51 protein-coding genes (1 of these 51 cut by a window edge) are annotated in these 57,671 nt (G+C 31.4%); 31 read left to right on the forward strand and 20 right to left on the reverse strand.

The window, feature by feature from the left end; all coding sequences use genetic code 11:
• The 13 genes from MW871_RS02775 to MW871_RS02835 form a co-directional block, all read left to right on the forward strand.
• Nucleotides 1-645, forward strand: partial view of a hypothetical protein gene (locus MW871_RS02775; protein WP_248427478.1) — the 3' portion only. 543 nt of this gene lie to the left of the window's left edge; the window shows 645 of its 1,188 coding nt (coding positions 544-1,188); the start codon falls outside the window, past its left edge; its stop codon occupies nt 643-645.
• Nucleotides 646-1,112: 467 nt separating this feature from the next.
• A complete protein-coding gene (locus MW871_RS02780) occupies nt 1,113-1,730 on the forward strand; it encodes a GNAT family N-acetyltransferase (RefSeq protein ID WP_210646343.1) in 618 nt (205 codons plus the stop codon).
• Nucleotides 1,731-1,839: 109 nt separating this feature from the next.
• Nucleotides 1,840-3,033, forward strand: coding sequence for an argininosuccinate synthase (locus MW871_RS02785; RefSeq protein WP_248427479.1), 1,194 nt, complete (start codon nt 1,840-1,842; stop codon nt 3,031-3,033).
• A 31-nt stretch (nt 3,034-3,064) separates the two neighbouring features.
• Complete coding sequence (locus MW871_RS02790) at nt 3,065-3,469, forward strand: hypothetical protein (protein WP_248427480.1); 405 nt, start codon at nt 3,065-3,067, stop codon at nt 3,467-3,469.
• A 42-nt stretch (nt 3,470-3,511) separates the two neighbouring features.
• A complete protein-coding gene (argC, locus tag MW871_RS02795) occupies nt 3,512-4,489 on the forward strand; it encodes an N-acetyl-gamma-glutamyl-phosphate reductase (protein ID WP_248427481.1) in 978 nt (325 codons plus the stop codon).
• Between the two features lie 145 nt (nt 4,490-4,634).
• Entirely contained in the window at nt 4,635-5,771 is a 1,137-nt protein-coding gene (locus MW871_RS02800) for an aspartate aminotransferase family protein (RefSeq protein ID WP_248427482.1), read from the forward strand.
• Between the two features lie 182 nt (nt 5,772-5,953).
• Nucleotides 5,954-6,934: an N-acetylornithine carbamoyltransferase gene (locus tag MW871_RS02805; protein WP_248427483.1), complete on the forward strand. Its 981-nt coding sequence runs from the start codon at nt 5,954-5,956 to the stop codon at nt 6,932-6,934.
• A gap of 11 nt (nt 6,935-6,945) precedes the next feature.
• Nucleotides 6,946-7,791 (forward strand): acetylglutamate kinase, encoded by an 846-nt coding sequence (gene argB, locus MW871_RS02810; protein ID WP_248427484.1) that lies wholly within the window; start codon nt 6,946-6,948, stop codon nt 7,789-7,791.
• Nucleotides 7,792-7,843: 52 nt separating this feature from the next.
• Complete coding sequence (locus MW871_RS02815; protein ID WP_248427485.1) at nt 7,844-8,914, forward strand: M20 family metallo-hydrolase; 1,071 nt, start codon at nt 7,844-7,846, stop codon at nt 8,912-8,914.
• A 209-nt stretch (nt 8,915-9,123) separates the two neighbouring features.
• On the forward strand, nt 9,124-10,404 hold the full coding sequence (argH, locus tag MW871_RS02820) for an argininosuccinate lyase (protein WP_248427486.1): 1,281 nt from the start codon (nt 9,124-9,126) through the stop codon (nt 10,402-10,404).
• A gap of 106 nt (nt 10,405-10,510) precedes the next feature.
• Entirely contained in the window at nt 10,511-11,083 is a 573-nt protein-coding gene (locus tag MW871_RS02825) for a hypothetical protein (RefSeq protein WP_188050482.1), read from the forward strand.
• Between the two features lie 193 nt (nt 11,084-11,276).
• The gene (locus MW871_RS02830; RefSeq protein WP_188050481.1) at nt 11,277-12,272 is read left to right on the forward strand and encodes a DUF2157 domain-containing protein; all 996 of its coding nucleotides are present in this window, start codon (nt 11,277-11,279) and stop codon (nt 12,270-12,272) included.
• Nucleotides 12,259-13,443: a hypothetical protein gene (locus MW871_RS02835; protein WP_188050480.1), complete on the forward strand. Its 1,185-nt coding sequence runs from the start codon at nt 12,259-12,261 to the stop codon at nt 13,441-13,443. Before MW871_RS02830 ends, MW871_RS02835 begins: the two co-directional genes overlap by 14 nt.
• Nucleotides 13,444-13,517: 74 nt before the next feature.
• On the opposite strand, the gene ytxJ is transcribed toward MW871_RS02835, so the two are convergent.
• Nucleotides 13,518-13,907 carry a bacillithiol system redox-active protein YtxJ gene (ytxJ, locus tag MW871_RS02840; protein ID WP_248427487.1) on the reverse strand — a complete coding sequence of 130 codons (390 nt, stop codon included), beginning with the start codon at nt 13,905-13,907 and terminating at the stop codon, nt 13,518-13,520.
• 145 nt (nt 13,908-14,052) lie between these two features.
• On the opposite strand from ytxJ, the gene clpB reads away from it, so the two are divergent.
• On the forward strand, nt 14,053-16,656 hold the full coding sequence (gene clpB / locus MW871_RS02845; RefSeq protein ID WP_248427488.1) for an ATP-dependent chaperone ClpB: 2,604 nt from the start codon (nt 14,053-14,055) through the stop codon (nt 16,654-16,656).
• A 151-nt stretch (nt 16,657-16,807) separates the two neighbouring features.
• Here the strand turns inward: clpB and MW871_RS02850 are convergent, their stop codons facing one another.
• The 4 genes from MW871_RS02850 to MW871_RS02865 all read right to left on the reverse strand — a co-directional run bounded on the left by MW871_RS02850 (nt 16,808) and on the right by MW871_RS02865 (nt 23,955).
• A complete protein-coding gene (locus MW871_RS02850; protein ID WP_188050477.1) occupies nt 16,808-17,089 on the reverse strand; it encodes a hypothetical protein in 282 nt (93 codons plus the stop codon).
• 231 nt (nt 17,090-17,320) lie between these two features.
• The gene (locus tag MW871_RS02855; protein WP_248427489.1) at nt 17,321-18,322 is read right to left on the reverse strand and encodes a PorP/SprF family type IX secretion system membrane protein; all 1,002 of its coding nucleotides are present in this window, start codon (nt 18,320-18,322) and stop codon (nt 17,321-17,323) included.
• A 17-nt stretch (nt 18,323-18,339) separates the two neighbouring features.
• The gene (locus MW871_RS02860; protein WP_248427490.1) at nt 18,340-22,725 is read right to left on the reverse strand and encodes a PKD domain-containing protein; all 4,386 of its coding nucleotides are present in this window, start codon (nt 22,723-22,725) and stop codon (nt 18,340-18,342) included.
• A gap of 399 nt (nt 22,726-23,124) precedes the next feature.
• Nucleotides 23,125-23,955: a M57 family metalloprotease gene (locus MW871_RS02865; RefSeq protein WP_248427491.1), complete on the reverse strand. Its 831-nt coding sequence runs from the start codon at nt 23,953-23,955 to the stop codon at nt 23,125-23,127.
• A gap of 606 nt (nt 23,956-24,561) precedes the next feature.
• Here MW871_RS02865 and MW871_RS02870 point away from each other — a divergent pair.
• The 3 genes from MW871_RS02870 (at nt 24,562) to MW871_RS02880 (ending at nt 29,718) form a co-directional block, all read left to right on the forward strand.
• Complete coding sequence (locus tag MW871_RS02870) at nt 24,562-27,273, forward strand: S8 family serine peptidase (RefSeq protein ID WP_248427492.1); 2,712 nt, start codon at nt 24,562-24,564, stop codon at nt 27,271-27,273.
• A gap of 514 nt (nt 27,274-27,787) precedes the next feature.
• A complete protein-coding gene (locus MW871_RS02875) occupies nt 27,788-28,675 on the forward strand; it encodes a carbon-nitrogen hydrolase (RefSeq protein ID WP_188050474.1) in 888 nt (295 codons plus the stop codon).
• A 2-nt stretch (nt 28,676-28,677) separates the two neighbouring features.
• Nucleotides 28,678-29,718: an agmatine deiminase family protein gene (locus MW871_RS02880; RefSeq protein ID WP_248427493.1), complete on the forward strand. Its 1,041-nt coding sequence runs from the start codon at nt 28,678-28,680 to the stop codon at nt 29,716-29,718.
• Between the two features lie 81 nt (nt 29,719-29,799).
• Here MW871_RS02880 and MW871_RS02885 read toward each other — a convergent pair whose 3' ends face one another.
• Nucleotides 29,800-32,064: a M1 family metallopeptidase gene (locus tag MW871_RS02885; RefSeq protein WP_248427494.1), complete on the reverse strand. Its 2,265-nt coding sequence runs from the start codon at nt 32,062-32,064 to the stop codon at nt 29,800-29,802.
• A 181-nt stretch (nt 32,065-32,245) separates the two neighbouring features.
• On the opposite strand from MW871_RS02885, the gene MW871_RS02890 reads away from it, so the two are divergent.
• The 3 genes from MW871_RS02890 to MW871_RS02900 all read left to right on the forward strand — a co-directional run bounded on the left by MW871_RS02890 (nt 32,246) and on the right by MW871_RS02900 (nt 34,318).
• Nucleotides 32,246-33,097 carry an aldose 1-epimerase family protein gene (locus MW871_RS02890; RefSeq protein ID WP_248427495.1) on the forward strand — a complete coding sequence of 284 codons (852 nt, stop codon included), beginning with the start codon at nt 32,246-32,248 and terminating at the stop codon, nt 33,095-33,097.
• Nucleotides 33,098-33,108: 11 nt separating this feature from the next.
• Nucleotides 33,109-33,657, forward strand: coding sequence for a GNAT family N-acetyltransferase (locus MW871_RS02895; protein WP_188050470.1), 549 nt, complete (start codon nt 33,109-33,111; stop codon nt 33,655-33,657).
• Between the two features lie 109 nt (nt 33,658-33,766).
• On the forward strand, nt 33,767-34,318 hold the full coding sequence (locus MW871_RS02900) for a DUF3575 domain-containing protein (protein ID WP_248427496.1): 552 nt from the start codon (nt 33,767-33,769) through the stop codon (nt 34,316-34,318).
• Here the strand turns inward: MW871_RS02900 and MW871_RS02905 are convergent.
• Nucleotides 34,315-34,542 carry a VF530 family protein gene (locus MW871_RS02905; protein ID WP_248427497.1) on the reverse strand — a complete coding sequence of 76 codons (228 nt, stop codon included), beginning with the start codon at nt 34,540-34,542 and terminating at the stop codon, nt 34,315-34,317. The genes MW871_RS02900 and MW871_RS02905 overlap by 4 nt on opposite strands.
• A gap of 48 nt (nt 34,543-34,590) precedes the next feature.
• Here MW871_RS02905 and MW871_RS02910 point away from each other — a divergent pair, with 48 nt between their 5' ends.
• From MW871_RS02910 to MW871_RS02920, 3 genes are all read left to right on the forward strand, one after another.
• On the forward strand, nt 34,591-35,076 hold the full coding sequence (locus MW871_RS02910; protein WP_248427498.1) for a histidine phosphatase family protein: 486 nt from the start codon (nt 34,591-34,593) through the stop codon (nt 35,074-35,076).
• Nucleotides 35,077-35,149: 73 nt separating this feature from the next.
• Entirely contained in the window at nt 35,150-35,602 is a 453-nt protein-coding gene (gene smpB / locus MW871_RS02915) for an SsrA-binding protein SmpB (RefSeq protein ID WP_210646322.1), read from the forward strand.
• Between the two features lie 84 nt (nt 35,603-35,686).
• The gene (locus MW871_RS02920) at nt 35,687-36,736 is read left to right on the forward strand and encodes a Fic family protein (protein WP_248427499.1); all 1,050 of its coding nucleotides are present in this window, start codon (nt 35,687-35,689) and stop codon (nt 36,734-36,736) included.
• A gap of 42 nt (nt 36,737-36,778) precedes the next feature.
• On the opposite strand, the gene MW871_RS02925 is transcribed toward MW871_RS02920, so the two are convergent.
• Complete coding sequence (locus MW871_RS02925; RefSeq protein ID WP_188050464.1) at nt 36,779-37,420, reverse strand: protein-L-isoaspartate(D-aspartate) O-methyltransferase; 642 nt, start codon at nt 37,418-37,420, stop codon at nt 36,779-36,781.
• A gap of 154 nt (nt 37,421-37,574) precedes the next feature.
• On the opposite strand from MW871_RS02925, the gene MW871_RS02930 reads away from it, so the two are divergent.
• The 8 genes from MW871_RS02930 to MW871_RS02965 all read left to right on the forward strand — a co-directional run bounded on the left by MW871_RS02930 (nt 37,575) and on the right by MW871_RS02965 (nt 45,644).
• On the forward strand, nt 37,575-38,540 hold the full coding sequence (locus MW871_RS02930; protein ID WP_188050463.1) for a Gfo/Idh/MocA family protein: 966 nt from the start codon (nt 37,575-37,577) through the stop codon (nt 38,538-38,540).
• A gap of 44 nt (nt 38,541-38,584) precedes the next feature.
• On the forward strand, nt 38,585-39,472 hold the full coding sequence (locus MW871_RS02935; RefSeq protein ID WP_248427500.1) for a 3-hydroxyacyl-CoA dehydrogenase family protein: 888 nt from the start codon (nt 38,585-38,587) through the stop codon (nt 39,470-39,472).
• A 79-nt stretch (nt 39,473-39,551) separates the two neighbouring features.
• Nucleotides 39,552-40,772 (forward strand): DUF1015 domain-containing protein, encoded by a 1,221-nt coding sequence (locus tag MW871_RS02940; RefSeq protein WP_248427501.1) that lies wholly within the window; start codon nt 39,552-39,554, stop codon nt 40,770-40,772.
• A gap of 34 nt (nt 40,773-40,806) precedes the next feature.
• The gene (locus tag MW871_RS02945; RefSeq protein WP_248427502.1) at nt 40,807-41,469 is read left to right on the forward strand and encodes a YggS family pyridoxal phosphate-dependent enzyme; all 663 of its coding nucleotides are present in this window, start codon (nt 40,807-40,809) and stop codon (nt 41,467-41,469) included.
• 107 nt (nt 41,470-41,576) lie between these two features.
• Entirely contained in the window at nt 41,577-42,938 is a 1,362-nt protein-coding gene (locus tag MW871_RS02950; protein WP_248427503.1) for an exonuclease domain-containing protein, read from the forward strand.
• 25 nt (nt 42,939-42,963) lie between these two features.
• A complete protein-coding gene (locus MW871_RS02955; RefSeq protein ID WP_188050458.1) occupies nt 42,964-43,794 on the forward strand; it encodes an ion transporter in 831 nt (276 codons plus the stop codon).
• A gap of 158 nt (nt 43,795-43,952) precedes the next feature.
• On the forward strand, nt 43,953-44,873 hold the full coding sequence (miaA, locus tag MW871_RS02960; RefSeq protein ID WP_248427504.1) for a tRNA (adenosine(37)-N6)-dimethylallyltransferase MiaA: 921 nt from the start codon (nt 43,953-43,955) through the stop codon (nt 44,871-44,873).
• A gap of 30 nt (nt 44,874-44,903) precedes the next feature.
• Nucleotides 44,904-45,644 carry an acyl-[acyl-carrier-protein] thioesterase gene (locus tag MW871_RS02965; protein ID WP_248427505.1) on the forward strand — a complete coding sequence of 247 codons (741 nt, stop codon included), beginning with the start codon at nt 44,904-44,906 and terminating at the stop codon, nt 45,642-45,644.
• 57 nt (nt 45,645-45,701) lie between these two features.
• Here MW871_RS02965 and MW871_RS02970 read toward each other — a convergent pair whose 3' ends face one another.
• The 12 genes from MW871_RS02970 to MW871_RS03025 form a co-directional block, all read right to left on the reverse strand.
• Entirely contained in the window at nt 45,702-46,418 is a 717-nt protein-coding gene (locus MW871_RS02970; RefSeq protein WP_188050455.1) for a response regulator transcription factor, read from the reverse strand.
• Between the two features lie 3 nt (nt 46,419-46,421).
• Complete coding sequence (locus MW871_RS02975) at nt 46,422-48,005, reverse strand: sensor histidine kinase (protein ID WP_188050454.1); 1,584 nt, start codon at nt 48,003-48,005, stop codon at nt 46,422-46,424.
• A 59-nt stretch (nt 48,006-48,064) separates the two neighbouring features.
• Nucleotides 48,065-48,661 (reverse strand): dephospho-CoA kinase, encoded by a 597-nt coding sequence (coaE, locus tag MW871_RS02980; RefSeq protein ID WP_248427506.1) that lies wholly within the window; start codon nt 48,659-48,661, stop codon nt 48,065-48,067.
• Between the two features lie 2 nt (nt 48,662-48,663).
• Nucleotides 48,664-49,665, reverse strand: a complete 1,002-nt coding sequence (locus tag MW871_RS02985; protein ID WP_248427507.1) for a glycosyltransferase family 2 protein — start codon at nt 49,663-49,665, stop codon at nt 48,664-48,666.
• A 152-nt stretch (nt 49,666-49,817) separates the two neighbouring features.
• The gene (gene fabV / locus MW871_RS02990; RefSeq protein WP_248427508.1) at nt 49,818-51,008 is read right to left on the reverse strand and encodes an enoyl-ACP reductase FabV; all 1,191 of its coding nucleotides are present in this window, start codon (nt 51,006-51,008) and stop codon (nt 49,818-49,820) included.
• Between the two features lie 89 nt (nt 51,009-51,097).
• Nucleotides 51,098-52,750 (reverse strand): DNA repair protein RecN, encoded by a 1,653-nt coding sequence (gene recN / locus MW871_RS02995; protein WP_248427509.1) that lies wholly within the window; start codon nt 52,748-52,750, stop codon nt 51,098-51,100.
• Nucleotides 52,751-52,807: 57 nt separating this feature from the next.
• Entirely contained in the window at nt 52,808-53,692 is an 885-nt protein-coding gene (gene porD, locus MW871_RS03000) for a type IX secretion system protein PorD (protein WP_248427510.1), read from the reverse strand.
• A gap of 51 nt (nt 53,693-53,743) precedes the next feature.
• Nucleotides 53,744-54,967, reverse strand: a complete 1,224-nt coding sequence (gene coaBC, locus MW871_RS03005; RefSeq protein WP_248427511.1) for a bifunctional phosphopantothenoylcysteine decarboxylase/phosphopantothenate--cysteine ligase CoaBC — start codon at nt 54,965-54,967, stop codon at nt 53,744-53,746.
• A 7-nt stretch (nt 54,968-54,974) separates the two neighbouring features.
• Nucleotides 54,975-55,292 (reverse strand): DNA-directed RNA polymerase subunit omega, encoded by a 318-nt coding sequence (locus MW871_RS03010; protein ID WP_073017603.1) that lies wholly within the window; start codon nt 55,290-55,292, stop codon nt 54,975-54,977.
• 8 nt (nt 55,293-55,300) lie between these two features.
• Nucleotides 55,301-56,095: an outer membrane protein assembly factor BamD gene (locus MW871_RS03015; protein ID WP_188050447.1), complete on the reverse strand. Its 795-nt coding sequence runs from the start codon at nt 56,093-56,095 to the stop codon at nt 55,301-55,303.
• 134 nt (nt 56,096-56,229) lie between these two features.
• Complete coding sequence (gene dapA, locus MW871_RS03020; protein ID WP_188050446.1) at nt 56,230-57,111, reverse strand: 4-hydroxy-tetrahydrodipicolinate synthase; 882 nt, start codon at nt 57,109-57,111, stop codon at nt 56,230-56,232.
• A 7-nt stretch (nt 57,112-57,118) separates the two neighbouring features.
• Nucleotides 57,119-57,637: a DUF6913 domain-containing protein gene (locus tag MW871_RS03025; RefSeq protein WP_427854620.1), complete on the reverse strand. Its 519-nt coding sequence runs from the start codon at nt 57,635-57,637 to the stop codon at nt 57,119-57,121.
• Nucleotides 57,638-57,671 lie beyond the last annotated feature (34 nt).

Raw genomic sequence — 57,671 nt, forward strand, 5'->3', positions numbered from 1 at the left:
GCTTTGTTTAAGGGTTCTGATTATATATCTGTTTACACTAAAAACGAGACAAATATGGTTATTCCTAATCGTCTTCAAAATGATTTATTAGATTTTAGCACGTTAGGGTTAAATGACAAATGGACCGTTTATCATAGTACAAAGCAAAAAGGAATTAATTATGATTATGGTTTACTTATTAATTTTAGAGAAATTTATATTTCACCAGAGCAAATTAAAGAGAAGGAATTTACAAAAGAGCGCATCATCAAAGACGGTCTAAAAAAACTAATTGATGCCAACGGAAAAGAAGTAGTAGATGATAAAGGAAAAGTAGTTATGGTTGATAATCTGCGAACTGTAACGGCAAGTATTTATGAATACCGACAATTTAAATCCTGCCAAATTACAGCTAAAATTGATTATATAAACCTTAAAAGCAACCAATTATTGAAAACGTTTCCGATAACAAGTGAATATGTTTTCGAAAATATTTACGCTACTTACAAAGGAGATCGACGAGCATCTGATGATAATTATTACTCTTATTTTGATAAAAAACAAGTGTCTTTTCCTAGTAGTGAGCAAATGATTTATGATACAGGTGAAGATTTGAAAGCTAAAATTAAAGGCATTGTAACTCAAAATAGGTTTAGAAATCAATAAAAATATTTAATCAAATTAAAGCTAACTCCTTGACAATAAAATGTCAAGGAGTTTTTTTTAAATAAAAAGTAACAATATCTTATTTTTTTGTTACAAAAGATAATTGTAGACTCGTATTTCAAAAAATTATGTACTTTTGCACCGATGAATAACAACAATATAAATATAACTCCTATCTCACGGACAAACAGACCTACGGCTTCACCCGAAGTACGGACACTATAACTATAGTTTCCAGCAGTAATCTGTAATATTTTTATTCATTTTTCATTTTTTCGTTTTGAAATCAACCTTATTTTGTATTGGAGTATTAGCTCCGATAACTACTTGTAATTTATTGGCTTTATGCTGTAATTTAATGTATTGCTCTCTGATCAATATTTTCTTTATAGCACTAAATTCTTGTGAAAGTTTATTTCAAAAAACAAATCCTAGTATATTTTTTAACTACAAATTCAACTCTTGAAATGAACATTTCTATCCTTGTAACTGATGAAAATCACTATAAATATGCGCAAGAAATATGCGATACTATTGAATTATCTGCCTTACTGAGAGGTACTGGAATTGCTAAAAGAACGCCAGAATACATCCAGAAAAAGATGGAAAGCAGCGATGCGGTCATTGCATTAGTTGATGGCAAATTTGCTGGTTTTTGCTATATCGAAAGTTGGGAACACGGAAAATTTGTAGCACATTCAGGATTAATTGTTCATCCTGATTTTAGAAACTTAGGCTTGGCAAAAAAAATCAAATCATTTGTATTTGATTACTCCTTGAAAAAATATCCCGAAGCAAAGGTTTTTGGTATTACAACAGGTTTAGCAGTCATGAAAATCAATTCGGAATTGGGTTATAAACCGGTACCATTCTCTGAATTAACTACTGATCCAAGTTTTTGGAAAGGATGCCAAACTTGCACCAATTATGAAATTTTAAAAAGTAAAGATAACAAAATGTGTTTGTGTACTGGAATGCTTTACGACCCAAAAGAAAAACCTAAAAACCCACCAAAACATCCGTTTAATGTCCGGATATGGAATCGTTTAAAAAAAATAAAGCAAGCCTTGTTCTTAGAGGATTAATTCCCTCTACAAAACGAAAAAATTCAAAAATTTAAATAAAAAATAATACTCTTTAGACAAACGAACACCGATTTTAAATCAAATGTATTAGAGAGAAAAAAATGAAATCATGAAAAAAGTTGTATTAGCCTATAGCGGAGGATTAGATACCTCCTATTGTTTAAAATATCTAAAAAATGAAAAAGGATACGAAGTTCATACTGTACTTATAAATACAGGAGGATTTGATGAGGAGGAACTGGCCGCAATCGAAGAAAGAGCTTACGATTTAGGAAGTGCACAACACGTTAACTTGACTATTGTTGATAAATACTATGACAAGGCCATTAAGTATTTGATTTATGGAAACGTATTAAAAAACAACACTTATCCATTATCAGTAAGTGCAGAACGCGTTTTTCAAGCTATTGAAGCCATTAAATATGCGAAATCTATTGGTGCAAGCGCTATAGCTCACGGAAGTACTGGAGCAGGAAATGATCAAATCCGTTTTGATTTAATTTTTCAAACCATTGCTCCCGAAATTGAGATCATCACTCCTATTAGAGATTTAAAATTATCGAGACAAGAAGAAGTTGATTATTTAGCAAAAAATGGGGTTCATTATTCTTGGGAAAAAGCACAATATTCAATTAATAAAGGGCTTTGGGGAACTAGTGTTGGCGGAAAAGAAACGTTAACTTCGTCAAAACCATTACCGAGCGAAGCTTATCCGTCGCAATTACAAAAAGAAGGAGAAGAAAAAGTAACTTTAGAATTCCTAAAAGGAGAATTAGTTGCTATAAATGGTAAAAAAGACAAACCTTCTAATAATATTGTAGCTCTAGAAAAACTAGCAAATGCTTATGCAATTGGTAGAGACATTCACGTAGGTGATACTATTATCGGAATAAAAGGAAGGGTTGGTTTTGAAGCTGCTGCTCCTTTAATTATTATCAAAGCACACCATTTATTGGAGAAACATACTCTCGGAAAATGGCAACAATATTGGAAAGAACAATTAGGAAACTGGTACGGAATGTTATTTCATGAAGGCCAGTTTTTGGATCCTGTAATGAGAAATATCGAAACTTTCCTTGAAGAAACTCAGAAAACAGTAAATGGAACGGTAACAGTTTCATTGAAACCGTACCACTTTTCATTAGACGGAATTGAATCCGAAAATGATTTAATGAATACTAATTTCGGTCAATACGGCGAAATGAATAATGCTTGGACATCTGATGATGCAAAAGGATTTATTAAGATTTTAGGAAATGCCCAAAACATATTTTCGTCTGTAAATAATGAAAACTATAATTAATTAACTTTTGTAACAATTTAAATTTAAAACTATGAAAATTAAATTAGCTTTTTTAATCCCTTTATTTCTTATTTTTTTAGGATGTAGTAGTGATGACAAACTTGAAAAAGAGACATTAAAAAATATTACTTATGAAGTTTTATTATTTGAATATACTCCTGATACTGGTAATAATACATCTAGGTTTCGCTATCAAATAAAGTTTAATAATCCTAATAATGTTGCAGTAAGAGGAAATTATAAAATAACATATGACGCCGATGGACTTATTTTAACTCCCATCAGAAAAGTACCCAACGACGATCCTTACGATAAAATTGAAGCAAACTCCTTTTATATTGCTAGTTATGATGTTGAAAGTGCTCTTAATCCAACTTTAGGAACATTGAAGTCAATAAAATTTGTATCCGCTGAATTCGTTCTTGCGATTGATTAAAAATTAAAAGATTTCTTGTGAAATCTTAAAAAACACAAAAATATGATTAATATCGGAATAATTGGAGGTTCAGGTTATACAGCAGGAGAGTTAATTCGAATTCTGATGTTTCACCCGAATGCCAAATTAGATTTTGTTTACAGCACAACAAACGCAGGAAAACCACTTTCGGTAGCACATAATGATTTGTTGGGCGATATCGAAATGGATTTTACCGATACTGTGAATCCAAATGTAAATGTGCTATTCTTATGTTTAGGCCATGGTAAATCGAAATCCTTTTTGGAACAAAACCAATTGGCAAGCCATACTAAAATCATCGATTTAGGAAATGATTTTCGTTTGCTAAAAGATAAAGAGTTTAATGGAAAATCATTTGTTTACGGATTACCTGAATTGAATAAATCTGATATTAAAAATGCTCAGTTTATTGCTAATCCAGGTTGTTTTGCAACTGCCATTCAATTAGCGCTATTGCCTTTGGCAGAAGCCAAATTATTGCATAATGATGTGCATATTAATGCTACAACAGGAAGCACAGGAGCTGGAGTTTCTCCTTCTGAAACGACACATTTTAGTTGGAGATCCAATAATATGTCGCATTATAAAGCTTTTGATCACCAACATTTGGGAGAAATAAATCAAACTGTCAATCAATTACAATCAGAATATAAAGACGAATTGATTTTCGTTCCTAACAGAGGAGATTTTGCTAGAGGAATTTTTGCCACTTTATACACTACAGTAGAAGAAAGCTTAGAAGATATAGTAGCAAAATATGAAGCTTTTTATAAAGACCAACCTTTTGTAACGGTAACGACTACTGGGATTAATATGAAACAAGTAGTACAAACCAATAAATGTATTATTAGCTTAATGAAAAAAGGCAACCGCTTACTGATTACTTCCATTATTGATAATTTAGTAAAAGGAGCCTCTGGACAAGCGATACAAAACATGAATTTAATGTTTGGTTTAGCGGAAAGTACCGGATTGCATTTGAAACCATCAGGGTTTTAATCACCTAATCCCCAAAGGAGTAACTGAACATAATTATTGATAAAAAATTAAAAATTAAATCATAGATATTAATTTATTTTAAAAGCAACACCCCCCGTTGTTATCTATTCCCCCTCCTTCGGAGGGGGTTAGGGGGAGGAACAATATGAACTTATTTGACGTTTACCCATTATACAACATTACTCCTGTAAAAGCACAGGATTGTACCATAACAGACGAAAACGGAATTGATTATTTAGATTTATACGGCGGTCATGGCGTAATTTCTATTGGTCATACCCAACCCCATTATGTTGCTAAGTTGAAAAATCAATTGGATAAAATTGGTTTTTATTCTAATGCCATTCAGAATCCTTTACAAGTAGAATTAGCTAGAAAACTAGGAAAATTATCAGGATTAGACGATTACACCTTATTCTTATGTAGTTCTGGAGCCGAAGCCAATGAAAATGCACTAAAATTAGCTTCTTTTCACAATAATAAATCCCGTGTAATTGCTTTTGATAATTCCTTTCACGGAAGAACTTCGGCAGCAGTTGCAGTTACCGATAACAAAAAGATTGTTGCGCCAATAAATGCACAACAAGTGGTTACGTTTTTACCCTTGAATGCTATTGAATTAGTAGAAGCTGAACTAAAAAAAGGAGATGTTTCTTCTGTAATTATCGAAGGAATTCAAGGTGTTGGAGGTTTAGACCAAGGAACAACGGAGTTTTTTCAAGGCTTAGAAAAAATATGTGCGACTTACGACGTTGTTCTGATTTTAGATGAAGTACAATCGGGATATGGAAGAAGTGGAAAGTTTTTTGCTCATCAACATCACAATATCAAAGCAGATATTATTTGCATAGCCAAAGGAATGGGAAATGGATTTCCTATTGGAGGCATCTTGATTGCTCCAAAATTCAAAGCAAGCTATGGACTTTTAGGAACCACTTTTGGCGGAAACCACTTGGCTTGTGCTGCTGCAATAGCAGTGTTGGATGTGATTGAAAGCGAGAAATTAATGGATAACGTAAATGCTATTTATGCCTACTTTTTAGAAGCAATGAAACAAGTTCCAGAAGTAATCCAGGTAAAAGGACGAGGATTAATGTTGGGTGTAGCGTTTAATTTTGACGTAAGTGGGCTTCGTAAAAAAATGATTACTGACAAACATATTTTTACAGGAAATGCTAACAATAAAAACTTATTAAGAATCCTTCCACCATTGACAATCAACAAGGAAGATATCGATACTTTTATCATCGCTTTAAAAGAATCTTTAAAAGAAGTTAATTAAAAATCTAAATTAAATTGATTATTTAGACATTAAATAAAGACATCATTTCTACTAAAAAAAATTAAAATACATTTTAAAAAATCAAATCTAAAAATCGACTCATAGATTTAATCGAGGTAGGTTTTATTTAAATTAAAAAGGTCTTTTATAAATTAAGATTACTCCAATTAAACTTTCAAATCATGAACTACACTACAATACAAAATATCGATTCACTCAGCAAATGGGTAAAACAAGCGTTAAAAATCAAGAAAAAACCATTAAAAAACAAAAAGTTAGGCAAAGACAAAACCTTAGGAATGTTATTTTTTAATTCGAGTTTAAGAACCCGTTTAAGCACTCAAAAAGCAGCGCTAAATCTAGGAATGAATGTAATGGTAATGAATTTCACAAACGAAGGTTGGACACTTGAGTTTGAAGATGGTGCTATAATGAATTCAGGCGCATCAGAACACATTAAAGAAGCTGCCGAAGTAGTTTCTCAATATTGCGATATTATTGCTGTTAGAGCATTTGCAGGATTGATAGACAAAGAAAAAGACAATGCCGAAACCGTATTATCTGGTTTTATAAAACACGCTACTGTTCCCATCATAAATATGGAAAGTGCCACTGCACATCCTTTACAAGCCTTGGCAGATGCTATTACTATGGCAGAGTACAAAACAAAACACAAGCCAAAAGTAGTGCTTTCTTGGGCGCCACACCCTAAAGCGTTACCACAAGCTGTAGCTAATTCTTTTCTGGAAATGATGCAGTTACAGGACGCGGATTTTATTTTGACACATCCACAAGGTTACGAACTAAACCCTGACATCACAAAAGGAGTTACTGTAGAATACGATCAGAACAAAGCCTTTGAAAATGCTGATTTTATTTATGCCAAAAACTGGAGTAGTTATAAGGACTACGGACAAGTCACTAATTCCGATACCAGTTGGACCATTACTGCCGAGAAAATGAAACGCACCAATAATGCAAAATTCATGCACTGTTTACCAGTAAGAAGAAATGTAATTGTAACTGATGAGGTTCTGGATAGCGAGAATTCAATTGTCATCGAACAAGCCAATAACAGAACATTTGCAGCACAATTAGTGCTACAAAAAATATTAAAAACCAAGCTAGATCCTAAGAAGGCAACAAAAAAGTCTAAAAAATAAAGAATCAAAGAATGAATTTATCATCTAAAGAATCCAAAGGTCAGCAATTGCCTCTCTCCACTTCACCAAACTCTTCTTTTTTAGACGAGCTAAGTATTGTAAAAATTGGAGGAAACATTATTGATAATCCAGTAGAATTGGCTACATTTTTAATCGTATTTTCAAAAATTAAAGGACCTAAAATACTGATTCATGGCGGTGGAAAATCAGCAACAAAAATGGCTGAAAATCTTGGATTAAAGCCAAAGATGATTGATGGCAGACGTATCACAGACGCGCCGATGCTTGATGTTGCTGTGATGGTTTATTCAGGACAGATAAATAAAAACATTGTTGCACAACTGCAAGCGAACAACTGCAATGCGATGGGTTTCTCCGGTGCAGACGGTAATCTAATTCAATCTGAAAAAAGAAATGATCCAACTATTGATTATGGTTTTGTTGGGGATATAAAATCGGTAAATAGAACGCTTTTAACCAATTTTCTAAACAACACAATTGTTCCTGTATTTTGCGCGATAACGCATGACGGAAAAGGACAATTATTAAATACCAACGCAGATACCATTGCAAGCGAATTAGCTATTGCATTATCAAAAACATTCAACGTGACTCTAAATTATTGTTTTGAAAAACCTGGCGTTTTATTGGATGCTGATGATGACAAATCCCTAATTATAAGTATCAATGAAGAACTATATTCTAAACTAAAAGAAGAAAAAGCAATACATTCTGGCATGATTCCCAAATTAGAAAACTGTTTCAATAGCTTAAAAAAAGGAGTTACTAATATAAAAATTGGTCATCACAGTATGTTACAAAATACTGATTGTGCTGGAACAACAATTAAGCTATAAAAGACGAAAAGCATATTTTAAAAATAGCGTCATCGCAACTAAACCGTAAACTATGAAAACTATAGAAAACCTAACACAACAAGCGATTACACTATTAAAAAAAATGATAGAAACGCCTTCTTTTTCTAGCGAAGAAGATAAAACAGCGCTTTTAATCGAAAATTGGTTTACACAAAACGAAATCCCTTTTAAAAGAGAAAATAATAATGTTTGGGCTTTCAATAAACATTTTGACGAAACTAAGCCCACGCTATTACTGAATTCGCATCACGATACCGTAAAACCAAATCAAGGCTATACGAACGATCCTTTTCAAGCTTTTGTACAAGACGGTAAATTATTTGGTCTCGGAAGTAATGATGCAGGCGGTTGTTTAGTTTCCTTGCTCGCTACTTTTGTGTATTTCTACGCTACTGAAAACTTGCCCTATAATTGTGTCATCGTAGCATCTGCAGAAGAAGAAAGCAGTGGTAAAAACGGGTTGAATAGCGTCTTGAAACATTTACCAAAATTAGATTGTGCCATTGTGGGGGAACCAACTTTAATGCAATTGGCCATCGCCGAAAAAGGCTTACTCGTTCTTGATGTCGTTATAAAAGGCACAGCAAGTCACGCTGCACACCATAATCCTGACAATCCAATTTATAATGCAGTTCCAGTTATAGAATGGTTTAACAGTTATAAATTCGATAAAATATCCGAAATTTTAGGTCCTGTAAAATTGACTGTAACTCAAATAAACGCCGGAAAACAGCATAATGTTGTTCCATCACAATGCGATTTAGTGGTCGATATTAGAGTAAATGATTGTTATACTAACACCGAAATTTTAGAAACAGTCAGAAATCACATCTCGGCCGAAGTAAATCCTCGTTCCATGCACTTAAATGCTTCTTCTATTCCTACAAATCATGGTTTAGTAAAAGCCGGAATAGCCTTGGGAAGAACAACTTATGGCTCTCCCACCCTTTCAGATCAGTCGGTTTTGACTTGTCAATCCTTAAAACTAGGTCCTGGCGAAACGTTGCGGTCACACTCAGCAAATGAATTTATTTACCTCAATGAAATTGAAGAAGGAATTCAATTGTACATTAAAATACTAAGCGATTTCTTTCAACAGTAATTTTTTCTGGAGCTATTTCCTGCTATCCGCTACAATCTTTTTTTCGGTAAAAACCTCAAAAAAGGATTTTCACTGCTATCAGGGCTAGGTTTTAGTCAAACGAGAACTTTTTTAGTTTCTAAAATCGTTAAAAAATCAAATTAAAAAAATAATAAATTGCTTCAAACTACTTTTAAGTAAATAGTAGTTGAATCGAAAATAATAACATTATGAAACTTTGGGAAAAAGGAATACCAACAGATAAGCAAATCGAACAATTCACAGTTGGAAACGATAGAGAATTAGATTTGGTTTTAGCTAAATACGACGCATTAGGCTCTATCGCACATGCAAAAATGTTAGGAGAAATTGGTCTGCTAACACAAGCGGAAACAGTTTCTTTAGTGGTGGCTTTAGAAGCAATTATCAAAGACATTGAAAACGGAAACTTTGTAATTGAAGATAGTTTTGAAGACGTACATTCAAAAATCGAATATCTATTGACACTAAAACTAGGCGATGCTGGCAAAAAAATTCATACCGCACGTTCTAGAAATGATCAAGTTTTAGTAGATGTAAACTTATATCTAAAAGACGTTATTATAGAGCTAAAAGTGCAAGTAAAACAACTATTCGACTTGTTAATGCAATCCGCAGAAAAATATCAAAATATATTATTGCCCGGTTATACACATTTGCAAATTGCTATGCCATCGTCATTCGGAATGTGGTTTTCTGCTTATGCTGAAACATTAATTGATGATATTACAATGCTAAACGCAGCATTAAAAATCGTAGACCAAAATCCATTAGGATCTGCTGCGGGTTACGGAAGCTCCTTCCCTATTAATAGAACGTTTACAACTCAGGAATTAGGTTTTGAAACCTTAAAATACAATTCGGTTGCAGCACAAATGAGCCGTGGAAAATCAGAAAAAACAGTTGCTTTTGCTATGAGCAGCGTGGCTGCAACCTTGTCAAAATTAGCAATGGATGTGTGTTTGTACATGAGCCAAAATTTTGATTTTATCAGTTTACCAGCACATCTAACCACAGGTTCTAGCATCATGCCACACAAGAAAAATCCAGATGTATTTGAGCTCATTCGTGGCAAATGCAACAAAATTCAAGCCTTGCCTTATGAAATAACTTTAATCACAAATAACCTACCAAGTGGCTATCACAGAGATTTACAATTGCTAAAAGAAGGATTATTTCCAGCGATTCAAAATTTGAAAGCTTGTCTAGACATTGCTCTATTTTCGATAAAAGATATCAAAGTAAAAGAGCATATCCTAGAAGATAAAAAATACGATTATTTGTTCACCGTAGATTCTTTAAATGAGATGGTTGTAGCCGGAATACCTTTTAGAGATGCCTATAAAAGTGTTGCAGAACAACTCGAAAACGGCACTTATACTTCACCAAAGGAAACTAGACATACTCATGAAGGTAGTATTAACAATTTGTGTTTAAATGAGATTAAAGAAAAAATGAAAGCCAGCTTTTAATTAAAAATATAGGTAATGTAATACTTCACAATTGTCAGAAAAATATTTCTTAATAATCATTAATATTACACATAATTTTCTTACGTTTGCAAAAAAAATAAAAAACATGAAATTACATTACAAAATTATTTTATTCCTAAGCTTATCATTAGCATTAAACAGTTGTTCAAAAGATGATTCTTCGGCTGATGAAGTTCAAAAAGACAATTCAACCTTAAAAACATTTAAAGACGTTAAATTCTCTTTAGATTTTACTGAAGGTTTTGATGCAGGAAGATATTTTTCGACAGAATTAGGTAAATCTTATAAAAAGTCACAAATTGATGCAACTATTTTACCAAAAATAGATGTTGTTTTTTATAGCGGAAGTTTTTCTTTTAACTATTTTGTGAGCCCAAGTAATGTAGAATACGGAATAAAAAATGGGGCTACCACACTTTACATTAATTACCAAAGAGAGCAACTTACTTTAGAACAATTTAATAAATTAGAAAAAGGTTCGGATCTTGATGCAATCAAAGTCGATGCTGATGATAACAAATCATTTCCTGATAGCTATGTTCCAAATGTTGTGTTGTTCAAAAATGCAGCTGGAAAAAAAGGAGCTATTTACATAAAATCAGTACAAAGAGTTGGGTATGATCCAAAAATTGTTGTGGATATAAAAATTCAGAAATAAAATAAATAATTATTTTAAAACTGGAAAAAACCAATATTTCGCTTGTGAAATATTGGTTTTTTTATGCCTAATAATTACCTAAACTCAAAGGAATTAAAACAAAATGCTTTTCAATTGTAAAGGAATAGTAGAAGTGCTTATTAATTTAGTACTAAAAATTCTATATATTTGAGAAAAATCTTAATTAAAGAAAATGGTCAATTTCGAAGAACAGTCTGCACAAACCCTTCTAGAACATAATCAAATAACGAAGCAACAATTCGAAGAGATTAAGGATTATAGAGCGTTAAATCTATTTTCGGTTCATAATGAATTAAAGTTTTTATTATACTTATCTATTTTATTGTTCACAACAGGCGTAGGTATTCTGATTTATCAAAATATTGATACCATTGGTCATACTGTTTTGCTAGGACTGTTATTAATAATGACACTAGTTTGTTTTTATTTTTGTTTTAAAAATCATGAAGGTTTCAAAAAGGGAGAAGTTCCTTTTTCCAATCCCTTATATGATTATTTAGTACTTACGGCAGTTATTTTAAGTTGTTCGTTTGTTGGTTATTTACAGTTTCAATACGAAGCTTTTGGAACTCATTATGGATTAGCGACTATAATTCCAACCGTTATTAGTCTATTTTGCGGCTATTATTTCGATAACAAAAGTGTGCTATCTATAGGAATTACCGGAATGGCAGCTTACTTGGGGTTATCAGTTGATCCTAAACACTATTTTGAAAACGAAATGTTTAACAATCGTACTTTAAGTTATATCGGTTTAGCATTTGGATTGTTTTTATTGTTATGGTCTTTATATTCCATCAAAATAAATTTAAAAAAGCATTTTAATCTCGTTTACCTAAGTTTTTCACTGCATTTAATTGGTATTGCTTGCATTGTCAATTTGTGCGATGACTTTTGGTTTCCTGCTGGAATCATTATGGCAATTGCTGCTTATTATTTTTACAATTTAAGTTTTCAAACCAAGTCGATGTCCTTATTTATATTTACGGTATTATACGGATTCATAGGAATGAATATCTTTTTTGTTAGAATAATAGACCTTATTCATGTAGAGGACTTTTTATCGCTATTTTTAGTGTTAACTCCTTTTTACTTTATTGGATCCATACTTGGATTTATAAAACTTATTAAACATTTCAATAAAAAAACGAGCAATGATAGCCTATAACAAAACACTTTTAGACAATTTTTATCTAAACGAAGAAGTACGTGTATTAAAAAAAGCAGGCTTTATTAATCCTGAACAACAAAATACATTTGAGAAAAAACATCCTCAACTTAAAACTCAGAACAATATCTTTATGCGAATAGGTCTATTTATTTTAGGTCTATTCTTATACAGTTCGATTTGTGGAATGCTATCACTTTTGGTACTCGGTAATTCTGAAAATGAATATCTATACTTTATTTATTTCTTTGCTCTTATTGGTTTTGCTACCAAGGAATATATGTCTAAAGCACTGCTGTATTTTGGTTATGGTTTAGATGATGCATTTATATTAGGAGCTATTTCAGCCTTGCTAATTGCCGTGGGATTAACTTTCGAAAAAAATTACGATACCAATTATCTCGCTATTCTTGTTGTTATGGCAATAATATCGAGTGTTACTTATTTGCGTTATTTAAATATTACGTTAGCATTATTGGCTTGTATGGGAATAACTGCTACACTTGCCTATTCGGTATTTAATTATTTAATAATAGGAAAAACTATATTGCCTTTTGTGTTTTTATTGTATTCTGGGATTTTTTATTTTTTAGCAAAAAAAGCGCTTCAAAATCTAACTTTACCGTACTATTATCAAGGATTAAAGCTTGCACAAGGATTTTGTCTCATTTTATTTTATCTCGCTGGCAATTATTATGTAGTTAGAGAACTGAATGCATCTTTATCTGAAAGTTATTTTGAAGGAGGAAGCCCAGAAATTCCTTTTGCCCTACTGTTTTGGGCTTTTACAATAATAACCCCTATCGCCTATCTCTTTTTTTCATTAAAAAACAAAGACAGAATGATGCTTTGGATTGGTTTCCTAGCCTTTTGTTTTAGTATTTTTTCTTTTAGAATCTATTATCATATTTTACCAACAGAAGTGGCTTTAAGCATTGGCGGATTATTGTTGTTTGCTTTTACTTATTTTGCTATAAAGAAAACTAAATATAAGGAGACAGGAATTACTTTTAAAGTAGATCGTTTTACAAATCCTGATGCTTTTGCAAACCTTCAAATTATTGTCTCTGCTTCGCAATTAGGAGTAAAACCTGAAGTTAAAGTTGAAGATTCTCCTATAGAATTTGGTGGAGGTGGTTTTAGCGGAGGCGGATCTAGTGGTGAATTTTAAAATAACAAAACCGCATTTCATAAATCTATATTCAAATAAATTTATGAAATGCGGTATCCTTTTTTAGTATGAAACTAAACTTGCTTAACTAATGCTTCTGCATCAATATCACTATGCGAAACATGATAAACCGCTTTCCCTTGATTGATTAAAATCAATTGTGGTGATTGATGCGTTACACCAAAACGACTCGCTATTTCATTAGAAACATCGCGATGGGCTATCAAGTCTAAAAAATAAAGCGTAACTTTATCTGAGCTATCAAACTCATTTTCAAACTGTTTCAAGGCCATCCTACTTATACTGCATCGCGTACTGTGTTTAAAAATAGCGACTGGTTTTTCGTTGGATAACGCACTAATTTCATTTAACTGTCCTAAATCTGTTAGTTCAATCCAATCGATTTTACTTTCTTTTGAATCTTTTTCCTCTGAACTGCTAAAAATATTTTTAAAAAAGCTCATAATTGTCTTGTTTTAAGTCAATTTGACATTTTAATATGATAAAAATCATGAAAATTCTGTCATTTTGTCTGTATTATTGTGATGGAATATAAATTGAATACTAGTTTTCAAAGTTAATCAAATTACAACAAAACCATATAAAATCATGAACATAAATAAATTTACTATTAAGTCGCAGGAAGCCATTCAGCTTTCTCAACAATTGGCGCAAAGCCATGGGCAACAACAAATAGAAAATGAACATATTTTCAAAGCAATTTTTGAAGTCGATGAAAATGTTGCTCCTTTTATACTTAAAAAACTCAATGTAAATGTGCCTTTATTTATCCAAATATTGGATAGTACGATTCAGAGCTTTCCAAAAGTTTCTGGTGGTGAAATAATGCTGTCTAGAACAGCAAATACAACGCTTAATGAAGCAGAAATTATTGCTAAGAAAATGAATGATGAATTCGTTTCTATTGAGCATTTAATTTTAGCCATTTTTGATTCAAAGACTAAAGCGGCACAAATATTAAAAGACCAAGGTGTAACTGGCAAAGGACTAAAAGCAGCAATTGAGGAATTGCGTAAAGGAGAAAGAGTAACCTCTGCATCTGCTGAGGAAACCTATAACTCGCTAAATAAATACGCTAAAAACTTAAACGAATTAGCTCGAAATGGAAAACTTGATCCCGTTATTGGTCGAGATGAGGAAATACGTCGTGTGTTGCAAATTCTAACTCGTAGAACCAAGAATAACCCAATGTTAGTCGGAGAACCAGGAGTTGGTAAAACGGCTATTGCAGAGGGTTTAGCACATCGAATTGTAGATGGTGATGTTCCGGACAATTTGAAAGATAAAATTGTTTATTCGCTGGATATGGGAGCGCTGATTGCGGGTGCTAAATTCAAAGGGGAATTTGAAGAACGATTGAAAGCAGTCGTTAAAGAAGTTACCTCTTCAGAAGGTGATATTGTATTGTTTATAGATGAAATACACACGCTTGTAGGAGCTGGTGGTGGCGAAGGTGCTATGGATGCTGCTAATATTTTGAAACCAGCGTTGGCTCGCGGAGAATTACGTGCGATTGGTGCGACAACTTTAGATGAATACCAAAAATATTTTGAAAAAGATAAAGCCCTAGAAAGACGTTTTCAAAAAATAATAGTGGAAGAACCAGATACCGAAAGTGCCATTTCTATTTTGCGTGGTATTAAAGAAAAATATGAGACGCATCATAAAGTTCAAATAAAAGATGATGCTATTATTGCTGCGGTTGAATTATCACAACGCTATATTACGAACCGTTTTCTTCCAGACAAAGCGATTGACTTAATGGATGAAGCCGCTTCAAAATTACGCATGGAAATCAACTCTAAACCAGAAGAACTGGATGTTTTAGATCGGAAAATCATGCAATTAGAAATTGAAATCGAAGCAATCAAAAGAGAAAAAGACGAAAGCAAACTCAAAATTTTGGGAATGGATTTGGCCAATCTCAAAGAAGATCGCAACGAGATCTATGCTAAATGGAAATCTGAAAAAGATGTCGTAGATAATATTCAAGCGGTAAAAACAGAAATCGAAGACTTTAAATATGAAGCAGAACGTGCAGAGCGCGATGGTGATTATGGAAAAGTGGCTGAAATTCGCTACGGAAAAATTAAAGAGGCCCAAGAACGATTGGATGTTTTGTTGAAACAATTACAAGAAAATCAATGTGGTACTTCTTTAATAAAAGAAGAAGTTACTCGAGAAGATATTGCAGAAGTAGTGGCAAAATGGACTGGAATTCCAGTGATGAAAATGCTGCAAGGCGAACGTGAAAAATTGCTAAAACTAGAAGATGAGTTGCACCATAGAGTGGTTGGACAAGAAGAAGCAATCGAAGCTGTGAGTGATGCAGTAAGAAGAAGTCGCGCTGGTTTGCAGGATATGAAAAAGCCTGTTGGAACATTTCTTTTCCTTGGAACAACAGGAGTTGGAAAAACCGAATTAGCAAAAGCATTAGCCGAATATCTATTTGATGACGAAAATGCAATGACGCGAATTGATATGAGTGAATATCAAGAACGCCATAGCGTAAGCCGTTTGGTGGGTGCGCCTCCAGGATATGTTGGTTACGATGAAGGGGGACAATTAACAGAGGCCGTTCGAAGAAAACCATATTCTGTGATATTATTGGATGAAATTGAAAAGGCACATCCGGACACTTTTAATATTTTACTTCAAGTATTAGATGAAGGACGTTTAACGGATAATAAAGGACGTTTGGCCGATTTTAAAAATACGATTATCATTATGACTTCTAATATGGGAAGCCAAATTATACAAGATAAATTTGAGAATTTAAAAGGTAGTGTTGAAGCAGCAACCGAAGCGGCAAAAGTAGAAGTGCTGGGATTATTAAAACAAACGGTTCGCCCAGAATTTATTAATCGTATTGACGAAATTGTAATGTTCACCCCACTTACTACTGAAAATATTGCGCAAATTGTAGGTTTACAGTTAAAAAGTGTTACTAAAATGCTAGCATTACAAGGTATTATTATGGATGCTACTCCAGATGCAATTGCCTATTTATCGGAGAAAGGTTATGATCCTCAATTTGGAGCAAGACCCGTTAAAAGAGTCATTCAAAGAGAGGTACTTAACGAACTTTCGAAGGAAATTCTATCTGGTAAAATAACTACTGATAGCATTGTATTAATTGATGCGTTTGATGGCAAACTAGTTTTTAGAAATCAAACGGAATTAGTTCAATAATAATGAATTTAAAATAAAAAACTTTGCCAAAGGATTGAACTTTGGCAAAGTTTTTTTTAAAATCATCAGTCGAAAGATTGGTGATTTTTTTTTAAGTAAAATAAAACGGTTACAATCTAGAGCTATTGTAAATTATTTCAAAAATATATTCTTAAAATAGTTTATGAATTCTGTGAATCGGAATCATTACTCCTTGCTTTAAAATCACATTTTTATCAGTAACAGCCCAAACTGTAGTATCGACTACTTTTTTAGATTCGGTATCCTCAAAGAAAATTTTAATTTTTGAATGTTCTAAATTACCCAAAGATAAAGCTCTATTAATCTCGCTCAATCTAGTTTTTATTTCTTGATCATCAGTAAGAACATCTGTTTGTGGAAATTTAAGAAGCGCTACGTCTTCTTTATCAATGATGTTAAATCCGTCTGTCATAATTGTAAAAATTTAATTAATTATAAAAAATTTGCATGTTGCAAAACATAAGCTATGTTTAAGCTTTGTAATACTTCACAAAAATAGCACCTCCTTAAGTTCACTGTGCCAATTTTATATTAATTTTTATAGTAAATTAAAATCTTAAAATTTATTGTTATTATTTTTTAAATTAATTTAGAAATCTAACTTAATAGGTCTTATTTAAAAGACATTTTATTTTTATTTGAACTATTTACCTGAATAATTGGGACAACCAAAACATTTTCTATCAAGATTAAATTGATAGGTTAATGACAACTCATACACTCCACCAGTTTTTCCCATTTTTGAGGTATTCAAATCATAAGCAATACCGAGTCTTAAATGTTCGTATTGCAATCCTGTAAAAAGATTTACAGAGGTAACCAACTGGCTATTCAACCCATTTTTAGCAGGATTAGTAACCGCAGTAGCGCCAAAAAACATTTTTTCAAAAAGTATTGAGGCACCAAGATCAAGACGATTGTAACGCCCTTGTTGCATATAGTTTGATGTAACAAACATTTTGGTTGCATAAGGAAAAAACTGAACATCAATGTAATTTGCCAAAAGAAATTCATAACCCGTGCTCAATGAAAAAAAAGTATTTAAAGGTAAGTTTCCATCTTCAGAAAATGAAATATTAGGTTTATTAAGATGTTTCATAGACAATCCAATCCACATGTTATCCGTATTAAAAACCATTCCAGCACTAGCGTCAAAAAAAGTAATTTTATCGTTTCTTAAAAGTGGATCTATAGAACTTGCATTTGTTATTCCCGTTCTAATATTTATTTGATCTTCTAATAGTAAATTTTGAAAAGCAAATGATTTCAATCCAAACCCTACTTCAAGAGCAGGTCTAAAATACCAATCGTCATTAATTCTAACTCTGTAAGCGTAATTTGCATTAATTTGGGTAAAATTATATTTACTAGCATTTTCTCTTTGGTTTAAAACACTAATTCCATATCCACTAGTGATGTTTTCATTCCAAGTATTTAAAAAAGCATAGTCCGTATCAATTTTTAAATCTAAATCTGGCCACTGCTCACGATGAATAATACCAGTATATGTAGTTTCCATAAAGCCCGAAAAACCAGGATTTAAAGTTTCTGGAACTAGAAAATATTGTGTAAAAACAGGATCTTGAGCTTTTGCTTTAGAATAAATGCAAAAAGATATAATTATAAATAATAGTTTAATTTTCATTAGTTGCCCTTTTCGCTTTATTTAATTAATGTTAAAGTACCTTTTTCGATGATGGTATGATTATAAAATGTTTTAGCCGTAAGTTTAAAATAGTAATTTCCATTTTCTGCATCTAGATCCTTTACTTTTCCATTCCATCCTTTCAAAGTTTCCCCTTTTTCAGTATATACTATACTACCCCATGTGTCATAAATATCTAAAGTCATTTCTACAAAACCTAAAAAAACGGGTGAAAAAGAATCGTTTATTCCATCTCCATTTGGTGTAAATGCAGTTGGCATTTTTAGACTATATCCTTTTTCAACTTTTAATACAAGTGTTTGGGTATATTGACAACCAAAAGGGTAAGTAACCGTTTGTTTGACGGAGTAATTTCCGGTTTTAGTAAAAATGTGTTTGGGACTTTCTTCATCAGAAAAATTACCATCTCCAAAATCCCAAGAAACTTGGGTAAAGTCTCCTGTTGCTAAATTCTTGAATAAAATTGGGTCATAAATAGAATACAAACCATAAACATCATTACCATACGAACTCGTTTCAAAATTAGCTTTACCCAAAACCGGTGTATTAACATTATAAGTAATCTCTGCAGTACAACCAAAACTATCTTTAACGCTAAAAATGATCAAACCATTGTTGTTTGTATTCATTATCTCATTATTAGCACCGGTAACAGTACCATCTGACCAACTTAATTGATAGGGAGGAATTCCTCCTTTGACTTTTCCATAAAACGTCTGATGAACGTATTTTGTATTACAATCATAATCAGTCATCACATCAATAGAAGGAGTAAGTTGTTCAAAACGAATAATTTTCCATGATTCTGTTTTTTTACAGCCATTGGCATCTGTAACGATAACGGTGTAATTATTAGGTAAAAGATTTTGTAAATCTTCTGTTGTAGCATCATTGGACCATTCAAATTTAAATGGTGACTGACCACCAGTAACTATTAAATTGATTGCTCCGGTATTAGCATTTAAACAATTCAGTGGGTTTGAAACATCGGCACTTAATTCTAATTGCAAAGGTTCATTAATAATGAATGTTTGTTTGATTGTACATAATTTAGCATCTGTAATTGTTACCGAATATTTACCGGGCCCAATATTATTTCTATCTATACCAGCAGTTGGATCGTCATCCCAAACTAGTACTACTGGCGCTTTACCTCCAATTAAATTCAGTCTAATGTGAGCATCCTTTGACCCAAAACACGAAACATCTTTAACATCAGGATTGATAGTAAATATAGGAGCATTATCAATAATGATATTAAATGTTTTTTCGCAATTCAGGGCGTCTGTAATAGTAATTGCATAATCTCCCGCAGAAAGATTATTCTGTACACGTCCTGTTCCTAAATTACTCCATTTTATAAGATAAGGAACTCCTGTTGTAAAAGGAATACCTCCCTTAATATTGGTTATAGTAATAGAGGCATTGGCATCATTATAACAAGCTATTTCTGTTTTAGTATACTCTAAAAATATTTCGCTATTTTGTAATAAAATGACTTGTAAATTAGTCCTACAACCAGAATTATCGGTAACGACTAAGTCATATGTTCCAGCTGCTAAATTTGTTAAGTTTTGACTAGCACTAGAAAATCCATTTGGCCCACTCCAATTGTAAATATAATTAAAAACACCACTTGAAATTTCAGTAGCCCTACCGCCTTTTGCTTTTACATTAATTTCACCTGTATAATCTCCATAACATAAAATATTAACTTGACTTACAAGGTTCAATTCTAAAATTGAAGGTTCGATGATAGTGTATGTATTTGTAAGGGTCTCACAATTATTCTCTTCAGTGATGCTTACTTTATAAACTCCTGGAGACAAATTACCAATATTCTCTGTTGTGGCATAAGGGCTTCCGTTTTTAGTCCAAACAAAATTATAAGGCAAAGTTCCGCCTGAAGTGGTTAAATTAATATTCCCATCATTAAGTCCAAAACAACTAATATCATTTTTAAATCCAGAAAAAATAAATTTATCTGGTTCCATAACAAAATAGGATTTTGAAAAGGGACAAGTGCCATTATCGGTAATGCTTAAAGTATAGGTTCCTGGTTTAAGATTACTAAGATCTTTTTCTGTGCTGGTAAATCCATTAGGACCTGACCAAGAAAAAAGATAGGGTTTGGAGGTCGGAAATGGAATCCCTCCTGAAACATTGATGTTAATACTGGCATCATCAGATCCAAAACATTTGCTTTTTTTGATAGTCTCAGCAACCATTATTAATGGATTAACAATTATAGTAACGGTAAAGTTAGGGCCAGCACAACTCCCAGAGCTTGGAGAAACGGTATAGGTAACTGTTACTGGATTACTACTGTAATTAGTTAGTGTTTGACCAATACTGGTTACAGGATTTTTTTGTGATAAGGCACCATATATAGAACCTGATGGACTAATAATTGGATCTGACCAAGTATAAGTTGTATTTGTAGGTACATTATCAACACCATTAGTATAGGGTTGTATTAAAAAGGATCCGCCACTACAAATTTCTACTGATTTTGATTTTATGATAGGAGATAGTACTGTGTTTACTGAAAAATTTGCTGTTTTTGTTGTTGTACCACAACTATTACTAACACTAAAAATTGCTTGATAATTTCCTGTGACAGAATAATTTATTTGACCCGGATTTAATAAATTTGATGTAGATGGTGTACCTCCTGGGAAGGTCCATAAATAAGTAAGTTCACTATCGGGTGAACAACTTTGTACCACCTCACCTACAGGTGATATTGTTGCAGAATTACAATAATCTGAAATGGGTTTCAAAATAATTACTGGTGGCTGCTTAACCATTATAATTTTATTTGAATAACGATCTATTCCGCAAGAATTTCTAGTTCTCAAACTTAATTCATAGGTACCCGGTGTTATAAAATTAATAACTGGATCTTTAGAATAAGAATTCGTACCATTAGTAAAAAACCATTGCACAGGTTTTTTACCACAGTAGCTTTCATAATACCCTTTTATATCCCAAAAATAGCTTTCAGCAGCACAATTTAGGCGTGTATCTGTCGTATTTGTAATTTGCAAAGGACTGCCAGCACAAGCTTTTTCAAAGGTGAAATTTGGTTCTAATACAGGTTCTATACAAATGGTCTTTGTTGTTTTACTCGATATACCACAAGGCGTTTCAGCAAATAGAGTAACAGTATAAGTCCCTGGCGTTAAATAAGAATGAATAGGCTCAACTGCTCTTGAAAAAGCGCTTCCATCACCAAAATCCCAAGTGTACACATTGTTAGTACTGCAACCATTTGTAAACCCAGCAATTGAATTATTATGAAAAGTGACACCACTACCAACGCAAGCAATATCATTTGCATAAAAACTTACTCTAGGTACATCTAATATAATAATTGGGCCAGCAATCAAATAAGTACTGCCACAAGAAGTAGTTATTGTTATGGTTACATTGTTACCAGATGGACAATTAAAACGTGTAAAAGTATGTGGTATGGGAAAATTTTGAGAAGCCGATGGAATTAGAGAATTATAATAAGGTGAACTTTCTAAATCTTGTTGAGTGTAATTCGTAATTATTCCATCTCCATAATTCACTTGATAATTTGTATCAGAAGGGTTTAATGCCCATGAACCTATGGCAAAATCCATTGGTGCAACGGGTATACAAAAATTTGTTGTATTACCTGGTGCAATAAGAGCTCCAATTGGATTGTTAGAGTTTTTAACTACATAAGTAATTGCACTAGAACAATCATTCGTTCCAGCTCCTGTAATGATCATATTATAGGAACCTAATTTCATGTAAGTGTGCGCGCGTGGGAAAGTAACATTACTTTCTACATTCCCGTCACCCCAATCAATAGTATAAGACGAAATACAAGAAATAGAATTAGAAGAGTTACCTACATTAATGGTATATTTTGGATTGAGATTATTATCACCACATCTTTCAAAAGATAAATTGGATCCTGACAAAGCATTTAAATTTATAAATTTTAAATCTGGCTTTTGTTTTACCAAAATAACTTTAGTCACCGATGTACTAATCCCTTTAGCATCAGTAACCGTTAGTTTTACATTGAAATTTTGCACACCGCAACCAACCGATGTGAATGTATTAGTAGGATTAATGGCAGTAGAAGTATTGCCATCACCAAAATCCCATAAATATTTAAATGGAGCATCACCACTTACGGTTGACTTAAATAGTATTGGAGAACCAGAACAACTATTATCATTTGCAAAACTAAAAGAAACTCCTGGGGCTAAGAATGCTTTGTTATAAATTGTGTCGGCTTCTATTTTTTTTTCAATTTTTTCAACTCTTTTGCTGTTTGCAAAAATAGAGAACGCATTCAGTAACAAAAAAAGATAAGCAAGAAAATAGAGATTCCTCATGTAATAAAATTCGTTAATTTTTGGCTGTAAAAGTATATATATTTATTTATATTTTTAGGCGTAAAACTTCATTTTTTTTTAATTTTTATTATAATAAATACCATATAGGCAGTAAAATACGAATAATACATAATTATCAATAATATTATTATAAAAACAAAGAATTTAAATTTATAGTGTAAAAAATCGGTTCTGCAGAAACACTACTGGATGTTAAAAAAATTCAGTGAAGTTCAGGTGAAGTAATAAAATATTACCTTAAAAACATGTTCTCTTGTATTTAGTAGACACTATTTACATAATAAATGAGAAATGATTAGCTTCTTTCTGGAGAAAAAAAAAGCTGTTTCACAATAGGAAACAGCCTCTTTTATTTTGTAAAGCGTTCTTAAAACTTCTTTAGTATAAATATTTTAAAGCAGTAACATCATTGCTGTTGAAGGCTCCTGTTTCATTATTTCCAAAACAAGCTCTCATTAATGAAGTTGCATCATATCCTGAAGGCGTTCCTGGAATCAAGATAGCTCCCACTCCTGCAGTCCCTTCATTTGAATTTGATCCACAGCTTTGACGGCTAAACCAATCTGTATGACGTAAACCAATACTATGTCCTATCTCATGAGCTGCTACGTGTGCATTAACACCAGTACTGTAAGTATCTAAACCTGAATACAAAGTAACTGAATTAAACGGCGCACCTCCTGAAGGAAAACCTGCAACTCCGCCTGCACCACCTTGTTCTCTACGAACAACTATATTTGCTCCACTAGTACTAGAACTAAAAGTTAAACTAAATTTTAGTTCTAAATTTAAATTATTGTATCTATTTATTGCTGCTTGTAATCCTGCACGCATGTTATTGCTTAATGCAGATGCACCTGTTCCAGATAATCCTACCACCTTAATAGTTCTTGGTCCTGAAACCAAATTGTTAGTTCGGTATTGCTCTGTCGTAATACCTCCGTGAATATCCATTTTTTCCAATTGATGTTTAGTCATAATAATATCACCCTCAATCAAAAATACGTCTTCGATTGTACCGTCTAAATTAGTGTGCTTTACTACTTTTACATCTTTATTATTAAAAGATAATGCGCTAAGTTTATTTAAAACTTCTGGAGTAATTTCTGTTGCTTGTGCTTTGGCTTGATTTGACTCATCATCGTTATTACAAGATAATGCTACCAATGCTACGAAAGTCAATGCTAAAATTGATTTAATTTTTTTCATTTTTTAATGGTTATTTTGGTTAGTTAAATATTACTTTTTTCGAACGCTTTACAAAATTCAAAACGCCTAAACTAACAAATTAAAGTCATTAAAAATAAAAATTAAATTATTTTAACAAAAACAAATTTTTATTTTTGCTATTTTCAATTTAACACATATTAACTGAGATCCCAAAGAGCTAATGTTTTCTACTATTTAGCACATATTGCATCAAAAATGATCAAAAAAAATTATATTTGTTTTTATTTCAATAAAAAAATAAATAATTAATTAAAAATAAAACAAATATAAAATCATAAAATACGATGTAAAAATAAAAATTAAATTAAATTTTAACTTTTTTAATAAGAAAAAAATTATTGTTTTAGAGAAATATTTTTAGATTTTAAAGCTTTACTATAAGGTTTTACAAATATTTTAACTAAAATCAGGAGGGTATAAAAATGTTAAGATTTAGATTTTTAGAAGAAATAAATAACCCAATTTACGATGAAAACGTAGAAGATAAATCGACTATTAATTTCAAAAAAAAAGCTACTATCAAAGTAGTGCATCTATTCCAAAGTAAAATAAACAGGCTTAAAATTGGATCAATAAAATCTAAAAATGAAAACAAAATTTATATACCTGCTAATTCTAATTCATTCCATGAGCTTCTCTCAAGATTCTTCTTTTTGGAAGCATTTGATAAAGAAAGAAAGTGAAGCAAAAAATCAAAAATATTATTTTTCTACGTTAGAAAATGCGCACAAAAAATCGTGGAAAATTGTAAAAAAATTAGATTTAAATTATTGTATTATTGAAACAAAAAGTCTTTTAGATAAAAACGATTTGAAGAATATTTTGCCAGCAAATAATTTTTGGAAACTACCCGCTACTTTCAAAAGTCATGACGAAAGCAAACAATACATAGTGGCAACAGACAATATTGATGATTTAATTGATGAACTCAATGAAGCTACCATACCATTTATCAGAACAGCAACAAATAATTTAATACTAATTAAATCAAATTCTAAAAATATTAGCAAAGTCATCTCATCAAATAGTGTGTTAGCCGTTTCCAGTGAATCATTAATTCCAGTAACGGAATCTAAAATTGCAGACCAAAATTTCACTATTAATCAAATAAACAAAGCAAATTATAATTTCCCTACACTATTAGGAGAGAATGAAATTATTTCTATAAAAGACGAATTTTTAAACATAAATGATATCGACTTACTAAATAAACTTGTTCCTTCCAGTATTCAGTCGACAAAACTCTCTGATCATGCAACTGCCATGGCTACCATTGTTTCTGGATTGGGAAATAGCTCTATTTTAGGAAAAGGAGTAGCACAAAAATCAAAAATACAGTCCTCAGATTTTTTAAAAATTTTTCCGGACGATCTATCAACTTTACAAGGAGCTACTACACAAAATCATTCGTATGGAACCGAAATTGAAAATTTTTATGGATCATTAGCAGCAACATATGATGAGCAATTATTTACAAACCCTTTTCTCACTCATCTTTTTTCATCAGGAAATAGAGGTGCTGAAGGTTTCAAAAGTCTCTCCGGAAATTTTAAACAGTCAAAAAATAGTATAGTTATAGGTTGCATTGACCAATATGAAAAAATCATGTCTTTTTCGTCAAAAGGTCCTGCTTATGATGGCAGAATTAAGCCGGAATTAGTCGCCTACAGTACGCAAGGCACTTCAAATGCTACAGCACTTACATCTGGCATTGTGACCTTACTAAAAGAACATTTTAAGAACATCACAAATGCACCTTTAAATAACGCTTTAGCAAAAGCTATTTTAATTAATAGTGCTAAAGATCTAGGTCCTAAGGGTCCTGATTATACATATGGTTACGGCAGCATTGATGCGGACAAATCTTTAAAAACAATTAGTGAGAACAGATTTATAATTGGTAACATCAATCATAATCAGCGTAATTTGCATAACCTTACTATACCACCAGCAACCAAAAATGTTAAAATTACATTGGTTTGGAACGATATGCCTGCAGCTATAAATAGTGCATTTAGTTTAGTAAATGACCTCGACTTAGAGCTGATTTCAGCTAATAAAACGGTTTATTTACCATATATCTTAAATCCTAATTCTCCCCAGGAATTAGCAGTTACGGGAAGAGATAACCTTAATACAATTGAGCAAATAATAGTCACCAATCCCATTGCTGGAATTTACTCAATTGGTGTAAGTGCAAATTTATTATCTAATTTGTCTCAAGATTACAGTATAGCTTATGAATTTGAATTAGAAAATAAATTCGAATGGAACTATCCCGTTAGAACTGATAATTTTCCGTTTGATGGTAAAACAATTTCTCCTTTTAAATGGGATTCTACTTTGTCAGGGAAAACAGGCCAATTAGCAATTAGTTATAATGAGGGACAGTCATGGGAAACAATAGCTACAGAAGTCAATTTAGAAAAAGAACAATTTGAATATTCACCTACCGAACAAAAGTATGCCGAAGCACGATTAAAAATGACTGTAAATAATGTTGATTATTTATCAGATCTTTTTACAATTTCGTATGATTTAAATATAAATTCCAGTTTAGTTTGCGACGGAACTACAGAAATAAATTGGAATAAGCCGACTGATGTTAATTTATTCAATATTTATAAATTAATAGGCGATCATTTACAATTCACAGAGCAAATATCTGGTTCAACCTACCACTATACCGATGGAAAAAACTACACAGTTACTCCAGTATTTGGCAAAAGTGAAGGAATTAAAAGTCAGTCAACATTAGTCTACGAGTCTAATTCAAATTGTTATTTTAAATTAGCTGCAGCAGAAGTTTATGAAGAAAATAAAGTAAAAATTGACGTTGGTCTCTTTAGTATATTTAATATTAAAAAGATCGATTTAATTAAAATTATTAATTCATCTGAAATAATAATTGCCACCAATAGCAATGTGAGTTCAAAGGACTTTTATCTTTTGGATGAAAATCCAATAAAAGGCAATAATCAGTATAAGATAAAATTAACGCTAATGAATAATACGATAATAAACTCAACCACAATTAATACCAATTATTTAGCTAACAGTTTATTTTTAGTAACTCCTACTCTAGTACGAAAAAATGAAAGTCTTTACATAGAAGCTAAAAATGAAGAACAATTTTTATTTTACTTATATAATTTAACTGGGCAAAATGTGATTACAACTCCTCTTCTTTCAAAAATCAGCAGTGTACCGCTCAACGATATATTTGCTGGAATATATATCTATAAAATAGTAACCAAAAAAGGTCAAATTGAAACGGGAAAAATTATAATTATGTAATTATAAACTAAGTTAGAAAAAGCTATAAAAATAATTAAACTATACAAAATTAGATTGCATTTTTATCGTCCTATTACTATAATTGATTTTATTTATACCCTACTTAAATTAAAGTACAAAACAGATAAAATTAGTACTAACAAAAATCCTGCATTTAAACTTATGACTAAACAAAAAATCTCATGAGCGAGATTTAGAAAATTTACTTGTGCCTTTCTCTTTTTTTTCTATTAAAATAATGCAATCAGAGCTAAAAAATTTAATGATTTATATAAATTTTGCAAAGGCTAGATTAACTGTTAGCGCGATCATAAAAATAAAAAGTAATATCAAATTAAAACTCTATACTTCCGTAAAGTATTATATCGAGATTTTACATAAAAATTTAGACCTGCCTAAGTTTTAACAAAAGTATTTTAAAGGTTTTTTCTTAGTAAAATCATTTCAACAACATAAAAAACATATTTTCTTATCCTTATAAAATTCACTATTTTTGCAGTTAAATATTTTAGTCATGCCAAACAAAAAATACAAAATAGCAGTCATTCAATTGAACCTAAATGATATTGCCGAAAACAACTTAAAAAAATGCATAAGCTGGGTTCGTGATGCTGCCAAACTTGGTGCCGAAGTAATTTCGTTACCCGAATTATACAGCAGTCATTATTTTTGTCAAAGTGAGGATGTAGATAATTTTGCTTTAGCAGAGCCACTTTACAGTACTTCGTTTATAGCTTTTAGCGCTTTAGCAAAAGAATTAGGTGTGGTAATTATTGTTCCTTTCTTCGAAAAAAGAATGGCTGGAATTTATCACAATAGTGCTTACATCATTGATACAGATGGTTCTGAAGCAGGTTTATATCGTAAAATGCATATTCCAGATGACCCACATTTTTATGAGAAATTCTATTTCACCCCTGGAGATTTAGGTTTCAAAACAATCCCTACACAAAAAGGAAAAATTGGAACATTAATTTGTTGGGATCAATGGTATCCTGAAGCAGCAAGATTAACTGCGCTTAAAGGTGCTGAGGTTTTATTTTATCCTACTGCTATTGGATGGCATCCACAAGAAAAAGAACAATATGGCGAAAACCAGTATGGCGCTTGGATGAACGTTATGAAAGGTCATGCAGTTGCGAATGGAGTTTATGTTGCTGCTGCAAACAGAATTGGTTTAGAACAATATTTACCTGATACAGCTGGAATTCAGTTTTGGGGCGCTTCTTTTATAGCAGGACCTCAAGGAGAAATCTTAGCACAAGCTTCACATGATAAAGAGGAAATCCTTATTGCAGAAGTTGATTTGGATTTACAAGAAAACGTACGTCAGAACTGGCCCTTTTTTAGAGACCGAAGAATTGACGCTTTTGGGGATATTACAAAAAGAGCAATCGACTAATTATGAGTACAACTAACAGAAGATTTCCTGCTGAATGGGAAAAACAACAAGGTGTTTTACTTTGTTTTCCTCACAATGGTAATGATTGGCCTGGGAAATATGAAGCCGTTAAATGGGCTTTTGTAGAATTTATTAAAAAAGTGGCTTCTTTCGAGTCTGTTTTTTTAGTTGTTGCAGATGAGAATCAAAAAGAAAAAGTCAATATAATGCTTGAAACGGCTCATGTTGTATTGACTAATGTTTCCTATATCATTCAGAAAACCAATAGAAGTTGGATGCGTGATTCAGGTCCTATTATTGTTAAAAACGGAAATGAAAGAGAAGCATTAAACTTTAATTTTAATGGTTGGGCAAAATATAAAAACATTCAATTAGATAAACATGTTCCTGCTACTGTAGGCGAGTTTCTAAATATTCCTGTTACGCAAGTAATGTACAAAGGAAAACCCGTAATTGTAGAAGGTGGCGCTATTGATAGCAACGGAAGAGGAACTTTATTAACTTCCGAAGAATGCTTGATGCATCCAAGTATTCAGGTTCGAAATCCAAATTTCACCAAACAAGATTATGAAGCTGTGTTCAAAGAATATCTGGGTATCACAAATGTAATTTGGTTAGGTGATGGAATTGAAGGAGATGATACACACGGACATATTGATGATTTATGTCGTTTTGTAAACGAAGACACTATTGTTACAATCGTGGAAACAGATCCAAAAGATCATAATTACAAACCTTTGCAAGACAACTTAAAAAGGTTACAAAATGCCAAATTAGAAAATGGTAAATCACCTATAATTGTAGCTTTACCAATGCCAAAACGTTTGGATTTTGAAGGATTGCGTTTGCCGGCTAGTTACGCTAATTTCTTAATTTTAAACAATTGTGTTTTGGTTCCTACTTTCAACGATTCAAATGATCGAGTAGCTTTAAACATACTTTCAGAATGTTTTCCTGATAGAGAAGTTATCGGAATTAGTTGTACTGATTTTATTTGGGGTTTTGGTACTTTACACTGTTTAAGCCAACAAATTCCAGAATAGATTATTATTCTAAAATACAGTAAACAAAAAAAGACTTGTAGTAAAATGCTACAAGTCTTTTTTTTTGTTCCTTAAAAAACACTAATCTTTAGTAAATTCAATTTTTTGACCATCCGAAGTGATCATATTGAAACCTTTAAGGTTTTCATTGAATTCAAATTTAAGACCAGCTTGTTTTGATTCAAAATTATTTTTACCAGTTGGTTGCACTGTAAAGGCAGGATAATCTGTTATCAATGCTTTTAAAGCACCATTTTTTTCTGAAAAAGTAATTTTTAATGGGGACATTTTAGTAGAATAAACACCTAAATAGCCATCTAATATAATATCCTTTTCTACTAAACCTTTATCTGCTGTCCATGTATTGTTTGTAACATTACTATCTGGCAAAATATGATCTGGATCAATTACAATACTTTCAATTTCTTCTGTTGATTCGTGTTTAAATGACCATGATTTATTTTTTTGCCAAATTTCAACCGGAAGATTGATGCGACTTATTTTACCACTTTTAGTTTTCACCTCTAAAATTACTGGCATTGCCATTTTTTCGAAGTTTTCAATATTTATTACAATTCCTTGCTTAGGATCATTTTTTACATATTTTATACTATTAATTCCTTGGTCTAAACGCCAGTTATTTTGAAACCAACCTCTCCAGAACCAACCCAAATCTTCACCAGCAACATTTTCTATAGTTCTAAAAAAGTCATCTGGCATAGGATGTTTGTATGCCCAACGCTCTAAATAAGTACGTAAAGCGAGATCAAAACGCTCTTCTCCTAAAATTTGTTCTCTTAAAATAATTAAACCTGAACTTGGTTTTGCATAAGCTAGTACACCAATATTAGCTTCTTTCATATTATCTGGAGAACTCATTATAGTCTCAAGATTTGGATTGGTGTAATATTCTGATCTTTGGTGCAAATCGGCTTTTGGTTCTTTATATTCACCATTGTTAAAATCTACTGAACTCACAGAATTGATAAAAGTATTGAATCCCTCATCCATCCATCCAAAAATTCGTTCATTAGAACCTACAATCATAGGAAACCAAATATGACCAAATTCATGATCTGTAACACCCCACAAATCTGCTCCTTTAGACTCCCAACTGCAAAAAACGATTCCTGGATATTCCATACCACCTTCATTTCCCGCTACATTGGTAGCTACAGGATAAGGATATTCCATCCATCTTTTTGAATAGTTCTCGATAGATCCCTTCGTATATTCTGTAGAACGTCCCCATGCATCATTACCAGCACTTTCCTGAGGATAAACAGATAAGGCTAAAGATTTTTTACCACTTGGTAAATTAATTTTTGCTCCATCTAAAATAAAAGCGGCAGAAGAGGCCCAAGATAAATCACGTGAATTTTTTATTCTAAAATTCCATGTTTTAGTTGACGACACAGCCATTTTTGAAGATTTTGCTACTTCTTCTGCAGTACGTATAAAAACAGTTTTATCACTTTGTTTTGCTTGTTCTAGACGTTTCAATTCTTCGGCAGAATAAACTGCATTAGGATTTAGCAATTCTCCTGAACTCACCACAATATGATTAGAAGGAACAGTAATACTTACATCAAAATCACCATATTCTAAATAGAATTCTGAGGCACCCAAATACGGATTGGTGTTCCAACCTCTAATATCATCATACACACACATTCTAGGATACCATTGTGCTATTGTGAAAATTTTACCATTTTTAGTTTCTAGCACTCCCATTCTATCCGATCCTTCTAATGGAGAAGTAAAAGAAAAATCAATTTTAATTTTAACTGCTCCCCCTTTTGGATTTAATACTTGAGGAAGAAAAACTTGCATTCTTGTATCTGTAATTAAATATTTAGCTTCTGTTTCGGTAGTTTTACCTTTTATAGTACTAATTACTTTTACTGATTTGATTTTATGACCACCATCAAATGCTTGTCCTTGTGCTCCATTACGACTTCCTGTTAGTGGTACAACTGAATTTCCTCTAGAATCGGATTTAAATAAATTCTGATCTAAATGCATCCAAACAAAATTCATTTTATCTGGACTATTATTGGTATAAGTAATTAATCCAGAACCTAAGATTTCGTTGGTAGCCTCATTTAGTTTAGCTGTTAATTTATAATCTGCTCTGTTTTGCCAATATTCAGCACCAGGCTGACCACTAGCAGATCGAGTACTTGTTCCGTTATTGTTGTAAAAAAACGGTGCAAATGCATCATGATAATCGTATTTGGAAATAGGACTCGTTGGTGCATTAGTAGCATTTTGTTGAGCCCAGATCGAGCTAACTCCCATTAATAAAGTCAATTTTAAAATGACTCCGATGCGAATGTTTTTCATTTTATTTTATTATTTAAGCACCAAATTAATGAAAAATAATTCAAATCTTAAATTATATTCATTGTAATACCTAAAAATTAATAAAATTTTATGAAAAATTCCTCCCTATTTTATATTCTTTATACACGAAAATTAAAATATATTTACATTATTATTTTTATAACTATTATCAAGAACCATTTTGACAATTACTATTACAAATTCAAAATTAAAAGCTCAAATTAAAACTTTGGGAGCCGAATTATGTTCCTTAAAAAATAACAATGCACAGGAATATATGTGGGAAGGAGATCCTGCTTTCTGGGGGAAACATTCTCCTATTCTATTTCCTATAGTTGGCACTTTAAAAAATGACTGTTATACTATAAACAACAAAGAATATAACATGTCAAGACATGGTTTTGCCAGAGAAATGGAATTTAAAATAATAGATCAAAAAGAAAATAGTGTTGTTTTATCTTTGCAATCTTCAGAAGAATCATTAAAAGTTTATCCGTTTCTATTTGAGCTACAAATACAATACACTTTGCTTGAAAAAAATTTAATAGTAGATTATACCGTATTTAACAACAGTAGTACATCAATGCCATTTTCTATTGGTGCTCACCCTGCTTTTGCTTTACCAAATCATTTTGAAAATTACTCAATTGAATTTGAAAAACAAGATACTTTACAATATTACCTTTTAGAAAATAATTTGATTTCTGATCGAACAAAAAGTCTAGAATTGCAAAACAAACAAATAGATTTGAACTACGAACTATTCAAAAATGATGCGTTAATTTTTAAAAACATACAATCTAAATCATTGACAATTATAGATAATAAAAAACCTCGTTTAAAGGTCTGCTTTCAAAATTTTCCAGATTTGGGAATATGGACAAAACCAAATGCGTCTTTTATATGCATAGAACCTTGGTTTGGATATTCCGATACAAATAAAAGTTCCGGAAAGCTAGATGAAAAAGAGGGAATCCAGATTCTAAATGCATCACAAACTTTCAAATCAAAATTCAGTATAGAAATATTCTAAAAATTAAAGTTATGCTAAATATAAATTTTACTCCATTTCATAATTTAGAAACAGAGCGCCTACTCCTAAGAAGAGTTGATAATAATGATCTAAAAGAGGTTTTCGCATTGCGATCTAACCCCGAAACAATGAAATATATCCCAAGACCTTTAGTTACAACTGACGAAGAAGCCTTAGCTCATATTGCAATGATAGAATCGAAAATAGAAAGTAATGAGGGAATTAATTGGGCTATAACTTACAAAGGAGATCCAAAACTAATTGGAATTATAGGTCATTATAGAATAAAACCAGAACATTATAGAGCTGAAATAGGTTATATGATATTACCTGAATTTAACGGAATGGGAATTGTGACTGAAGCCGTTCAAGAAGTAGTAAAATATGGCTTTGAAGTCATGAAATTACATTCTATTGAGGCGGTTATTGATCCTGATAATTTAGGATCGGCAAAAGTTTTAGAAAAGAATAATTTTAAGAAAGAAGCTCACTTCATAGAAAACGAATTCTTTAATGGACGCTTTTTGGATAGTGCCGTTTATACTATTTTAAATAAATAATAAGGATATCACTAAATTAGATTCCTTAACCAAAAACAAAACATAAATCTTTATATTTGTAGCGCTTTTATTAATACTTATAATTCAAAAGCATTAGCTATTACTTTTTATGAAAAATTTTTTTATTACCTCTTTTCTTTTATTCTCTGTATTATCAATTGGTCAAACTTACATTAAAGCAAATGCTTTGACTACCTTATTAACAATCCCAAATGTTGGTATTGAAACAAGTATTGGAGAAAAATCAACGTTACAATTTGATGTTTTAGCCTCTTTATGGAAATCTGTAAATGGAAAACCAAGAGAGTTTTACACTTTTACACCAGAATATCGCTTCCATTTTAAAGAAAAATATAATGGTTTTTATGCTGGAGCTCATATCGGTATGAGTATTTTCAATTTTCAAAAATGGAATTATTTAAATACCACAAAATACGAGAAAGGTTTTGGCTATTTTATTGGAGCAACTGTTGGGTATCAGGTAAAAATAAATGAAAAATTTATGTTGGATTGCTTTTTAGGAGGCGGATCACATCAAGGTTTTTATAAAGGATATGATTTTAATACAGAAATACGCTATGATGGTGCTAAAAAATATAACAAAAGTGGCGAATGGCTTCCGTATCGTGGCGGTGTAATGGTTTCCTACAAATTAAATTAACTGAATTTTGGTAGTGAACTAACATATAATTCCTCTACTTGTTTTCTGGCCCAATCTGTTTTTCGTAAAAAAGTCAGAGATGATTTAACACTTGGATTATCTGTAAAACACTTAATTTTTATCAGCTCGCCCAAGGTATCAAAGCCATAATGTGCTACTAATTGCTCTACTATTTGTAATAATGTGATTCCGTGAAGAGGATCTTTTGATTTTGAATTTTCCATTTTGCAAATATATAAAACGATAAAGAACAAATTTTAAAATTAGTAAAAATGAAAAAATATTTATGGTTAGTGGCTTTTTTTGTTTTGCAAGTTAGTTTTGCACAGAACAAAGTAACTACCTATTATTTTATTAGACATGCAGAGAAAGTAGATGATTCTAAAATTCCTAATTTATCTGAAATGGGTACTGAAAGAGCCAAAATATGGAACGAATTATTTTCTAACATAAATTTAGATGCCATTTATGCAACTGATTATAATAGAACCCTACAAACGGTAACACCAACAGCACTAAGTCAAAAACTCAGTATTACAAAATACAATCCTAAAATGATTGATATTGAATCTTTTAAAAAAGAAAATTTAGGCAAAAAAGTTTTGATTGTTGGTCATAGTAATACCATACCAAATTTTGTTAATCAAATGATTGAACAAAATATTTATACTGATATTCCGGACAACACTTTTGGAAATCTTTATATTGTAACAATAGTTGGAGAGGCCATAAATTATCAACTCTTAAAATTACGCTAAAAGAATGCTTCTAAAATCTAATTATTATTGATTATTAAGGATCTTTTCTTTTTTATTATACCTTTGCAACACTATGCTAAAAACTATAAACATATTCAATAAAAGAGCTAAATTCGACTATGAAATAATCGAAACATTTACTGCTGGAATCGTCTTGGCTGGAACCGAAATAAAATCGATACGATTGGGCAAGGCAAATATCACAGAGAGTTTTTGTGAATTTAGTAATAATGAACTTTTTGCTATTAATACTTATATTGAAGAATATACTTTTGGTAATCAATTCAACCATAAAGCCAGAAGTGAACGCAAATTACTTTTGAAAAAAAAGGAACTCAAAGGTTTACTGAAAAGTGTCCAAGCAAAAGGGTTAACAATTGTTCCTTTGAAATTATTTACCAATGAAAAAGGATTAGCTAAACTACAAATTGGTCTTTGTAAAGGAAAGAAAACGTATGACAAGCGAGAATCCTTGAAGGAACAAGACACAAAAAGAGATCTTGATAGAATAAAAAAAGCGTTTTAAAATTAATTTTAAAACATAAAATCGATTCTTTGTAGCTAAAAAATTGACTGAATTTGTCAAGACAAACACAATCAATACTTAATAATGAAAACACTACTTAAAAACGCAAGAGAAATAAAAGATCTCAAAACTAGAGAAGTAGCACAACTATTAGGGATTGATCAAGCATTAATCAGCAAGTTTGAAAGCGGAACTCGTAAACCCACCAGAGATCAAGTTATCAAACTAGCTTCTTTATTAGAAATTGATTTAGAAACCATAATGATTGCATGGCTCAAAGAAAAAATTCTTCACGAAATTGGTCAAGATGAATTTGCATTAAAAGCCTTGCTAGTCGCAGAGCAAGAAATTAGATCTCAAAATAAATCAACAACCATTATATTATCTGCAGCACTACAGAAAATTTTAACTGAGATAGATCTATTAAAAGCAAAATTAGACACATTCCGTCAGTATGAAAGTTCTAGCATTACTACAGCGTTAGAGTTAGAATATACTTATGAGAGTAATCGCCTGGAAGGAAATACCATGACGCTTCGCGAAACGGATTTAGTGATTAATGAAGGTATAACAATTGCCGGAAAAAGCATGCGAGAACATCTAGAAGCAATTAATCATCAGGAAGCTATAGCTTTTATAAAAGATTTTGCTCAAAAAAAAATATCGTTTAATGAAGCGGAGTTTTTATCCATTCATAATTTAATTTTGAGAGGAATTCTTCCTCAAGAGGCTGGACGGTATCGAAAAGTGCAGGTAATGATAAAAGGAAGTACCTACATTCCGCCTCAACCAAATGCTATTCCCAATGAAATGGAAGCGTTTTTTATTTGGTATGAAGCCAATAAAAATAAGATACATCCAATTGTTTTGGCTGCAGAACTACACGAGCGTTTAGCAAAAACTCACCCATTTATTGATGGAAACGGAATAACCGCTCGATTAGTTATGAATTTAATTTTAGTACAAAATGGTTATGTAATTACAAATATAAAAGGAGATTACGAAAGTAGAATACAATACAATCAAACACTAGAAACCGCTCAAAATAAAAACAATAAAGAAGCTTTTATGCTATTTGTTGCTCAAACTCAAAAAGAAAACTTAGCTCGTTACATCGGAATTATTAGTCAATAAAAAAATGCCCAACTACTTAAAAAAAGGAATTGGGCATTTTTATTAATTTCTATCTTCTAATAAAGGAACAAATCGGAACTCTCCAAACTCATGTTTTTCAAATTGAGTTTCGTTTACTCGAATTAATAATGTCATAATTTGCACCTCTTCACCAAGTGGAATAACGAGCCTACCTCCTATTTTAAGTTGTGCCATCAAAGGTTGTGGTATAAAAGGAGCTCCAGCAGTTACAATAATACTATCAAAAGGAGCGTAACCCGGTAATCCTTTATAACCATCTCCAAATGAAATATGTTTGGGTCTAATATTTAGTTTTGGAAACAAAATAGATGTTTTCTTAAACAGCTCATTCTGTCTCTCAATACTATACACTTTTGCACCCATATTACATAAAACCGCTGTTTGATAACCTGAACCCGTGCCTATTTCTAGGACTTTATCTTCTTTTTGCACCTCTAACAATTGGGATTGAAAAGCTACGGTATAGGGATGAGAAATAGTTTGACCTGCGCCAATGGGAAATGCTTTATCCTGATAGGCATGATCCGAAAAACTTGAATCTAAGAATAAGTGTCTTGGTATTTTTTTTATCGCATCCAAAACACTTTTATCAGTAATACCTTTTTGCTCTAAAACGCTTACTAATTGATTCCGAAGTCCTTGATGTTTGGCTGTATCTTTCAAAATTAAATATTATTTTTTTGGTAAAAATAGAAGTAATAAAACCAATAAGCAAGTAGCAAATTACAGATGAATTTATTATGATTTCAATACAATTTGGTATTTTAAAAAATTGAATTTTAATTTTTATTCCTATTTTTGTAGAAAGAACATCATTATGCTAAAAATTGGAGTATTAGGTGCAGGTCACCTAGGAAAAATACATTTGCGTTTATTACAACAATCTGAAAAATATGAATTAGTGGGTTTTTACGACCCTAATCAAGAAAATGCAGAAAAAATTTCTAAAGAATTTGGCTATAAAAATTTCAGTACTATTGCCACTCTAATACATGCTGTTGATGTTATTGACATTGTAACCCCTACTCTCTCTCACTATAAATGTGCTAAAGTTGCAATTAAATCGGGTAAACATGTTTTTATAGAGAAACCCATTTCTAATACTGTTGAAGAAGCCGAGGAAATAATTGCTTTGTCAAAAGAATATAATGTGAAGGGTCAAGTTGGTCATGTGGAGCGTTTTAATCCTGCATTTTCTGCAACGAAAAACATGATTGATAACCCAATGTTTATAGAATCCCATCGTTTAGCAGAATTTAATCCTCGTGGGACCGATGTTCCCGTGGTTTTAGATTTAATGATCCATGACATTGACGCCATTTTGAGTGTGGTTCAGTCTAAAGTAAAAAAAATTAGCGCCAGCGGTGTATCCGTAATTAGTGATACTCCAGATATAGCAAACGCTCGTATTGAATTTGAAAACGGCTGTGTTGCCAACTTAACGGCAAGCAGAATATCGATGAAAAACATGCGAAAATCACGTTTTTTCCAGAAAGATGCCTACATCTCTGTTGATTTTCTAGAAAAGAAATGTGAAGTCGTAAAAATGAAAGATGCACCAGAAGTTCCTGGAGATTTTGATATGATTTTGCAAAATGCCGAAGGAGTAAAAAAACAAATCTACTTCTCTAATCCTGATGTAGAGCAAAACAATGCTATCTTGGATGAATTAGAGTCTTTTGCCGATGCAATTACAAACAATACCAGTCCCATAGTAACTTTAGAACAAGCAACTGAAGCTTTAAGAGTGGCCTATCAAATTATTGACTGTTTTGATAAATAATATTCAAAAAAAAAACTAATCATATATTATAATTTAAATAAATAATGAAAACAATAGCAGTTATTGGCGCAGGAACAATGGGAAATGGTATAGCACATACCTTTGCTCAAAGTGGTTTTACAGTTAAATTAATTGATGTATCCGAAAAATCATTGGATAAAGGAATGGCTACTATAGCTGCGAATCTGGACAGAATGGTTTCTAAAGGAACAATAACTGATGAGGACAAAGCAAAAACAATCACCAATATTATCACCTATACTGATATTAAAGATGGTGTTGTTGGAGTAGATTTAGTAGTAGAAGCGGCTACAGAAAATGTAGAACTAAAACTGAATATTTTCAAACAACTCAATGATGCTTGTGCTCACAATACCATACTAGCCACCAACACTTCTTCTATATCTATTACTCAAATTGGAAGCGTTGTAACGAATCCTGAAAGAGTAATTGGTATGCATTTTATGAATCCAGTTCCTATTATGAAATTGGTAGAAATTATTCGTGGCTACAATACCTCTGACGAAGTAACAAAAACGATTATGGAGTTGTCTGTTCAATTGGGAAAAACACCAGTTGAAGTAAACGATTATCCAGGTTTTGTTGCTAACCGAATATTAATGCCAATGATCAATGAAGCAATTGAAACTTTATACAATAAGGTTGCAGGTGTTTATGAAATTGATACGGTAATGAAGCTGGGAATGGGACATCCTATGGGACCTTTACAACTAGCCGATTTTATTGGACTTGATGTTTGTTTGGCTATTTTAAATGTGATGTATGATGGTTTCAAAAACCCTAAATATGCTCCTTGCCCACTATTGGTAAATATGGTTAGAGCAGGGAAAATGGGTGTTAAATCTGGTGAAGGTTTTTACGATTATTCTGTAAATAAAAAAGCAGAAAAAATTTCGAAACAATTTATATAATTTTCATTCTTAAAGGTCAAAAGTCTTTGTATTATTGTACAGAGACTTTTGACTTTTAATTTTTAATTTCTAATGATTTATGGCTAAAATTGTTCCTTTTCAAGCAGTCAGACCTACAAGAGACAAAGTCTGCTTAGTGACTTGTCGTTCCTACGAAGAATATGTAAATGCGGAATTAGCAGCGCAATTAGACTTTAATCCATTGTCCTTTTTGCACATATTAAAACCAGCCTATACCAATCAAGAAACCGTTTCTTTTGAAAAAAGATACCGACAAGTACATCAAAAGTATCAGGAATTTAAAAATGAAATTATTTTAATTAAAGATAAAAAACCTGCTATTTATATTCATAAAATTGTAACCAAAACACACTCCTTTACAGGTATTATCGTAGGAACAAGTGTAGAGGATTATTGCAATAATGTTATAAAAAAACACGAAGATATAATTGCTTTTAGAGTGCGATTATTAAAAGAGTATATGCAACATGCAGAGTTCAATACAGAACCTGTACTAATGACGTATCCTGATAATAAAACCATTGAAAATTGGATCTTTAATTGTTGCCAAAAATTGGCTGACTTTGAGTTTTCGACAACCAAAAAAGAAATTCATTATCTATGGAAAATAGAAGACACTCTAGAAATTAATTGGTTGCAAAATATTTTCGAAAAAACGGAAAGTCTTTATATCGCTGATGGCCATCATCGTACCGAAGCACTGAAAATGCTTTCTCTAGAAAATAAAGACGTACAGAACACTTCAAAAAACCATATTTTAAGTTATTTAATTTCAGAAAATAATGTAAAAATATACGAATTCAATAGATTGATAAAAGATCTTAATGGATTATCAAAACACGATTTCATTAAGGCTTTAGAAAATAATTTCATTATCGAAAATAAATACCAGCAGCCTTTTCAACCCCTTGAAAAACATCATTTTGGAATGTATCTTGATACTGAATTCTATAGTTTAATTTTAAGAAAAGAGAAGGATGAAATTAATAGTTCTTTAGAATCTTTGGACACTCAAATTTTATACAAAAAAGTATTATTACCACTACTAGGAATAGAGGATTTGCGCAATGATGAAAGAATTGAGTACCTTTCAGGAAAACAATCTGTTTTAGAGGTAAAAAATAAAATTGATCAAGGAGAATTTGAAGTTGGCTTCCTTTTATTCCCTTCAAATATTGAAGAAATCAAAGCTTTGGCGCATGAAAATCAAATAATGCCTCCAAAAAGCACTTTTATAGAACCTAAATTTAGAAGCGGTTTAGTGATTTATGAATTTTAAATTATATTAAAAAACACTATTAAAAGATTAAAAAATGGCAATAGCAGAAAACCTAGTTTCTATAAAATCTACTTTACCAAAACAAGTAACGCTGGTTGCTGTGTCAAAAACTAAACCTGTATCAGATTTAATGCAAGCTTACGAGGCTGGACAACGAATTTTTGGTGAAAACAAAATTCAAGAAATGGCCGAGAAATATCAAGAAATGCCAAAAGACATACTCTGGCATATGATTGGACATGTTCAAACCAATAAAGTTAAATTTATGGCGCCATTTGTTCATTTAATTCATGGTGTAGATAGTTTAAAATTGTTACAAGAAATTGATAAACAAGCAAAAAAGAACAACAGAATTATTGATTGTTTGTTACAAATTCACATTGCAGAAGAAGAGACTAAGTTTGGACTAAACCAAGAGGAACTAATAGCTCTTGTCTCCTCCTCTTTGTTTGAGGAAATGAAAAACATTCAAATAATAGGTGTAATGGGAATGGCAACTTTTACAGATGATAAAGACCAAGTGAAAAAAGAATTTTCGCATTTAAAAAATATTTTTGAAAATCTACAAAGAATTAATCCTAAAAATTCTCAACTTAATACTATTTCTATGGGAATGTCTGGTGATTATCAAATGGCAATTGATAGCGGAAGCACAATGGTTCGAATAGGAAGTAGTATCTTTGGCGAAAGAAACTGATTGGTGATTTCTGATTAACTATTTTTGATTTCAAATTTTGAAAAACAAATTTTTAATCCCGAAGAATAATCACCGAACACTGATTACTAAAAACTGAATACTGAAATTTGTACGCAATACTAGACATAGAAACCACAGGAGGTCAATTTAACGAAGAAGGAATTACGGAAATCGCCATTTATAAATTTGATGGTCATGAAGTAATTGATCAATTCATTAGTTTAGTAAATCCTGAAATTCCAATACAACCCTTTGTAGTTAAACTCACTGGAATTAATAACGCCATGTTGCGCTCTGCTCCTAAATTTTTTGAAGTAGCCAAACGCATCATCGAAATAACAAACGATTGCGTTATTGTAGCCCACAACGCCTCTTTTGATTACCGAATTTTAAGAACAGAATTTAGACGATTGGGGTATGATTTTCAAGCCAGAACATTATGTACCGTAGAATTATCTAAAAAATTATTACCTGAACAACCTTCACACAGTTTAGGTAAGTTAGTTCGTGCACTGGGAATACCAATGGCAGACAGACACAGAGCCAGTGGAGATGCACTTGCAACCATCAAATTATTCAAAATACTCTTAGAAAAAGACATAGAAAAAGAAATTGTAAAAGATTTCATAAAACTAGAAGTAGAGAAAGGAATAGCTCCAAAATTACTAGATATCGTTTCAAAATTGCCAACAACAACAGGCGTTTATTACATTCATGATGTAAAGAGCAATTTAATCTATATTGGTAAAAGTAGAAATATAAAAAAGCGAATCAACCAGCATTTTACTGGAACTTCTGCTAAATGCAAAAAAATTCAAACACAAGTTTTTACGGTTACTTATGAAGAAACCGGAAGCGAATTGATTGCCTTATTGAAAGAAAGTCAAGAAATAAAAATAAACAAACCTATTTTAAATAGAGCACAGCGAAAAAGTATTTTTCAATATGCTTTGTACACTGAAAAGGATGAGAAAGGATACGTAAACTTAAAAATACAAAAAGCAGACGGTCGCAAAAAAGAAATTACCTCTTTTGCCTCTTTGCAAGAAGCCAAAAATGCCTTGTTTAGAATTACCTCCCATTATAATTTGTGCCAAAAACTTACTGGTCTCTATGAGACTAAAACAAGTTGTTTTCAATACAGCATAAAAGAATGTGATGGAGCTTGTATTGATAAGGTAAGTCCCGAAGTTTACAATGCCAGAGTAACTGAATTTATGAATAAAAACAGTTTTGAAAATCAAAACATGATTATCCAAGACAAAGGGAGAACTATTAGTGAAAGATCGGCAGTTTTAATAGAAAACGGAATCTATAAAGGATATGCTTTTTACGATTTAAACTATCAAATTAATAATATCGATATACTGAGAAATATTATTATTCCGATGCAAAATAACCGAGACACCAAGAATATTATTCAGGCACATATTCGAAAAAATAAAACAATTAAAACTCTAAAATTCTAAACATATATTAATCAACACCTAATTTATGGAAAGAATAAAGTCAAAATTCGACACCTTCAGGCAAAGAGTAAATATTATCATATACGGAACCAATACAGCTTACGGAAGATTGTTTGATCTGGTATTACTGGGAGTAATAGTCGTAAGTGTCATCATTGTAATGTTAGAAACCGTAAAAGGATTCGATCAAAAATACCATTTCGAACTTATTGCACTAGAATGGGTAATTACTGTTTTCTTTACAATAGAGTATATTCTCCGAATAATATCACTCAAAAAACCTGTAAAATACATCTTTAGTTTTTACGGAATAATCGATTTACTGGCTACTTTGCCTATGTATTTTTCATTATTTTTCGTAGGAACCAGTGTTTTATCTGTCTTGCGTGCCGTACGTCTTTTACGATTATTTAAAATATTAAAGCATCCACAATTCTCCAATCAATCTATTAATCTAAAAGAAGCTTTGGTTGCCAGCAAAGGAAAAATACTCATTTTTATGTATTTTATGCTCATAAGTAGCGTAATTATAGGTTCTCTAATGTATGTTGTAGAGGGAAAAGAAGGCGGATTTAGTAGTATTCCTATTAGTATTTATTGGACAATTGTAACATTAACAACCGTAGGTTATGGCGATATATCTCCTATAACACCTTTGGGACAATCAATTGCATCAATTGTTATGATTATGGGTTACGGAATAATTGCAGTTCCCACAGGAATTGTATCGGCAGAATTTGCCAATTATAATGCAAAAAAAGGAATTCCAAAAGCAACAAATCCTTGTCCCAATTGTGGTACTGAGGGACAAGAATATAACGCAAAATTTTGTTATCATTGTGGAGTAGCACTTTAATTTATTAACCAGAAGCCAATCCAGCTATACACTACAACTCCTCACTATTACAGTAATTTTTCTAAGGCATAAAAGGAGCTCACTCCAATCGCTCTTTTATACCAAGAAAAAAAACTGTACTACTTCCGGGGTTTTCGTTTCTATCTGGGCTAAAAAATATGAAATATCTAATCACTATAGTCGGACCAACAGCCATCGGAAAAACTTCCTGGAGTATTATTTTGGCCAATTACTTTAATTGCGAAATACTCTCTTGCGATAGCCGACAATTTTTCAAAGAAATGAGTATAGGAACAGCTGTACCAAGCATTTCAGAATTAGCAGCAGCCAAACATCACTTTATACAAAATAAATCAGTTTTCGAAAATTATACGGTAGGCGACTATGAAAAAGAAGCCCTTTCAAAATTAGAAGAATTATTTTTAACAAATGATTATGCCATTTTAGTGGGTGGATCCGGACTATATTTAGATGCCATTCTCAAAGGTTTTGATGAATTTCCAGAAATTGATACATCAGTAAGAACAGCAGTAAATTCAAGTTATGAAAAATTAGGAATTGGTTATTTGCAGCAAAAACTACAAGAACTAGACCCAACGTATTATGCTGTTTTAAATCTTGAAAATCCACAAACATTACAAAATCCGCAACGCATGATGCGCTTTGTCGAGGTTTGTTTGGGTTCTGGCAAACCCTATTCTTCTTTTTTAAATCAAAAAGAAAAAACTCGAAACTTCACTCCTATTTTAATAGGTCTTGAAGCAGATAGAAAAATAATATATAACCGAATCAACCAGCGGGTAGATACTATGATGAGCGAAGGACTACTAGCCGAAGCTAAAAAATTATATGCTCACAGAGATTTAAATGCACTTCAAACTGTAGGTTATAGAGAATTATTTAGTTATTTTGATCATGCTATTTCATTGGAATTTGCCATCGAAGAAATAAAGAAAAACACGAGAAGGTATTCTAAAAGGCAATTAACTTGGTTTAAAAGAAATGAAAAAACAAAATGGTTTGATTTTGAAACTCCAATTGAAAAAGTAATTTCATATATCAATTCCATTAAACAATAATTAAATAATTAAATCTTAAAAAAACTATCAATGCCAATAGCTTCAAATTTCACCTCAATATTAAGCAAAGATTGGGATATCAACTTTACACAATGTGCTCCAAACGGATATTTAAAATATACGGATTTATGTAATCTTTTACAATTAACAGCGGCAGCGCATTCTGAAACTGGAGGAATTAGTTTTACAGATATGCAAGAATTTGATCAAGCATGGGTTTTAAGCAGAATGCGTGTAGAAATCAAAAAGCTACCTAAATCTGGTGATAAAGTAACGGTTACCACATGGATTAACTCTCTTGAAAATTCACGCTCTGTTCGTGCCTTAGAAATGCACTTGAATGGTCAAAAAATAATTGGCTCTGAGACATTTTGGGCTGTTTTCAATACACAAAAACGTCGTCCAGAAGCGTTAGCATTGCCCTTTGAACACTTTGACTTATATCCAGAAAAAAAAGCTACTATTCATGGATTTTCAAAAATTAATTTGAATCATGAAAAAGAAGTTCTTTTTGAAAAAAAAGTATTCCTATCCGATTTAGATATTGTAAACCATGTAAATAATGTAAAATATTTAGAATGGTGTATGGATTTAGTAGATGAAAATTTAATTTTAAGTCAAAAAATAGAAAGTTTTGAAATGAACTTTTTAAAAGAATTATCATTAAAAGATCATGTACTTATTCATGAAAGTATATCTCAGAGCGAAACTATTTTTAGTATCACTAAAGAAGATAAGACAAGCTTTGCGCTCCAACTAAATTGGAAGTAAGATAATAGAAAATACAGTAAATAAAAAAGGCTTCAATAAATTGAAGCCTTTTTTTATTTATTCCTTTACTTTGTTTTTAACAACTAATCTAAATCCTTCTCCGTGAATGTTTAAAATCTCAACATCTTCATCAAGTTTCAAGTATTTTCTCAACTTAGCAATATAAACATCCATACTTCTTGAAGTAAAATAGTTGTCATCTCTCCATATTTTAGTCAAAGCCAACTCTCTTGGCATTAAATCATTTTCATGAAGAATAAGCATCTTTAATAATTCATTCTCTTTAGGAGACAGTTTTATTGGTTCTTCGTTGTTAAACGTCAAGAAACGCAATTTAGAATTCAAATGGAATTTACCAATATTAAATTCAAACTGTACTTGTTCTGTTTTAACATCTGATGATTTTCTCTGAATGATTGCTTTAATTTTCATCAACAATACTTCAGAATCAAATGGTTTGTTTAAATAATCATCCGCACCTGCTTTGTATCCTTTTAAAACATCCTCTTTCATAGATTTTGCAGTCAAGAAAATAATTGGCACTTCATTATTTTTTTCTCTAATTTCCTTAGCAAGTGTATATCCGTCTTTATAAGGCATCATCACATCTAGAATACACAAGTCGAAAGCATCTTTTTTGAATTTTTCAAATCCTTCCATTCCGTTCTTAGCTAAGGTAACGTCAAAATCATTTAACATTAAATAATCTTTTAAAACTGCTCCAAAGTTAAGATCGTCTTCTACAAGAAGTATTTTTTTATTTACATTTTCCATATACTAATTTATTAGTGGTAATTTTATAATGAAGGTACTTCCTTTTCCCTTTTCACTTTCTACATAAACTTGACCATTATGGTCGTCAACTATTCTTTTTACATAGGCCAAACCTAGTCCATGTCCTTTTACATTATGAATATCTCCAGTATGCTCTCTATAAAATTTTTCAAAAATTCTTTTTTGAGCTACTTTACTCATTCCTAAACCTTTGTCTTTAATTTTAACAATGATCATATCTTTGATATTTTCTGTAAAAATTTCTATCTCAGGAATATTCGGAGAATATTTTATTGCATTTTCTAATATATTTACAATCACATTAGTAAAATGCACATCATTTACTAAAATGGTATTTCTTAAGGCATTAAAGTGACAAACAATCGTTCCTTGTCGGTCTTCTAATATTAAATTTACATGCTCAATGGCATCATTTATTACATCATGCGCATTATGAGGCTCTTTAGTAATATCAAGCTCTTTCTTTTCTAATTTTGATATGCGTAACACATTTTCAACTTGTGCATGCATTCGCTTGTTCTCATCTTTTATCATTTGAAGGTATCGAAGAACCTTTTCTTTATCATCAATAATTTTTGGATTTCTAATAGCATCCAAAGCTAAGTTTATCGTGGCGATAGGAGTTTTAAACTCATGCGTCATATTATTGATAAAATCATTCTTAATTTCAGAAATCTGACGCTGACGCACTAATTGATTTAAAGCACTAGTATAAGCAATCAAAATAATCAATGTAAAAATGATAGAAAGTATAGTAATACTAACCAACTGTGATAGCAAAAATTTCTTTTTATAAGGAAAAGTTACTAAAAGCTGGTATTTACTATTTCCTTCATTATCTGAAAAAATAGGAATAGAATAAGTTGCGTCTTTATCGTATTTAAAATCACTTGATTTTACATTTGTTGCTAAATTATTGCTATAAATACTGAACTCAAATTTAGTGTTCACACCCGATTCTTCTAATTCCTTTTTAATCAATTTACTTAAAGTTTCTTTTGAAACTCTTTCTTGAATGGGCAAAGCTGATGCATAATCTTTATAATATATCTCGAAAGAAGCATTATCTAAAGCATCCAAATTCCCCATTTTTTCAATTCTAACATCAGGAATTAAACTTTGAGAAACGCCAGATTTATCGATAGATTTATTATTATAAACTTCAGTTACACGCTTGGAACTAAAGCTTCTAAATTTTTCGCTATCAAATTTCTTATCAAAGAACGTAGGTGAAATATTAAAATCTTCTGATGTTATACTATTAGAATATACTATCGTTTTATTAGTTTTTGGATTCTTTTGAACGTAATAAAATTCTGTTATTTCATTCTTTTTTGGAATATTACCCGTACTATCTTTATAATGATTTATCTTATCATAAAAATTATAGGCTTCTTGTTTCTGAATTTTATTAGCAACATCACTAATAACTTGCTTTACATGAAACTTAAATTGTTCATCATTGTTATTAAAAGAAGTATTAAACCAATACACCTGTACAAGAATTATCCCAATTAGGGATAAGCTCATTAGCAAAACAAGTAATCTAAAAAAAAGTTTATTCATCGTGACAAAATTAGTATTTTAACAATATATTAAATAATACATTAACCAAACATTAACACCTAACAGTGTTTTTGTGTAATCGCTAAAATTTTAAGAATTTCGTCTGCTTTTTGCTTTGCAACTTCTAATGAACTGTTTTCTATAACAAAATTACTTTTTGATATGCGTTGCTCATCAGTCCATTGTGCTTTAATTCTTTTTAAAATAAGTTCTCGACTGGTTTTATCTCTTTTAATAACCCGTTCAACTCTTGTTTCTAATGGTGCTGTCACAGTGATAATTATATCACATTTTTTATAACTTCCACTTTCAAATAATATAGCAGTTTCATAAATAATATAAGAAGCTTTATTATTTTCAGTAAGCCAATTCTCAAAATGTCTTTTCACCACAGGATGAACAATTGCATTTAATTGTTCTAATTTCTCTGGCTCATTAAACACAATGGCTGCCAGTTTTTCTCTATTGAGGATTCCATTTTCAAAAATAGCTTCTCCAAAAGTATTTTCAAGAGCGACAGTAATTTCCTTAGATTGCATCAATTGTCTAGCTTCATCATCAGCAATATAAATTGGAATACCAAAAGAACGCAAATAATTCGCAATAGTTGTTTTCCCGCTTCCTATTCCGCCTGTTAAGCCTATAATCTTTGTCATAACTATATTTTAAAAAATAATTCAGGAAAAGCTTCTTGTGGTTTTTGTTTTAGAATAATCACTTTAAAATAGGACTTTATAAAACCTAAACCATAACCATAAAATTGGTTCCAAACCGCTATTAAAGATAAAAATCCTATTTTGATACTCTTATTTTGGTAAGAAGAAACTAAAAATAAAAGTAAAAAGTAAATAAAATAAAGCTGTAATAAATAATCAAAATTAAAAATTAAGAGTAATGCAATAGATACAAAGAATCCGATGATAAAAAGCGAAGGAAAAAAAAAGGTCAATTTATTGTATCTTGGATACCAACTGTTAAGGATCGGTCTCGCTTTTCCAAATTTATTTACTTGTACAGAGAATTTATCCCAGTCAATTCTTCTTTTGTGATAGACGTATGCGTTTGTAAAAAGTTTGGTTTCAAAACCTAAGTTCCACAAACGAATGGATAAATCGGGATCTTCACCTGGATGGATATTTCCAAAACCTTTTGAAGCATCAAAAGCTTTTTTAGACAATCCCATATTAAAACTTCTAGGTTGAAATTTACCAATTTTCTCAGAACCTCCTCTTATTCCTCCCGTGGTAAGAAAAGAGGTCATGGCAAAATTAATTGCTTTTTGAATATCCGAAAAACTATCTAAAGCTTTGTCTGGACCACCAAAACAATCGACATAATTTTGTTCTAAAGCTTTATCAACTTCACTTAAGTACTCTTTTGGAATGATGCAATCAGAGTCAAAAATAATAAAGTAATCACCTCTCGCCTTTCTCATTCCGTAATTTCTTGAATCACCAGGGCCTGAATTATCCTTGTAATAATAGGAAATATCAAGACGATCACCATATTTCTGAGCTATATCCTTGCACAGCAAAGAGGATCCATCTTCTACAAGCACAATTTCAAAAATATCTTCATAGGTAGAATGAGTCAAACTTTCTAAGAGCTCATCAACTTCATCAGGACGATTGTAAACAGGAATAATTAAGGAAAACAACATAAATTAGATTGGGTATTATTTTAATTTTTTGGGTCTTGAAAATTTTAACAAATATAATCTTTATCCATAAAAAAACCACCAACTATAAGTTGATGGTTTTTAAATATTTTTATGCATTTCTATACGTAACCTTGTATAGAAATAAATATAAATTATCCTATACTTTCGATGTTTACCATTTCATTTGCATCGGCTTTGTAATCTACACCTTGAACATCAAATCCAAATAAATTATAAAAATCTTTTCTATAACCTTCTAAATCTCCTATTTCAGATAAATTTTCTGTTACTGCCTCAACCCATAATTTAGCTATTTTTTCCTGAACATCAGCACGCATTTCTAAATCATCAACGCGAATTCTACCTTTTTCATCCACAGGAACTGGTTTTCCGGTAAATAATCTTTCCTGATATAAACGCTGAATTTGCTCGATACATCCTTCATGTATTCCTTCCTCCTTCATTATTTTATATAACAAAGAGATGTATAATGGAATGACAGGAATTGCTGAACTTGCTTGAGTAACTAATGCTTTATTTACAGATACAAATGCTTTTCCGTCAATGTCTGCTAACTTTTCAGTGATGGCAAATGCAGTAGCTTCAAGATGATCTTTTGCGCGTCCTATAGTACCTTTTCTATAAACTGCTTCTGTCAAAGAGGGGCCAATATAAGAATAAGCAACAGTTGTAGCTCCTGGCGCTAATAAGTTTTCTGCTTTTAAAGCATCAATCCACATAGACCAATCCTCACCGCCCATAACAGCAACTGTATTCTCAATATCATCACCACTACTTGGCTGAATAGATATTTCAGAAACTTTACCAGAATGAAAATCTACAGTTTTATTAGTAAATACATCACCAATTGGTTTCAAAACAGAACGGTGTAATACTCCAGTGGTAGGATTCATACGAACTGGTGAAGCAAGACTGTAAATAATCAAATCGACTTGACCTAAATCTGCTTTAATTAAATCTAGTGTTTGTCTTTTTATTTCATTAGAAAAAGCATCTCCGTTGATGCTTTTTGCATAAAGACCTGCTTTATGAGCTTCTGTTTCAAAAGCAGCAGAATTATACCAACCTGGTGAAGCCGTTTTCCCTTCAGCAGGCTCTTTTTCAAAAAACACACCAATAGTTGCGGCGTCGCTACCAAAAGCACTTGTAATTCTAGAAGCCAGACCAAAACCAGTCGAGGCACCAATTACTAAAACTTTTTTCGCGCCATTAATAGCTCCTTTTGATTTTATATATTCTATCTGATTTTTAACATTTTGAGCGCATCCCTCTGGGTGAGATGTCGTACAAATAAAGCCTCTCATTCTAGGTTCTATAATCATATTGGGTAATTCTTTAAATTTAATATTTTGTATTTTTTTTATAAGCTTCCGCCAAATGTTCCAAAAGGAAACAAATATAAAGGAAAATATTAGTTAAGCAATGCTTTTGCATGATTTAAGGCTGACTCAGAAACAACAGTACCAGATAACATTTGTGCAATCTCTACTATTCGTTGATCTTGGTTTAATAACTTTAATTCTGATTGTGTATCCTCTCCAACTGTTGCTTTTGAAACTTTAAAGTGCGCCTCTCCTTTGGCAGCGATTTGAGGCAAGTGAGTAATTGCAAAAATTTGCATTTCACGACTCATTTCCTTCATGATTTCTCCCATTCTAATAGCAATTTCTCCAGAAACACCGGTATCAATTTCATCAAATATTAATGTTGGTAGTTTTGAATATTGAGCCAATATTGCTTTTACCGCCAACATAATTCGAGACATTTCTCCTCCTGAAGCTACTTTTTTCAGCAAACCAAAATCAGTTCCTTTATTAGCAGAAAATAAGAACTCTAGTTCGTCTTTACCATTACTAAAGTAATTCTCACTTCCTGTTATATCAATTTTAAAACGTACGTTAGGCATTCCCAAAGTTTCTAAAATAGCAATTAATTTTTGAGATAAAACCGGAATAGATTTTTCTCTATTGGAATGAATTTTATCTGCTAATCCGTCGAGCTCAACTCTTTTAGATTCAATTGATTTGTTCAACATAGTAATTTCTTCTTCCATGTTTCCTAATTCAAGAACAGCGTTTTCTAAATTAAGCTGAATATCTAGCAATTCCCCAACAGTAGAGACTTGATGTTTCTTTTGAAGGTTAAAAATTACCTGCAATTTTTGACTAATTAAATCCAATTGTTCAGGATCATTTATTAGTTTTTCTGAAAAGCGATTCATCTCTTGAGAAATATCATCAAACTCTATAGTTAAACTTGAAACTCTTTCCAGTATTGCGCTGTAATCAGTTGAAAAACTGCCTATTTTTTGTAACGAAATTTTTATTTCATTCAAATTATTTCGAACCCCAATTTGTTCTTCATTAGCAATTGCTAATGCTTTATCAAGTGATTCTTTAATAATTTCAACATTATTTAATTTCTCAAAATCTGCTTCTAATGTTTCTTGTTCGCCTGCTTTCAATTTTGCTGCAACCAATTCGTCTAACAAAAAAGTATTGTATTCCTGCTCTTTTTTAGATTCACTTTGTCTTTTTAAAATAGAATTTAATTTAGACTGATCGGATTTAAAAGTCTTTAAAAGCAATTGATACTCTATAATTGTCTCTTTGTTATTAGCAATAGCGTCAATTATTTTGAATTGAACATTTTCATCAGAAAGTTCTTGAGTTTGTTGCTGCGAATGAATATCTATCAAAAACATGCTTAATTCCTGAAGCTCTTGAAGATTCACAGGACTGTCATTAATAAAAGCTCTAGATTTACCAGAAGGAAGAATTTCGCGTCTAATTATAGTTTCCTCTTCGTAATCCAAATCATTGGCTTCAAAAAAAGGTTTCAAATTATATTTAGCTATTTCAAAATGGGCTTCAATAATACATTTTTCTTCTTTATTTTTTAAGGAAGTAAGATCAGCTCTTTTTCCTAAAACGAGACCAATTGCACCTAAAATTATTGATTTACCAGCACCCGTTTCACCAGTAATAGTAGAGAAACCTCTAGAAAAATCAATAGTTAATTTTTCTATTAAAGCATAGTTTTTTATCGAAAGTGAACTTATCATTTATAGTTGTTTATTAGAAATGGGGAACAAGGTTTAAACTAAAATTTGAAAAATAAATTAATATTTTATCAGAGACCACTTGCTCATATTCAAAGGAGAAATTTTATTTAGGTTCTCTGTTAAGTCTGAAACCGTAATACTGGGTCCGCCAGAGAATATAGAAACGATTTCATCCGATTTTGCATCAAAAAATACTCGCGTTAAAAAAGCATTAGGTCTTGAAGCATTTAACTTAGAAAGATTAATTATCGAATTCTTAATTTTCTCTTTAGCTGTTTTTAGATCTGTACTCATCAAATCTAAACCAACATGATAATCAAAGGTAGTTTGCCTGATTTGTTTGAATGTTGGTGATAAAAGGTCATTTATCAAAAAATAACGCGTTTGATTTCCGTCTGCCTGACTCCATCCTTTTGATCCACCTTGTAAAGCAACATTTGAAATATTTTGTGCTATTTCAAAATTAGTATCACCTGCTTCTAAAACAAAAGTATCCGCATCCATACCAATAATAATATAGCTATAAAAAGCTAAAACAGAAACTAAATTAGAATCAAAACTGGATGGATTAAAAATTAAATTTTCAAATTCAGTATATCTAAAATTAAAGTCTTTATCATTATAATTTAAAATTGGCGAGGAATAAGAGGAATTGTAAATAGGCCTGGAAGATTGCACCTGAATAGTTGCTGAAAATTGATCTAAGCTATTAGAGGAAATAGTAATATACATCGAGCAATTTATTTTCTCATTTTGCTTAACCGCAACACCAGTCCAATCTGTTTTATTGACAAATTCATTTATTGAAGTTTCTAAGGTTTTAAAAACTTGCTGATTCGTAACACTTAAACGTTGTGCATCAACAGTAACAGTACAGTTCAGTTGTTGTGCTTGGGCAAAACCAAGAATAAAAAGTAGTAAAAAAGTAAATATTTTATTCATTTCTAGTTTTTTATTTTTGTCTAAATCGAAGCTGCGAAAAAGAAGTATTTGTTATTCCCTATCAAGAATATTAAAATGAGCTATTATTTTGTTCAAAATATCATGGGCAACGGCTTCTTTTGATTTCAATTCCATTGGCTCAATATTAAAATCTTTATCAATAAAAGTAACTTTATTTGTTGATTTACCAAAACCAGCACCATCATCTTGTAAAGAATTCAATACAATCAAATCTAAGTTTTTTTTCTTGATTTTAAACTTTGCATTTTCTATTTCATTTTCTGTCTCTAGTGCAAAACCAATTAAATATTGATTTTTCTTTTGATCTCCTAGCGAGGCTAAAATATCTTTTGTCTTTTCCAATTCAATAACAAAACTATCGGCTGCCTTTTTTATTTTTTGTAACGCAACGTTTTTTGGTTTGTAATCCGCCACAGCAGCTGCAGCAATAGCAACATCAACATCGGGATAAAATTTGTGACAAGCTTCGTACATCTCTTGAGCGGTAATAACTTCAACCAACTGGATGGATGAATTTACAACCTTACAATGACTAGGTCCAGATATTAATACTACTTGTGCGCCTAAATTCGCAGCACTATTTGCTATATCAAAACCCATTTTACCAGAAGAGTGATTCCCAATAAAACGAACAGGATCTATTGCTTCATAAGTTGGACCCGCAGTTACCAAAATGGTTTTCCCTTTAAGCGGCAATTTATTATTTAAGTCAAGTTCTATAAAATGAATTATAGTTTCTGGTTCTGCCATTCTTCCTTCTCCAGATAAACCACTTGCCAATTCGCCAGACTCCGCTGGAATTATAATATTTCCAAATTGTGAAAGCCTTGCAAAATTAGAAATAGTAGAAGGATGCTTGTACATATCAAGATCCATTGCTGGCGCAAAATATACGGGACATTTAGCAGATAAATAAGTAGCAAGCAAAAGGTTGTCGCAAGTCCCATTTACCATTTTAGATAACGTATTGGCTGTTGCAGGCGCAACAATCATCAAATCAGCCCAAAGTGCTAATTCAACATGATTATTCCATTTTTCGTTCTCCTCATCTTGATTGTAAAAACTAGAAAAAACAGGATTTTTAGATAACGTAGATAACGTAAGTGGAGTTATAAAATCCTTAGAAGCAGGTGTCATTATCACTTGGACATGTGCACCTGCTTTTATGAAAAGTCGTACTAATGAAGCTGTTTTATAGGCTGCAATTCCACCAGAAATACCTAGTAAAATTTTCTTACCGTTTAAAACTGACATCGTACTATTATTTATTAGAATCTCTGTGATAGATTTTACCATCTAACCATTCTTGAACTGCTAAAGCATGTGGTTTTGGTAATTTTTCGTAAAATTTAGAAACCTCAATTTGTTCTTTATTTTCAAAAACTTCTTCAAGACTGTCATTATATGTAGCAAATTCTTCTAATTTCTCTGTCAATTCTTTTTTGATTTCAGAGTTAATTTGATTTGCTCTTTTAGCCATAATGGTTATTGCTTCATACACATTACCAGTAGGTTCCTCAATAACACTTTTGTTGTAAGTTATTGTATTTACTGGAGCATTCGTCTTTTTTAAATCCATGACTTTATTTATTTAGTAAATTTTTGTAAATCTTTTTCAATTCTCGCTAACATTTCGGTAGCAAGTTTTTTGTATTTTGTTTCAGCATTAAATTTAATCAAATTTGAATGTGCCGCTTTAGCAACAAGTAGTCTTTCTTCCATTTTAGAAGGAATACTATTAATCGCTAGTTGATAAGCAGAATCAAACTTATAAAACAATGCATCTTCTTTAAAAGGTGTTCCTGGATAATCAGAAACAAAGTTATCTAAAGCAACAATAGCCGATTTATAATCTGAAATTGTATTGTATCCTTTAGCGTTTTCGTAAACCTTTTTTTCTGTTTTTTCACTAAGCACTTTTACAGTACTATTTGCTTCCGCTAAATATTGTGAATTAGGATAATTATCAATAAACATTTGTAATTTATCCAAAGCTTTATTAGTACTCGTTTGATCTAAACTATAAACTGGAGATAACATCGCATAACTCTTTGCACCTAAAAAAGCTGCTTCTTGCAATTTTTCACTTCTAGGATATCCTGAAACGAAACTTTCAAATTGGTATCCTGCTAAATAATATTGTTTGGTTTTATAATAAGACTGAGCAAACATGTAAAATAATTTTTCAGCTTGCGGTTTTCCTCTGTAAGCTGGAGCAATTTGTTCGAAAATTCGAATTGCTTTAGTATATTTACCTGAATCATATAATTTAGTTGCCATTTCAAACTTTACAGCAACATCTTCGGATTTTAATGCTTTTTGATACTCATTACAAGAACTAAAAATAGCAACAAGAAGCAATAGAGATATTATTTTTTTCATTTTTTTACTTTTTTCATGATTTCTTGATTGAAACAACCTACGAAATCATACCGAAGTTTCGGTGGCAAATTTAGTTATTAATTTAGCGACTTCAAAATATATTTTCCGTTTAAAAAAACAGTCTTTATTTAAACTTATTTATTGATTTTTTTAACAAATTCATGCAGTCTTTCAGATAAAGAATGATCTACTTGCACGAGTGGTAAACGCACTGTGTTCTCTGAAATTCCCAATGACAGGAAGACTTCCTTAATACCGGCAGGATTTCCTTGTTCAAAAATCATATCAATAGAATCCGATAATAGATATTGATATTTAAAAGCCTCATCTACTTTTTTATTCAGTCCTAAACGAATCATTTCAGAAAATTCTTTTGGAAAACCCTGACCAATTACAGAAATAACTCCTGAACCTCCTGCTAAAACCATTGGTAAAGCAATCATATCATCTCCTGAAATTACAAGAAAATCTTTAGGTTTATCTTTTAAGATTCGCATGGCTTGAACAATGTCTCCTGCTGCTTCTTTTATACCAATTACGTTTTTGAAATCATTAGCCAAGCGCAATACAGTTGAAGGAAGCATATTACTGGCTGTTCTTCCTGGAACATTATATAAAATAACAGGAATTGGAGATGCCTCTGCAACCGCTTTAAAATGTTGATAAATTCCTTCTTGAGTAGGTTTGTTATAATAAGGAGAAACGGAAAGTATAGCTGCAAATGCAGATAAATCTCTCGTTTTTAGCTCTTCTACTACTTTCATTGTATTGTTTCCGCCAACGCCTAAAACTAATGGTAAAGTTCCCTTATTAGCTTCGATTACTGTACGAATCACTAATTCTTTTTCCTCTACTGATAACGTAGCATTTTCTGCGGTAGTACCCAAAACTACCAAATATTCAATTCCTCCGTCAATTGAATATTTTACAATTCTTTTTAGAGCTTCTGTATCTACTGAAAAATCGAGTTTAAAGGGCGTTACAAGAGCTACACCAGTTCCTATTAATGATTGCATATTAGTCTTATATTTTATTTAATAATTTTAAATACTTAAATAACTCCTTTACAAAAATATCATAATCTGTAAGAGTTGTGTTGATCATAAAATGATTCAATCGTTGATCAATTGTTGCAAAACCAACTTTAAATTCGGCTTTTGATTGTTTTGTAATTTGCAATAAAATTGCTCTTTCTACCTCGTAAAAACTGATCAATAGATCCGTTTTTTCATTTATAAATTCACTAACAACTGGATCGACAATTTTTCCGTTCCACGAAATCGCACTCGACCCAAAGGTAGGATAGGTTTCTATTTCTGTTTTATTAATCGTATCGCAATACATGATTATTTTAATATTTTCAGACAAAAAACCATTACTAATCAAATCCTTAACAAGACTTTTTGTTTCAGAAAAATTAGTTTTATCAATCAATAAACCTACTTTTTGAATTCTATTATCAGAGAAAATAGCAATTGTATTTTCCAAGTTATTCTTAAATGTTTTTTTTACAATAAAATCCTTTATATATTTTAAAAACATATTACTTTTACTTGGTTACAAAATTAATTAATTA

The organism is Flavobacterium pygoscelis, from assembly GCF_023162025.1.
In the GTDB taxonomy this organism is placed as follows: Bacteria; Bacteroidota; Bacteroidia; order Flavobacteriales; family Flavobacteriaceae; genus Flavobacterium; species Flavobacterium pygoscelis.

Coding starts and splice junctions, on each gene's coding strand:
- MW871_RS02780 (WP_210646343.1), top strand. CDS start 1,113: ATGAACATTTCTATCCTTGTAACTGATGAAAATCACTATAAATATGCG.
- MW871_RS02785 (WP_248427479.1), top strand. CDS start 1,840: ATGAAAAAAGTTGTATTAGCCTATAGCGGAGGATTAGATACCTCCTAT.
- MW871_RS02790 (WP_248427480.1), top strand. CDS start 3,065: ATGAAAATTAAATTAGCTTTTTTAATCCCTTTATTTCTTATTTTTTTA.
- argC (WP_248427481.1), top strand. CDS start 3,512: ATGATTAATATCGGAATAATTGGAGGTTCAGGTTATACAGCAGGAGAG.
- MW871_RS02800 (WP_248427482.1), top strand. CDS start 4,635: ATGAACTTATTTGACGTTTACCCATTATACAACATTACTCCTGTAAAA.
- MW871_RS02805 (WP_248427483.1), top strand. CDS start 5,954: ATGAACTACACTACAATACAAAATATCGATTCACTCAGCAAATGGGTA.
- argB (WP_248427484.1), top strand. CDS start 6,946: ATGAATTTATCATCTAAAGAATCCAAAGGTCAGCAATTGCCTCTCTCC.
- MW871_RS02815 (WP_248427485.1), top strand. CDS start 7,844: ATGAAAACTATAGAAAACCTAACACAACAAGCGATTACACTATTAAAA.
- argH (WP_248427486.1), top strand. CDS start 9,124: ATGAAACTTTGGGAAAAAGGAATACCAACAGATAAGCAAATCGAACAA.
- MW871_RS02825 (WP_188050482.1), top strand. CDS start 10,511: ATGAAATTACATTACAAAATTATTTTATTCCTAAGCTTATCATTAGCA.
- MW871_RS02830 (WP_188050481.1), top strand. CDS start 11,277: ATGGTCAATTTCGAAGAACAGTCTGCACAAACCCTTCTAGAACATAAT.
- MW871_RS02835 (WP_188050480.1), top strand. CDS start 12,259: ATGATAGCCTATAACAAAACACTTTTAGACAATTTTTATCTAAACGAA.
- ytxJ (WP_248427487.1), bottom strand. CDS start 13,907: ATGAGCTTTTTTAAAAATATTTTTAGCAGTTCAGAGGAAAAAGATTCA.
- clpB (WP_248427488.1), top strand. CDS start 14,053: ATGAACATAAATAAATTTACTATTAAGTCGCAGGAAGCCATTCAGCTT.
- MW871_RS02850 (WP_188050477.1), bottom strand. CDS start 17,089: ATGACAGACGGATTTAACATCATTGATAAAGAAGACGTAGCGCTTCTT.
- MW871_RS02855 (WP_248427489.1), bottom strand. CDS start 18,322: ATGAAAATTAAACTATTATTTATAATTATATCTTTTTGCATTTATTCT.
- MW871_RS02860 (WP_248427490.1), bottom strand. CDS start 22,725: ATGAGGAATCTCTATTTTCTTGCTTATCTTTTTTTGTTACTGAATGCG.
- MW871_RS02865 (WP_248427491.1), bottom strand. CDS start 23,955: ATGAAAAAAATTAAATCAATTTTAGCATTGACTTTCGTAGCATTGGTA.
- MW871_RS02870 (WP_248427492.1), top strand. CDS start 24,562: ATGAAAACAAAATTTATATACCTGCTAATTCTAATTCATTCCATGAGC.
- MW871_RS02875 (WP_188050474.1), top strand. CDS start 27,788: ATGCCAAACAAAAAATACAAAATAGCAGTCATTCAATTGAACCTAAAT.
- MW871_RS02880 (WP_248427493.1), top strand. CDS start 28,678: ATGAGTACAACTAACAGAAGATTTCCTGCTGAATGGGAAAAACAACAA.
- MW871_RS02885 (WP_248427494.1), bottom strand. CDS start 32,064: ATGAAAAACATTCGCATCGGAGTCATTTTAAAATTGACTTTATTAATG.
- MW871_RS02895 (WP_188050470.1), top strand. CDS start 33,109: ATGCTAAATATAAATTTTACTCCATTTCATAATTTAGAAACAGAGCGC.
- MW871_RS02900 (WP_248427496.1), top strand. CDS start 33,767: ATGAAAAATTTTTTTATTACCTCTTTTCTTTTATTCTCTGTATTATCA.
- MW871_RS02905 (WP_248427497.1), bottom strand. CDS start 34,542: ATGGAAAATTCAAAATCAAAAGATCCTCTTCACGGAATCACATTATTA.
- MW871_RS02910 (WP_248427498.1), top strand. CDS start 34,591: ATGAAAAAATATTTATGGTTAGTGGCTTTTTTTGTTTTGCAAGTTAGT.
- smpB (WP_210646322.1), top strand. CDS start 35,150: ATGCTAAAAACTATAAACATATTCAATAAAAGAGCTAAATTCGACTAT.
- MW871_RS02920 (WP_248427499.1), top strand. CDS start 35,687: ATGAAAACACTACTTAAAAACGCAAGAGAAATAAAAGATCTCAAAACT.
- MW871_RS02930 (WP_188050463.1), top strand. CDS start 37,575: ATGCTAAAAATTGGAGTATTAGGTGCAGGTCACCTAGGAAAAATACAT.
- MW871_RS02935 (WP_248427500.1), top strand. CDS start 38,585: ATGAAAACAATAGCAGTTATTGGCGCAGGAACAATGGGAAATGGTATA.
- MW871_RS02940 (WP_248427501.1), top strand. CDS start 39,552: ATGGCTAAAATTGTTCCTTTTCAAGCAGTCAGACCTACAAGAGACAAA.
- MW871_RS02945 (WP_248427502.1), top strand. CDS start 40,807: ATGGCAATAGCAGAAAACCTAGTTTCTATAAAATCTACTTTACCAAAA.
- MW871_RS02955 (WP_188050458.1), top strand. CDS start 42,964: ATGGAAAGAATAAAGTCAAAATTCGACACCTTCAGGCAAAGAGTAAAT.
- miaA (WP_248427504.1), top strand. CDS start 43,953: ATGAAATATCTAATCACTATAGTCGGACCAACAGCCATCGGAAAAACT.
- MW871_RS02965 (WP_248427505.1), top strand. CDS start 44,904: ATGCCAATAGCTTCAAATTTCACCTCAATATTAAGCAAAGATTGGGAT.
- MW871_RS02970 (WP_188050455.1), bottom strand. CDS start 46,418: ATGGAAAATGTAAATAAAAAAATACTTCTTGTAGAAGACGATCTTAAC.
- MW871_RS02975 (WP_188050454.1), bottom strand. CDS start 48,005: ATGAATAAACTTTTTTTTAGATTACTTGTTTTGCTAATGAGCTTATCC.
- coaE (WP_248427506.1), bottom strand. CDS start 48,661: ATGACAAAGATTATAGGCTTAACAGGCGGAATAGGAAGCGGGAAAACA.
- MW871_RS02985 (WP_248427507.1), bottom strand. CDS start 49,665: ATGTTGTTTTCCTTAATTATTCCTGTTTACAATCGTCCTGATGAAGTT.
- fabV (WP_248427508.1), bottom strand. CDS start 51,008: ATGATTATAGAACCTAGAATGAGAGGCTTTATTTGTACGACATCTCAC.
- recN (WP_248427509.1), bottom strand. CDS start 52,750: ATGATAAGTTCACTTTCGATAAAAAACTATGCTTTAATAGAAAAATTA.
- porD (WP_248427510.1), bottom strand. CDS start 53,692: ATGAATAAAATATTTACTTTTTTACTACTTTTTATTCTTGGTTTTGCC.
- coaBC (WP_248427511.1), bottom strand. CDS start 54,967: ATGTCAGTTTTAAACGGTAAGAAAATTTTACTAGGTATTTCTGGTGGA.
- MW871_RS03010 (WP_073017603.1), bottom strand. CDS start 55,292: ATGGATTTAAAAAAGACGAATGCTCCAGTAAATACAATAACTTACAAC.
- MW871_RS03015 (WP_188050447.1), bottom strand. CDS start 56,095: ATGAAAAAAATAATATCTCTATTGCTTCTTGTTGCTATTTTTAGTTCT.
- dapA (WP_188050446.1), bottom strand. CDS start 57,111: ATGCAATCATTAATAGGAACTGGTGTAGCTCTTGTAACGCCCTTTAAA.
- MW871_RS03025 (WP_427854620.1), bottom strand. CDS start 57,637: ATGTTTTTAAAATATATAAAGGATTTTATTGTAAAAAAAACATTTAAG.